The organism is uncultured Bifidobacterium sp. (assembly GCF_963540075.1).
Classification (GTDB): Bacteria; Actinomycetota; Actinomycetes; order Actinomycetales; family Bifidobacteriaceae; genus Bifidobacterium.
In genome coordinates this window covers 1-57,671 of the sequence record NZ_CAUTOG010000001.1, presented here as the reverse complement: position 1 = coordinate 57,671, position 57,671 = coordinate 1, and the positions used below count along the sequence as shown (strand labels likewise).

Here is a 57,671-nt window from a genome sequence, read left to right as displayed (position 1 = left end):
CTCATGGACGCCCTCCGCTGAGCAGCGCGTCCACGTCGGCCCGAATCAGCGCGGCCAGGCGCTCCCGCGGCCGGCCCGCATCCAGCACGAGGAAGCGGCCGGGCTCTCTTCGGGCCAGCCCGAGGAAGGACGCGCGCGTCCGGGCCCGGAAGCCCTCACCGGCGGACTCCATGCGGTCCCGCCGCCGGTCCAGCCGATCCATGGCGCCGCCGGGATCGATGTCCAGCAGATACGTCCGGTCCGGCAGCAGCCCCCCGCAGGCCCACATGTTGATGCGACGCACCTCGTCGACGGTAAGCTCCCTGCCGCCGGCCTGGTAGGCGAGGGAGGAGTCGATGTAGCGGTCGCACACCACCACGTCCCCCCGCTCGAGAGCCGGGGCGATGACCTCGCCGACGTGCTGGGCGCGGTCGGCCGCGAACAGCAGAGCCTCCGCGCGGGTCTGGATGGGGGCGTCGCCGGCGCCCTGCAGCAGCATCCCGCGCAGGCCGGTTCCCAGCGCCGTGCCTCCCGGCTCGCGGGTGACCACGACCTTATGGCCACGATCCCGCAGATAATCGCTGAGCAAAGCGACCTGGGTCGTCTTCCCCGAGCCGTCGACCCCCTCGAAGGACAGGAACAGACCCGTCATCGTCAGGACGCCGCCGACGTCGTCGAACGGGTGCGGGACGCGCGTCCCGACGACCCGCCGGCCTTCGCGGATGACGTGGAGGATTCGCCGGACGCCCGACGGGAGCGCGCCGCCCCTGTCGTGGAGCCTTTACGGGTGGTTCGCGACGTCCCCGACTTCGAGGTTTTCGCGGATTTCGACGCGGATGACGCGCCCCGTGTCGATGCCGTCCTTCCCGTCGATTTCGCGGACTTCGAGGTTTTCGCGGATTTCGACGACGAGGAGCGGCGACGTTTCGTCGGACCGGCCGCGCGCTTCTCCGCCAGCAGACGGAAGGCGTCGGAGGGCTCGATGGAGTCAGGCGCATACTGCTTGGGAAGGGTCCGATTGGTCTCCCCATCGGTGATGTAGGCGCCGTAGAACCCGTCCTTGATGACGACGGGACGACCGGTGTCCGGATCGGCACCGAGCTCCCGCAGAGGCGGTTTGGCCGCCGCCCGGCCTCGTCCACGACCATATTTGGGCTGCGCGAACAGCTCCTTCGCCTCATCGATGCCCATGGAGAAGATCTGGTCCTGGGAGGACAGCGAGCGTGTCTCCTTCGTTCCGTCCGCGGCGGTTCGCGTCAGGTACGGGCCGTAGCGGCCGTTGCTGGCGGTGACGGTCATCTCGGCTTCGCCGCCTTTGCCGTCGTCCTGTTCATAGGAGCCGACGACGCGAGGCAGGCCGAGCAGTCTCAGGGCATCGTCAAGGGTCAGCGTGGCAGGGTCCATCGAGGAGAACAGCGACGCCATCCGAGGCTTGTCGGTCGAAGAGGAGCCTGCCGACCCGGAGCCGCGGCGGCTCGTCGTCGCCCGTCTTCTTCCATCGGATGTCTCCATGGGAGCCTCCGGGGCCCTCGCGGCGGTTTCGGGGGCCGACGGCTCGACTCCGGACGCGTCATCATCCTTGTTCTTCTCCGGCGGGACCAGGACGACATAGGGTCCGAAACGTCCCACCCGGACTTCGACGGTGCCGCCGGTGTCCGGATCGGTTCCGAGGACGCGCGGCCCACCGGCATTGGAGTCCAGGATCTCGCGGGCCTTGTCGACGGTGAGCTCATCGGGGGCGAGGCCGTCGGGAATCGATGCGTGGCGGGGGTTGCCCTCGGGGTCGGGGGTGGAGACGTCCTCGAGATACGGGCCATAGCGGCCCACGCGCACATGGATGCCGTCGCCGATGTCGATGGTGTTGATGGCCCGGGCGTCGATCTCGCCGAGCTGCGCGACCTGCCGCTGCAGTCCCTCGTGAGCCTCGCCGGACGTGCTGGCGGACTCGTCACCGCTGCCGAAGTAGAACCTCGTCAACCAGTCGCGTCCCGTCTCCTCGCCGTGGGCGATCCTGTCGAGTCCGTTCTCCATATCCGCCGTGAACCGATAATCGACGTAGGTCGGGAACTTGGTCTCCAGCAGGCGCGTCACGGCGAAGGCCAGCCATGACGGGATAAGCGCCCGACCCCGTTCGTACACATAGCCACGGTCGATGATGGTGGAGATGATGCTCGCGTAGGTCGAAGGACGACCGATCTCCCTGGCCTCGAGGGTTTTCACCAGCGACGCCTCGGTATACCGTGCGGGGGGCTGCGTCTCATGTCCCTCCGCCTCGACGCCGAGCGCCTGCATCACATCGCCCTCGGACATGGGCGGCAACGCCGCGCCCTCCGCCTCGGCGCCGGCGCGACCGCCGGCCGCGCGATCCCTGTGACCCGCCTCATGCGAGGACGACGCGTGATCCCCCATCGCCCTGAGGAAGCCCGGGAACTCGATAACCGTCCCGGAGGCCTGGAACAGCGCCTCCCCCCGCGCCCCCGCAGAGGCGGCGAGACGCACGGTGGCCGTCGAACCGACGGCATCGGCCATCTGCGAAGCCAGCGTCCGACGCCAGATCAGGGTATAGAGGCGGAGCTGGTCGGGCGGCACCTTCCCCTCCAGCTCCTTCGGGTCGCGGAACCGGGCCCCGGCCGGACGGATGCATTCATGAGCCTCCTGGGCCCCGGCGGAGGTCGTCGCGTACTGCCTGGGGGAGTCGGAGAGGAACCGTGACCCGAAATGGAACTCGACCGCGTTGCGCGCGGCGTCGATGGCCTCATGGGACAGAGTGACCGAATCGGTTCGCATATAGGTGATGAAGCCGTTCTCGTACAGCCCCTGAGCCGCCCGCATCGTCTGCCTCGAGCCCATCGACAGCCGGTTCCCGGCCGCCTGCTGCAGAGTGGAGGTGGTGAACGGCGGCTGGGGGCGACGCCGGTACGGCTTCGACTCCACGGAGGAGACGGTGAACGGGACCGCCAGCAGATCCTTCGCCAGTCCCCTGGCACCGGATTCATCCAGACGCAGCACGTTGTCCGCGAAACCGGCGGGGGTGAGGGTCCCGTCGGCCGCGAAGTCCTTCGCCGCGGCGAGCCTGCGCCCACCCAGCCCGACCATCCGGGCGCGGAAGGAGCCGGTCTGCCCGTCCCCGTCAGCCGCATCCGCGGCATCCCGCCCGTCCGGAGCGAGCTCCGCCGTCACGTCCCAGTAGGAGGCCCTGACGAAGGCCATCCGTTCGCGCTCCCGCTCGACGATGAGCCGGGTGGCGACGGACTGCACGCGACCGGCGGACAGGCCGGGCCCGACCTTGCGCCAGAGAACAGGGGACAGCTCGTAGCCGTAGAGCCTGTCGAGGACGCGGCGCGTCTCCTGGGCGTCGACCATGTGATCGTCGACGTCCCTCGTATGGCCGAGCGAGGCGCGGATGGCCTCGGGCGTGATCTCATGGAAGACCATGCGCCGCACGGGGACCTTGGGTCTGAGCGTCTGGACCAGATGCCAGGCGATGGCCTCGCCCTCGCGGTCCTCATCGGTGGCGAGGAAGAGCTCGTCGGCCTTCTTCAGCGCGGCCCTGAGGTCGGCCACGGTTTTGCGTTTCTCGGGACCCACCACGTAGTAGGGCTCGAAGCCGTCGTCGACGTCCACCCCGAAGCGGCCGAAGGCCTTCTTCTTGTCGGCGGGCACCTCGCTGGGCTGCGCGAGATCCCGGATATGCCCGACGGACGCCATCACCGTGTATCCGTCCCCGAGATATCCGCCGATCTTCCTGGCCTTCGTCGGAGACTCCACGATAACGAGCTTCGTCCCGCCTGTCATTGACGCTCCTTTGGCCATCGGTCCCCCGTTTCGGTCGCCATCATAACCATGCGACATCACCATGCGACGTCGCCAACCCTACAACGCGAGGACACGACGAGGGTGGAACGGGATCGGTCTAGGGCCGTGGAGGGGCGGGCGGGGCGCCGATCAGACCGATCTTCGACAGCGGGGACGCGGTGACCTGCCGCATGGCGAGAACGAGCCCGGAGGTCAGGGCGCAGACGCCGACGACCAGCACCTCGGCGGTCAGCACGGCGCCGGAACGGGCCCATGCGGCGGACATGTCGAGTCCGGGGAGGATCTGCCAGATGATGAAGACGCCGTAGACGAGCGCGACCAGACCGGCCGTGACAAGCACGGAGCCGATGATCTGTATCGCCGTGGACGACGCCCGGCCGCCGACCGGATCCATTCCGGAGGTGCGCGTGCCCGCGAGGACGACGAGGCACAGACCCGCCACCAGGAGCAGGGACATCAGCACGTCCACGGGTCTATGCCACTGACCGTAGAGCACCGACAGGCCCACCACCGACGTCAGAAGCGTGGCGAGAACCGCCGCAAGGGCCCTGGCGACGCGGGGAACGGCCATCAGCAGAGCGGCTCCGGCAAGAGCGGCCATGATGACATGGCCCGATGGCGCCGAGTTGAGATGCCGCGACTCGGTCTCGATGATCATCGGTCGGACGAGAAGGGATTTGAGCCAGGTGGCGGCGTATCCGAGCAGCGCCAGAACGACCATCTGGCCAAGCAGCCACCAGCGACGTCGAAAGATCGCGCATGCCACGCCGACGATGGCGAAGGCGGCGCTGAGGGCGATGACGACGGCGGAACGGGCGACGAGTCCCACCACAGTCCTCATCACGGCGGGAAGCAGGGAGGGCAGATACGACCAGACCATATCCTCGAAGGCCTGCCCGTCCATCGTCCGCACCCCCACCCACCACGCGGCGAACGCCAGTCCCACAAGCAGCAGTCCCAGCAGCAGGCATGCCACTCGCGCCGAGACGCGGGGACGCACGACCAGGGGGTCAAGGCTGGACAGACCCAGCCTGACCTCCGCATCGTCATCAGGAACCATGCGATGGCCATGGACCTCGCGTCCGTCATCGGCCACCTCCTCCGCGAGGACCGGGGTCCCGCGGCCCCGGCCCGCCCCGGCGTCGTCAGGCGTCGTAACGGGCGGCGAGGGAACGAGGGCGGACAGGTCGTCATCCTCCGTCGACCGATCCTGCGGAGCTGGGGAAAGAGGTGAAGACTGAGGCATGACTCCGACTCTAGGACCATAGGGGCCTTCCACGCGGGTCTCGCGACGAACCCCACCGAAAAACTCACAAGCGGCCGGCGTCGGGGGGAAGGACGGAGGAAGGAAAGCGCGGGAAGAAAGAAGGAAGGGAAAGCAAGGAACAAAAGAAAAAAGAGGAAACCCCCGCGCACCCGTCGGAGGCCGCTTACCCTTGCTGCATTCCTGCCCTGGGGGGATTGGGCGGCATGACGCCACGCGGAGGCAGGCTCCAGTGTACATCACCACCGCCGGGACTCGTCCCCCAGGCTGCGAGTAGCATGGGCCATGGCGTCAGGGGCGTCGGAACATCGCGAAGAACACCGATCATCGAAAGGATCGCGCCATGGATGCGGATCTGGTCATCGTCGGAGCCGGGCTGTTCGGCCTGACGGTCGCCCAGCAGGCGGCGGAGAGGTTGGGGGCCAGGGTCGAGATCATCGACGTGCGACCCCATATCGGGGGCAACGCCTACTCCTCTATGGATGAGGACACCGGCGCGGAGATCCACAGGTACGGGGCGCATCTGTTCCACACCTCGAACCCCACGGTCTGGAAGTACGTCAACCGCTTCACCGAGTTCACCGACTACGTGCATCGGGTCTACACGACGCACGACGGCGAGGTGTATCCCCTGCCCATCAACCTGGGGACCATCAACCAGTTCTTCCACGCTCATTACACGCCCGGCGAGGCCCAGGCCCTCATCGAGCGTCAGGCCGGCGAGCTGGCGGGAACCGACCCCACGAATCTCAACGACAAGGGCATCAGCCTCATCGGACGCCCCCTGTACGAGGCCTTCATCAAGAACTACACGGCCAAGCAGTGGCAGACCGACCCCAGCGAACTGCCCGCGAGCATCATCCGGCGCCTGCCCGTGCGGTTCACCTACGACAACCGCTACTTCCGCGACACCTGGGAGGGTCTGCCCAAGGACGGGTACACCGCCTGGATGACGCGAATGGTCGCGGACCCACGCATCCACGTGACGCTGGGCACCGACTTCTTCGACGAGTCCCAGCCTCTTAACCGCAGGGCGCTCGTCGGCAGGGTGCCGATTGTGTACACGGGCCCCGTGGACCGCTACTTCGACTACGAGCTCGGCGACCTCAAATGGCGGACAGTCGACTTCACCGAGGTCCGCTATGACGAGGGGGACCACTTCGGATGCCCGGTGATGAACTTCGCCGACGCCGACGTCCCGTTCACGCGCGCGATCGAGTTCAAGAACTTCAACCCCGAACGCCGCGACGCGCAGAACCCGGACCGGACCGTCGTCTGGCAGGAGCACAGCCGCTTCGCCTCGCGGAACGACGAGCCATACTATCCGGTGAACACGGCCGCGGACCATGCCCTCTATCAGCGCTATGCCGCAAAGGCGAAGGCCGAGCCCATGGTCGTCTTCGGCGGGCGTCTGGGAACCTACGCCTACTACGACATGCACAACGTGATCGGATCCGCGCTGAACGCCTACGAGCATCAGGTCGATCCCCTGCTGCGCAGCCGCCGCGAGGAGGCCTCGATCTGACGCCGACCCGTCTGGCGCGTGACGGGGGCCGCCTCCTTGCGGAGACGGCCCCCGTCACCCATGATCCACAGGCTCTCAGGCCTTCCAGACGTTCTTCCCGGCGGCCTTCGCCGCGTCGACGTCGCCCTCCAGATCGGCCTCGGTGGATTCCACCTCGCCGCTGATGAAGCGTTCGACCAGCTGCCTGGCCTCGGTGTCCTCATGCTGGACGGCCGGGGACTTCATGAAGTAGGAGCTCGGCGCCAGGACGGGGCCCGCCAGATGCCGGTCGAGGGCGATCTTCGCCGCCCTGACGGCGTCGATGACGATGCCGGCCGAGTTCGGCGAATCCCACACCTCGAGCCTGTACTCGAGATTAAGTGGCACGTCGCCGAAGGTCGTGCCCTCGAGACGCACGAAGGCGAGCTTGCGGTCATCGAGCCAGGCCACGTAGTCCGACGGCCCGATATGGACGTCATGGGGATCCATGTCGTGGGGGACGATGGAGGTGACGGCGCGCGTCTTGGAGATCTTCTTCGACTCGAGACGCGAGCGCTGCAGCATGTTCATGAAGTCCATGTTGCCGCCGACGTTCAGCTGGTAGGTGCGGTCGAGGCGCACGCCGCGGTCCTCGAACAGGCGCGCGAGGACCCGGTGGGTGATGGTCGCGCCGACCTGGCTTTTGATATCGTCGCCGATGATCGGCACGCCGGCGTCACGGAACTTGTCGGCCCATTCCGGGTCGGAGGCGATGAAGACGGGCAGGCAGTTGACGAAGGCGCAGCCGGCATCCATCGCTGCGGTGGCGTAGGCCTTGTCGGCCTGCTCGGAGCCCACCGGCAGATAGCTGACGAGCACGTCGACCCTGCGGTCGCGCAGCACCTGCGCCACGTCCACCGGCTCGGCCTCGGACTCATGGATCATCTGCCTGTAGTACTCGCCCAGACCATCGTAGGTCGGTCCGCGCTGCACCTCGACGCCGAGGTTCGGCACGTCGGCGAACTTGATGGTGTTGTTCTCGGACGCCCCGATCGCCTCGGACAGGTCATGTCCGACCTTGAGGGAGTCGACGTCGAAGGCCGCGACGAACTCGATGTCGCGGACGCGGTACCCGCCGAAGACGTTGTGCATCAGTCCGGGAATCCTGTCATCGTCGGCGGTGTCCCGGTAGAACCGCACCCCCTGGACCAGCGACGAGGCGCAATTCCCCACACCGGCTATCGCCACACGAATGCTCATATCCTGTCCTCCTGTCGTCATGACTCACGAGTATCGACCAGCATAGCCGCCGAATCCAAGGACTCACTGGGAACGCCCGTCGCGAGCGGACCGAAACCAGGCAAGGACCTCGCGAAGACAAGGCTTCCGACCCCCGCTCCTCGGCCCCGACCGTTACGGTGGTCCCCATGACTGCACGGAGGAAGCGGACGACTCGAGGCTCTTCGTCGGGACGCAGACGGACGGCGACGACGGGCGGAGGCACGACGCGTCGGGGACGAACGCCGAACGGGCACGATTCAGGACGACGTCGCGTCGGGCGGCATCGCACCCGATCCCGCCGCTCCCGCGGACGCGCCATCCTGCTTGTCATCCTCGGCGTCCTCGGGGCGTCCCTGGCGGTGGGAGCCGCCCTCGTCGCCTACCTCTACGCCACCACCGACATCCCCCAGCCGGAGAAAATCGCCATGGCGGCGACGACCACCGTCTACTATTCGGACGGGAAAAGCGAGATTGGATCCTTCGGCGCCCAGAACCGCCAGATCGTCTCCTGCGACGACCTGCCCTCCTATATCGGACATGCCGTGGTGGCCTCGGAGAACAGAAGCTTCTACTCCGACAGCGGAATCGACCTCAAGGGCATCGCGCGCGCGCTGTTCACGAACGTCACGACGGGCTCCCGGCAGGGAGGGTCGACCATCACCCAGCAGTACGCCGAACGCTACTATCTGGGCGAAACGACGAGCTACTCCGGAAAGCTGCGCGAGGCGATCCTCGCCCTGAAGATCGCACGGACGCAAAGCAAGGAGACGGTGCTGTGCAACTATCTCAACACCATCTACCTCGGACGCGGATCCTACGGCATCCAGGCGGCCGCCCAGGCCTATTTCGGAGTGGACGCCAAGAATCTCACCCTCTCCCAGGCCGCCCTGCTCGCCGGCATCATCCCCGCCCCCAGCAGCTGGGACCCGGCACAGAACGCCTCGGAGGCCAGGACGCGGTTCCGCCGGGTGCTGAACATCATGATCGAGGACGGGTGGATCACGGCCTCTCAGCGGGCGAGGGCCTCCATGCCGAGCACCGTCGCCTACAGGCAGACCAACGTCTACTCGGGACAGAAGGGGTATCTGCTCCAGATGGTCCGCAGCGAGCTCATCGCCGCGAAGGCCTTCACCGCCGACGAGCTGGACACGGGCGGATACCGCATCGTCACCACCATCGACAGAACGCGCCAGGCGCTGATGTACGAGGTCGCCAGCCCTTCGCAGGGCGGCAAGGGCGTGGTCCCCGACGGTCTTGAGGTGGGAGGGCTGTCCGCCGACCCCTCCACCGGAGCCATCCTCGCCGTGTACGCGGGCGACGACTACCTCACGCATCAGCTCAACAACGCCACGCAGGCGCTGTACGAACCCGGCTCGACCATGAAGCCCTTCGCGCTGCTGGCTGCGGTGCAGTCCGGCGTCAGCCTCGACACCACCTTCAACGGCAACTCCCCGAGACGCTTCAGCGGCATCACCTCCGCCGTCTCCAACTTCGGGAAGACGAGCTATGGGACGATCAGCCTGTACAAGGCCACGGCGTATTCGGTGAACACGGTGTACATGGATCTGCAGCAGAAGCTTGGCGCCTCGAAGGTCGCGCAAACCGCCGTGGAGGCCGGAATGAGCTCCTCGCGGATAACCGGGAAGAACCCCTTCACCGTCCTGGGCAACGACGGCGTGCATCTCACCGACGTCGTCCGGGCCTATTCGACGCTTGCCTCGGACGGTCTGCGGCCGACGCTGCACATCGTCTCCGCCGTCGCCTCCCGCCAGGGGAAAACCCTGTATTCCGGGTCGACATCCTCAACCCGCGTATTCGACGCCAATTCCACGGCGCTGGTGACCAAGGCGCTCACGGGCGTCGTCCAGTACGGCACCGGAAAGGAGGCCTCGTCCATCGGCAGGACCCTGGCGGGCAAATCCGGAACGGCGAACGATGCGACGGCGGCAAGCTTCGTGGGCTACACCACGGGCGTGGTGACCTCCTTCGCCATCTGGTACCCGGACTCCAACGGCAGCCCCCGGGAGATCCCCTCCATAGGGTCCTACGGGTCGGGGAGCGGCTATCCCATCCACCTCTTCACGCGGTACATGGCCACGGCCCTGAACGGAACGACGGACACGGCCTTCCCCACCGCCACGGACAAAGGCACCATCGGCGGCCCTGACGGGAGCTGGGGAACCGGACGCTCCGCCTCCTCCGGGTCGTCGGAATCCTCGGGAGGATCATCGGCCTCGCCGACTCCGTCGGCCTCGCCCTCCGTCTCCGGGTCCACGTCGACCGGGTCGGCGTCTCCCACGACCTCGGGATCCAGTTCGTCGACGTCCGGGACGTCATCGTCGTCTCCATCCGATTCGTCCCCGTCGACGAAGACAAGCGAACCGACATCCCCATCCAAATCCGCCACGACGCAATAGGGTGGAGGGAAGCCATGAACGGCTACGACACGGAAACGCCAGAGGTGATGACGATAGGCATGTAAAAAGGTCCTGCGAAGCCATCCCCGGGGGTGGCTTCGCAGGACCTCGGCGCAGAAGGCGGCATTCCTCAGCGCTCGGAGCGGTTCACCGCCGAGATGATGGCCTTGAGCGAGCTGGTGGAGATCGAGGAGTCGATGCCGACCCCCCAGATGATCCGGGCCTCGGGCGCCTCGCCGATCTGGCATTCCACATACGAGGCCGCCATGGCGTCGGTTCCGGCGGTCATGGCGTGCTCCACGTAGTCCATGATCGACACGCTGACGCCGATGCCGCCCAATGCGTCGAGGAACGCGGCGATCGGTCCGTTACCGACGCCCGAGAGCTCCCGCTCGACGGTTTCGCCGTCGCCCGAACCACGGTCGAGAAGTCGGGCCTTGAGAACCGTGTCCGATCCGTCCTCCCCGGAGGAGACGGACACCTTGAGCAGCTTGAAGCGACCCCACTGGCTCAGCGAGGAGTCGCCGGAATCACCGACGACGGAACCCGCCGAAGTCACGCCCGTCTCCTCCACCGGAAGATACTCGTCCTTGAACAGACGCCAGATGTCCTCGTCCTTGACCTCGCGCTTGGTACGGTCGGCATAGGCCTGGACGACCCTGTCGAATTCGATCTGCAGCCTTTTGGGCAGATCGAGGTTGTGGTTGGTCTTGAGCAGGTAGGCCATGCCGCCCTTGCCGGACTGCGAGTTGACGCGGATGATCGCCTCGTAGCTGCGGCCGATGTCCTTGGGGTCGATGGGCAGGTAGGGGACGAGCCAGACGAACTTCTCGAGCGGCACGCCGGCCCGTTCGGCGGCGACCTGACGGGCCTCGATGCCCTTCTTGATGGCGTCCTGGTGCGAGCCCGAGAACGCCGTGAACACGAAGCTTCCGGCATAGGGGTGGCGCTCGGAGATCTTGACCTGGTTGCAGTATTCGACGGTTCGGCGGATCGCCGGCACGTCCGACAGGTCGACCTGCGGGTCGACGCCCTGCGTGAGCAGGTTGAGGCCCAGCGTGACGAGGTCGACGTTGCCGGTGCGCTCCCCGTTGCCCAGCAGGCAGCCCTCGACGCGGTCCGCGCCGCCCAGCATGGCAAGCTCGGTGGCGGCCACGGCCATGCCCTCGTCGTTGTGCGGATGCAGGGACAGGACGATGGAATCACGGTTCTCGAGATGACGCGAGACGTACTCGACCTCGTCGGCGAAAACGTTCGGGGTGGTCATCTCGACCGTGGCTGGCAGGTTGATGATCATGCGACGGTCGGGGGTCGGCCTGATGACGTCGATGACGGCGTTGCACACCTCGACGGCGAAGTCCGGCTCGGTGCCCGTGAAGGACTCGGGCGAGTACTCGTAGTACAGGTCGATGCCCCTGGCCTCCCCCTCCAGCTGCCTGCACAGCCGGGCCGCATCGGTGGCAAGCCTGGTGACGCCGGCCTTGTCCTTGCGGAACACGACCTCGCGCTGGAGCACGGACACCGAGTTGTAGAAGTGGACGATGGCTCTCTTCGCCCCGCGGAGCGCCTCATAGGTCCTGCGGATGAGATGCTCGCGCGCCTGGGTGAGGACGACGATCGTCACGTCGTCGGGAATGAGCTCGCGTTCGATGAGCATGCGGATGAAGTCGTAGTCGGTATCCGAGGCGCTCGGGAAACCGACCTCGATCTCCTTGAAGCCCATGGAGATGAGCAGGTTCCAGAAGCGCAGCTTGCGTTCGGGGTCCATGGGGTTGACCAGCGCCTGGTTGCCGTCGCGCAGGTCGACTGAGCACCAGCGCGGGGCGCGGTGGATGCGCTTCGACGGCCAGGTTCGCTCGGGATAGTCGAAGGGGACCTGCCTGTCGTAGGCGACGTACTTGGTGTACGGCATGCGGCTGGGCTTCTGCGGCCCTCCGATGTAGCGCGCCGGGGGCAGCAGCAGGTCATTGTTCCCTCCATTGGACGCCGCGGCAACCGCCGCAAGATCAAACACCGATGACTGATCCTGACCCATCACTCCTCCTGTCCTTAACCGTTGCCGCCCAGCCCGACGCGGGCATGGTTCCCCGCGTTCCAGCGGAGGCGACGACCGAATGGTTACATGCGCGTAACATGCGCACGGCTCATAGTATCCATGGCTCCCGCGGGAAAACGCCATGCTTCCGCGATATGGCCGTCGTCCCTTCGGGATGGCGTCCGCCCCCTCCTGTCGCTCGCCCAGGACGGCATGGGGCTCGGAACCGTCCTCGACACCCCCCTCAGGTGCCCTAGAGTGAGGGCATGACCCTTCGCTTCGGTGCGGACGGACGGTTCCGCGTGCTCCAGGTGGCCGACTTCCAGGACGGTCCCGACGCCAGCCAGGACGCGGTGGAGCTGCTCGAGGCGGCTCTCCATCGCGCCCATCCCGACCTTGTGGTGTTCACGGGCGACCAGATCCGCGGCTACGACCCCGCCTTCGCCTCCACCTTTCTGTCACGGCGCGGAGACGAGCCCGGGGGCACGGTCCGGGCGGTCACGCGTGCGCAGACGGCTCTGGGACGGGTGCGGGGGCTGGCGTTCGGACTGCTCCCGAAGCGCGGCGTCGAGACGGTCGGCGGGGACTGCGCGCGGAACGATGACGTTCCGGACAACGGCGGCAACGACCGGCAGGCCGCGTCGCGCGGCATGGCGCACCACGCCGACGAATCGGCCATGTCGCCGATGGACGTCACCCGGTCCCGGGTGATGCGGACTCTGCGGTCCATGCTCGGGCCCGTCGTGCGCATGGGCATCCCCTTCGCCGTGACCTATGGGAACCATGACTTCCAATGCGGTCTGCTCACGGATGAGCAGGACGATATGTACCGTCGTTTCGCCGGCTGCCTCAATCCACGGCCCGGTTCCGGTCCTCTCGCGGTGGAGCCCGGCACCTTCTGCCTTCCGGTGCGGGCGGCGAAGACCGACCGTATCGCCATGGGGGTGACGCTGGTGGACTCGGGAGACTACGAGGAATCACGGAGCGCGGAGGCGGAAACGGGAGACGGGGAAGGGACCGGGAGGCGCCGCAGGCTCGACCTCGCCGACGCCTCCGGATACGGCGCCCCCACGTCGACGGCGGTCCGCTGGCTGGGCGATGTCCCACGCATTGTCAGGGAGGGAAACGGCGACCGGCGTCCCGTGCCCGTCATGGCGTTCCAGCACATCCCTCCGCAGGAGTTCTACGACTGCCTGCACGCGGTTCCGTTCTGGACGCCGAACGCCGTGGAGGGGCACGGGCCCTTCGCGGGACGCTGCTTCGCCCTGGACACGAACGTGTGCCGCCCCGGCTCCCGACTGGGCGAGGGCGTGAGCTGCTCGGCCAGAAACGTCGGCGAGGTGGAGGCCATGCGTCGGGCGGGCGGTTACATCGGTCTGTTCTGCGGGCATGACCATCGCAACGCCTTCATCGGCCACGTCCATGGTCTTGATCTGGGCTACACGCCCACCTGTGGATTCGCCTCCTACGGACCGGCGGCACGTCTCCGCGGCGTGAGGGTGTTCGACTTCCCCGAATCCGACCCGGCCTCGTACGAGACCAGACTGCTCACCTGGGGCGATCTCATCGGGCGGCGTCCGCGCCGAGCCGCCTGGGCGTTTCTTGGGGACCACGGCTTCGCCGACCTGCCCGGACTGCGCGACGAGCTGAGGAAGCCGAGGTCTCTGGCCGTCGCGGCGGGGGTTGTGCTTGCTTTCGCCGCCATGAGGTCGGGCGGCCGAAGACGGCATGGGCGCTAAGGACAGGTGGAAGGTCCACGTGACCCCCGTCCCGGCCTGACCTTCCGGCGGGAGTCGCGCATACGCCTGCCGGCGTGAACTCGCCGGCAGGGGATGGCCGTCGGCGTCAGACGAACAGCGAGACCCCGCGCCGCGATCCGCAGTAGGCGTTGCCCAGCCACGTATGCCGCGAATTCGGCCACACCGCACCCAGACGAGGGGCCCCCTGACTCATCCAGATGCTGGGGACCCGGCCGTCCGCGCTGCGTGAACCGAGCAGGTTGAAGCCGTTGCGCTTGACCAGCCACTGCGGATGCTGGGTGACGACCGCCAGACCCTCCTCCAGTGTCAGAGGCAGACGCTCGTCGGAGTCGATGAGCTTCCGCGCCACATCCGGCTCCCTGTTCACATACGCGGTGCCGGTATGGGGGCCGACGACCAGATAGAACGGACCCTCGGGAGGCTCGAACCCGTCCTGCGGCATGAAGCCGATGATGTCGCGCGGCGGCATGGTGGTGAACCCCGCCATCCGGTTGATGCTCGTCCGGGCGATCAGGGATTCGGGGGAGACAAGCTCCCGGGTGGGGACGAGAAGGAGGTCCGATCCGAGATCCTCCGTCTCCAGCGCCGCGAGAAGCGGGTCGGCCAGAGCACGGAACGCCTCGGCGGACATGTCCGCGACATCGGGGTACCCCAGGGCGACGATCCGGTCCAGCTGCCTGCGTACCTCCTGTGATGCCCTTGACATGGCTCCCAGTATGGCACGGCAGGACGAACCGGCCCTGATTGGCCACGTTCAGCGCTCCCCCGCTCCGGGGCCATGACTGCGAATGCGGCCGTTCTAAGGCCCCCGGAGTCAGACCCGATCCGCGAAGTGCTTGCGCACGATGATCTCCGCCAGCTCCACGGCGTTGAGTGCGGCGCCCTTGCGCAGGTTGTCGTTGGCGATGAACATCGCCAGCCCCTTGCGGCCCTCGACGGCCTGGTCCTGGCGGATGCGACCGACGAAGCTCGGGTCGCGGCCGGCCGCGAGCTGCGGCGTGGGGATGTCGTCGAGCTCAACGCCAGGCGCCGTCGACAGCACCGCACGAGCCATATCCGGAGTGACGTCCTTCTCGAACTCGGCGTTCACGCTCATGCCATGAGCGGTGAAAACACCCACGCGCACGCAGGTGCAGGAGGCCGCCAGATGGGGCAGGTGCAGGATCTTGCGGCTTTCGTTGCGCAGCTTCTGCTCCTCGTCGGTCTCCTCGGAGCCGTCGGAGACGATGGCGCCGATGAAGGGGACGACGTTGAAGGCGATGGTCCGGACGACCTTGGTCGGCTTGGGGAAGTCGATGGCCGAGCCGTCGAACACAAGCCTGTCCGCCCCCTGGTCGAGGGCGGCCTTTGCCTCGTTCATGAGCTGCAGGGCGCCGGCGCGCCCGGCGCCGGAGACCGCCTGATAGGAGCTGACGATAAGACGCCTCAGACCAAACGCGTCCGAGAGCGGCTTGAGCGCCGGCATGCAGGCCATCGTCGTGCAGTTCGGGTTGGCGACGATGCGCCCTGGGACGTCATCAAGGTCGTCCGGATTGACCTCGGCCACCACCAGCGGCACGTCGTCGTGCATGCGCCATTGCGAGGAGTTGTCGACGACGTAGGCGCCGGCCGCGGCGAACCGCGGTGCCCACACCTTCGAGGTGCCACCGCCGGCCGAGAAGACGGCGATGTCGATGTCCGACAGATCGGCCTTCTCGACGTCCTCGACGACGATTCCATGGCCACGCCAGTCAAGCACCGTGCCGGCCGACCTCGAGGAGGCGAGGAACCGCAGATCCCGGACGGGGAAGTCCCGCTCGTCCAGAACGCGACGCATCACCATGCCGACCTGCCCGGTGGCCCCCAGGACGGCGACGTTCACTCCATGATCATGAATCCGCATGTCTCACTCCTGCCTGACGAACACTTCCGATGCCGATTCCCGAGCCCCGCCGGCGAGCGCGGCGCCCCTAGCGGCCCGTCCCACCGTAGACCACGGCCTCCACTTGGTTGGAGTCCAGACCATACGCGGTATGCAGCGCCCGGACGGCCTCATCCAAATCGTCCAGAGCCACCAGCGCGGCGATGCGAATCTCGGAAGTGGAGATCATGAGGACGTTGATGCCCTTCTCGCTGAGTGCCGTGAAGAACCTCGCCGCCAGACCTGAATGCGTCTTCATGCCGACGCCGACGACGGCGACCTTCCCGACATTGGGGTTGACGACGCATAGCCTGTAGTGCAGGTCGTCACGATGGGCCTCAAGGACCTCCTGGGCTCTGCGGGCCGAGGATTCGGGGACGGTGAAGGAGATGTCCGCCGTGCCGGTGGACGCCCCCGCCTGGACGATCATGTCGACGTTGATGTCGGCGTCGGCCAGCCCCTCGAACACGCGGGCGGCCATCCCCGGCTCGTCGGGAACCCCGCGCACGGTGATGAGACTTTCGCTGCGGTCGTGAGCCACGCCGGAAATCACCGGCGCCTCCGGTCCGAGATCCGGGAAGAGCTCGCCCATGGAGGCGTCCCCCCTTCCGTCGCGTCCGGCATCGTCCCTGTCGCTCATCGCAGTCCTCTCCTTTGGAAAATCATCGCTGATGGTCATCGTCCATCCCTATCGTCCATCGCGTCCGCGCATCGTTCCCCTGCAGCCGGCGCCTCCGGCGAACCGTCGGCTCAGCCGACGTTGGGCAAGGTCGCGGAATCGACCCCGTCCGGAAGCACAAGAGTCCCTGGCCGGCGGGAGAAGGAGCTTCTCACATGCAGGGGCATACGGAAGCGCTGGGCGTACTCGACGCAGCGCAGCGCCAGAACCTTGGACCCGCAGGAGGCCATCTCGAGGATCTCGTCGTAGCCGATGCTGGGGATGCGCCGTGCGGTGGGGACGATGCGCGGATCGGCAGTGAAGACGCCGTCCACGTCCGTGTAGATCTCACAGACGTCTGCGGCGAGCGCCACGGCGAGCGCCACGGCGGAGGTGTCGGAGCCACCACGTCCGAGGGTCGTGGGGTCGCCCCCCTCGTTGATGCCCTGGAACCCCGCGACGATCGCCACATGGCCCGCCTCCAGGGAACGGCGGACGCGGTCGGGCCGCACGGCCTTGATATGCGCGGCGCCGAACCGCGCGTCCGTCATGAACCCCGCCTGGGATCCGGTGAAGGAGTCGGCCTGGGAGCCCGCGGCATGGATCGCCATGGCCAGCAGACTCATGGATATGCGCTCGCCCGCGGTCATGAGCATGTCCATTTCACGCGCGGGGGGATTCGAGTCGATGCTCATGGCCTGGTCGATGAGATCGTCGGTGGTGTCGCCCATGGCCGAGACCACGACGGCCACGTCGTTGCCGGCCTTGCGGGTCTCGACGATGCGCCGGGCCACGCGCTTGATGGAATCCGTGTCGGCGACCGACGACCCGCCGTACTTCTGCACGATGAGAGCCACGACCATCCATCCTTCCGTCGGAATGTCGCTACGAACTATCCCACGCGGGCGGGACGATGCGCCGTGAGCGGGAATGCGGGTTCAGACCGCGCGTCGGCCTTCGAGCGCGCGTCCCAGCGTCACCTCGTCGGCGTATTCGAGGTCGCCGCCCACGGGCAGACCGCTCGCCAGCCTCGTCACGGTGACTCCCAGCGGGGAAAGCAGACGGGCGAGATAGGAGGTGGTCGCCTCCCCCTCGATGTTCGGGTCCAGAGCGAGGATGACCTCGGTCACCGAGCCGTCACCGAGGCGGGCGAGAAGCCCGGTGATGGACAGATCCGCGGGTCCCACCCCCGCCATGGGGTCGATGGCGCCACCGAGGACGTGGTACACCCCGTGGTATTCCCGGGTGCGTTCGATGCTCATCACGTCCTTGGGCTCCTCCACCACGCAGATGGTGGCGTGGTCACGCCGGGGATCCGCGCATACGGGGCAGGGCGAGGATTCGCAGATGTTGCCGCAGACATCGCAGAAGCGCACCTTCGTCGTCACCTCGACGATGGCGTCCGCCAGGTCATGCGCCTCCCCTTTGCCGGCACCCAGCAGGTAGAAGGCGATGCGCTGGGCGCCCTTCGGACCTATTCCCGGCAGCCGGGACAGGGCCTCGACAAGCCGCTGAATCGATCCTCCGTACGTCGCCGCCATGGCATTCCTCCCTTTCGATTCCCATGTTCGCATCCCCGCCCATGCGGAGTCGTCGGCCGCGGCCGGCTCAGACGGTCGGTCCGGCGTCCCCGCCGGAGCCGGAGTTCGCAGGGAGGGAATCCGTCGTCGACGGATTCCCCGGATTCATCGGATTGCGTGGGTCGTCGTCCTCGTAGCGTTCGATCCGTTGCACGCCGAACATCCTTGACAGCTCCTCAAGGCTCATTTCGGAAGCATCGTCCAGCGACCTGTCATCCAGGGAGTAGTCGTCCTCCCCAGGAGGCTCGGGATCGGGAATGTCTTCCTGGGGCTCGGAACCGGGCTCGGGTTCCTCGGCGAAGCCGGGCCCCGGCGAGGACCATCCGCGTCCCCGTGGCGAAGGAACGACCGCTCCGGGTCGGGGCGTCGCCTCCGCGCGACGGGGGTCTCCATGGTGGGGCCTCGAAGAGTCCGAGTGCTCGTCTGCCGCTCCATCGGGATTGTCGGAACGGCCGAACTCAGTCATTCGGCTCCTCGCGCCGGGGGACGACGTCGCGGCCTTCCCGAACGACCCGGCCGGACCGGGGACGATATGATTCGTCTCCCCCGCTCCCACCGCTCCAGCCGATGAGGTGGGGACGGGCATGAACCAGGCGTCCATCTCCTCCTGATCCACGGCGTCCACGGATGAGGTGAGAGGAGAGGGTCCTCGATGGACGGGAACGTCATCGCCATCGGGGGTCTGCCCCTCGTCGGAGGACCGGCTTCCGCCCTCATGCGCGGAAGGGGCGGGACGGACGCCCGTCGCCGCATGGTCGTCGGCGCGCCGCCCATGGGCGGCCACGGTCAGATTCCCCGCGGCCTGACGGGCGCGGTCCAGGGCGATCTGCTGCTTGATGCGGCTGAGCTCCTCCGGCGGCATGCGTGTGGTCTTCTCGACCTTCTCGCCGTTCGCCGCGACGGGGGTCGGCGCGATGGTCATGCGGTCGCCGAAGACGGCCCGCACGCCGTCAAGCACGATGTGCGCGGCCTTCACGCCCCCCGGTGCCACCGCCAGCGCGAAGGCATGCTGGCTGAGCGCGCAATCGAAGGTCATCGCCAGAACGCCGTCCCCCGAAGGCCGGGAGGACAGCGAGACCCGCGGGACGTGATGACGGTCGACATAGCCGCCGATATCCCCCGGAAGCGCCGACACCACGGCGTCCCAGCGGCCATCGACGTCATCCGGCGGCGTCTGCGCCGGATCGGCCTGCGATGCACCGGGGGCATCCGACGCGGCCACCGCCGACGGGGTCGCGGGCGAGGCAGAGACGGGCGCCGTCTCTCCGCTCGCGTCCGCGGAGGCGGCCGCGTGGCCTGACGCCCGGGCAGACGTCTGCGCTGGCGGGACCACGGAGTGGCGTCGGGAGGCACCGACGAATCCGCCGCCGGAAACGCTCTCCTCCCCCTTCTCCGGTGCGGCGCCGGACGCCGGCGACGCTTCCCCACGCCGGCTGGAGAGCAGCCGCGCCGCCAGCAGTTCGAGCTTCATCCTCGGCGAGACGGTTCCGACCATGCCGGCGATCGCGGCGTCGAGCATGCCGGCCAGAGCCGCCCAGTCGTCCAGCCCCAGCGCACCCGCCTGACGACGCAGCTCGTCCAGCCCCTGGCCATCCGTCTCATCGCCCAGCGCCCGTTCGGCCTCGGGGCCCCCCAGCCGCAGGACGAGAAGGTCACGGACACGCGCCAGCAGATCGCCGACGAAGCGCCGAGGATCGAACCCTCCCGCCACCACCTTCTCGACGACGTCGTAGAGAGCCGAGCCGTCGGAGGCGATCACCGCGTCCACCGCCCGCCCGATGAGAGGATCGGGGGTGAATCCGAGAAGCGCCACGGCCGAATCCCTGTCGACGGACCCCCCACTGGCGCCGGCCATGAGCTGGTCGAGCACGGACAGCGTGTCGCGGACGGAGCCTGCTCCCGCCCGCATGACCATCCGCATCACGCCGGCGTCACAGGTGATTCCCTCCCTGTCGCAGATGCCTCTGAGATACGGCCCCATGACCTCCGGCGGCACGAGCCGGAAGGGATAGTGGTGCGTCCGCGAGCGGATGGTGCCGATGACCTTGTCGGGCTCGGTGGTCGCGAAGATGAACATCACATGCTCGGGAGGCTCCTCGACGATCTTGAGCAAGGCGTTGAAGCCCTGCTGGGTGACCATATGGGCCTCATCGAGAATGAAGATCTTGAAGCGGTCCCGGGCCGGGGCGAAGCCGGCGCGCTCGCGCAGTTCCCTGGCGTCGTCCACCCCGTTGTGGCTGGCCGCGTCGATCTCCACCACGTCCAGGGATCCCGGTCCCCCCGTCGCCAGGTCCCGGCAGCTGTCGCATTCGCCGCAGGGATGCGAGGTCGGCCCTTTGGCGCAGTTCGCGCAGCGCGCCAGGATCCGCGCGGAACTGGTCTTCCCGCATCCCCGGGGGCCGGAGAACAGGTAGGCATGCGTCAGCCTGCCTTCGTCAAGCGCCCTGCTCAGGGGAACCGTCACCTGGTCCTGGCCGATCACCTCGGCGAAGGTGTCCGGCCGATACCGCCTATACAGTGCAAGTGCCATATGCCCAACCTACCTTCGTCACGCTATCTCGCGCGTCGTTCGCGCCCCTCGGCGAAGCGCGGCGACGAGGCGGTCCGCGACCCATGCGGCGTGGGGGGCACCAGCAGGCGAAGCGCGGCGGGTTCCGCGTTCACCGTCACGGGAAGCCATCCCAGTCTCTCCCCGTCGGCCATAAGCACCGGCGGTTCGTCTCCGCCGTGCGAACGGGTGATCCGCACCTCGCGAACGCGACGCCAGTGGAACAGCCCCGTCTCCGGCAGACGGCCGTCATAGACGTGACGGAGCGCACCAAGGACCTCGATGAGCCGCGGCATGTGATCCAGCCACAGCACCTCGAGCAGGCCGTCGTCGATGCGGGAATACGGCGACACCTCGATTCCGCCGCCGATGTGCCGGGAGTCCGCGACGGTGAGCAAAGGCGACATGATGTCGCCCTCCTCCAGGCTCCCGTCCTCACGCTCCATGCGCAGGTGATAGCCGTACCGCCGCATCCTCGTCACCTCGACGAGCACGGCGGCGAGATAGCGCAGCGACCCTCCCGGCAGTCTCGAGCGGTTGGCACGGTCGTTGATGGCCGCGTCAAGACCACAGGAAAGCATCCCGACGTACCGGCGGAGGACGCCACCGCCGGGCCCTTCGCGTCGGCTCACCGCGGCCACGTCCACCGCGACGGCGGAGCCGGCCCGCAGTGCGCGCACGATTCCACGCACCGACCGCGCCACGTCGTTGCGAGGCAGGGACATCCCGCGGGCGAAATCGTTGCCGGAGCCCACCGCGATGATTCCCAGGGGCACATCCGTTCCCGCCACCGCGTTGACGCCCAGGGAGACCATGCCGTCCCCTCCGACGACGACCAGCGCGACATCGGGCCGATGGCTCGCCCCGACCCCGGAACCGCGGAGGAACCGCCGGACGCTGGCCAGCGATTCCCCGTAGTCCTTCCCGGTCAGATCCCGCACGATGAAGTCCTCGCGCTCGCCGGCCCGACGCAGAAGCCCCACGGCATGCCTCCACGACCGGACGGCTCCGCCGTTGTTCGACGCGGGATTCCCCACCAGGGCCACCACGCCATGAGAAACGCTCATACCGTCACGATAACGCCCGACAAGTCCACCCCGCTCACTCGCACTCCCTGGGACCTGCCCGCGCCGACCTGTCGACGTCAGGAAGCGCCCGCATCCCCGGGAACGCCGTCACGGTGACGATGACGTCCTCGCCATCCAGATGGCAGCCGGTCACTCGCACTCCATAGTGATCGGCCACTCCGCGCGCCGCGGAGCAGGGGTCATCCGACCCGGTCAGGCGCGCGGTGGCCGCCGCCAGAGCCGCCATATCGGCCGCGGACGTCGCCGTCGAGGATGCGCCGAGCAGATTCGCGGCACAGGCCACGACGGACAGCAGCACCCCTCCCGCCATGAGGACGACGAGGGCGAGAACGGTGCCCGAACCTCTCTGGGAGGCATCGGCCCCACGGATCGGCATCATCCGGCCGCCCTCGATTCCTCCGCCGGCGAAGCATCATCGTCGCTTCGCGACGCCTCATCCGCGATGTCCACCGAAGGGCCGAGGCCATAGGCATGCCCCTTGACAGTGGCGGGCAGAACCCCCAGAGGCCCCGGAAGGGAGGGGCATGTCGTCACCACGACGAATCCGGTGCCGTCACGGGTCACGAGGACGGTGGCTCCCTCCCCCGCCATGCGGCTGACCATGGCGTCCGCGTCAACGGATAATCCCGATATGGCCAGCTCCCTGGCGACCGCCGACGCCGCATCCTGGCATCCCAGGGATCTCACCACCACCCCCGTCAGGGACAGCGCCAGAAGCATGAGAACGACGACCGCGGGGAGGGCCACGGCGAACTCCGCCGTCACCGCTCCCCGCGACCGCTTCTCATTCGTGGCCCTGACGCCGCGCATCACACGTTCAGGGCCTTCTTGACGATTCCCGTCAGAAGAGTCTTCACGCTGTCGGATTTGAGGACGAGGGCGAGAAGACCGGCGAATCCGGTCGCCGCCACAAGCACCACGGCGTATTCCGCAGTGGCCGCGCCGCGCTCACCTCCATCATCCCCGATCCGGAGCCGGAGCCACGCATCGGCCAGGCGCACACGTTCATGCATCTGGCCGATCGCGTTCCGGAGCCTTTCCATCATTCCCGTTTCCGACGGCATCCGACCCCCGGAAAGCATCGCGTCCATTCCCGTCATATCCATCACTTCCTTCGTCCGTTCCTGATTCATCGGGCGGCACCAGTGTCGCGTCCCTCCGCCTCGCCCCGGCGATGGGGAACGAGGTGTGGTTGCATGGGCCGGCGACGCCGGCGTTCGCGACATCCGGCCACATCCCCGCAACCGCCGTCAGGCCGAGAACGGCGCCGCCACAAGAGGGATGACGGCGACGCAGATGAAGGCCGGAAGCATGCACAGTCCGACGGGCAGCAGAATCCGCACGGACAGTCCCGCGGCCCCGCGTTCGATCCGGGCGCGCTCCTCGGCATCCGCCCTGTCGATGGCCAGACGCAGACCCGTCATCGGCGATGAGCCATGCGTCCAGGCGTCCTCAAGAGCGTCCCTCACCATCATCGCCGTCCGCGGCACCCGAGCGACCGAACGCCGGCGATGCCCGCCGATGCCGTCCAGGGCCGACGACCAGGCCTCGGACCAGCGCCATCCCTCCTCCAGTTTCATGGCGACGGCACGAAGAACGGTCCCCAGTTCTCCCTCACAGAACGTCCCGACCAGGGCCAGCGCTCGGGTGACGGACGCCCCCTGGCCGACCACGGCGGCGACCAGGGCAAGGACCAGCGTGCACGACGGCTCCACCGCCGCTTCCTTCAGACCCGCCACGGGACGTCGCGCGCAGACGGCGTCGAAAAGAACGACCAGACACCCAAGCACGGCGATGATGACCATCTCAGCGCCCATCGGAGGCGACTCCATCAGCGTTCGCCCCCAGCCTCATCCTCTGTCTCCGCGTCGAATGATCGGAGAATCGCCACCACCCACGCCACGCCCAGCGCATAGAGCACGCCGCCCACGGCAAGGCAGATCCGGCCTGCGGACGTCATGACGAGGAAACGGACCGCCTGCGACCCCAGAAGACCTCCCCCCGCCAGCACCAGCAGGGGAAGAGCCGCCAGCAGACCGGCGGTGGCCCGGGGAAGAGCCAGCGCATTCCCCCGAAGAGCATCCGCTGTACGGGCCCGATGCATATCCTCCATCACCGCGTCCAAGCAGACCGATAACGGGCATCCGCTTCGCGCCGAAAGCCGCGATGCCATGTCGATCCCCTGCGCGGCCCTCCTGGCGACGGCAAGCCCCTCGCCGGCGCCGAGGCGGGTCGAAAGCCGCTCCTCCAGACGGGCGCGCCCGGAACGCACCCCAAGGGGGATGCCTAGGGTCTGAGACAGAACGTCATCAGGTCTTCCGCCAGCCGCGATACGCGACCGGAGCATATCGACGAGAACCGACACGCCACGGACCGTCGTCGCCGACCTACTCCTCGAACCGCCGGCACTCCCGACGCCAGGCGGACGCCGCGTCCCGCGACGGCCCCGCAGCGTCAGAGCGACGCCGATCACGACGCATCCCCATGCCATCGGCATCATCACCATCATCACGTCTTCCCTCCTCCTCAAGCCCCGCCCCACGGAGACGCCTCGTGGGACCGCTCCCGAACGATTCCGGAACGCAGATGTCCATCCTCCCGGATCCGACCCGATCTACCGTGACGCGCGGGCGCCCGTCGAGGCCGTGGCCCAGCGGTCCACGAAGGACTCCCATCCCCGACCGGTCGTGACGTAGGAGCCCTCGGACAGCAGCACCAGGCTCTCGCCCGCCAGGGCTCCGGCACGCGCCCCCAGAACACCGACGGCGGTGATGCGCCGCACCCCGCCGATCCTGTCGACATGCACGACGGCGTCGAAGGACTGGGCCCCCAGCATCGTCAGCGTCCCGGGATCCATGCCGGCCAGAAGGCCAAGAGCGATGAGGCGCCGCCCGACGCCTTCCACGTCCGGAGCATGGATGGTCGTCATGCCGCCGCGATGACCGCTGCCGAAAGCCCTGAGGAGATCGCCGATCTCGGCCCCACGGCATTCGCCGACGACGATCCGGTCAGGACGCATGCGCAGCGTCGCGCGCACCAGCCGCGACAGATCGATACCCCCGGCCCCTTCCACGTTCGGCTCCCGGCAAGCCAGAGAGACATGGTCCTCGACGCCGATATCCCCCAGCTCACGCACCTCCTCCACCGTGACCACCCTCTCCGTGTCCGGACATTCACGCAGCAGCGCACGCAGCAGGGTCGTCTTGCCGGACCCCGTAGGACCGGCGACAAGAAGGTTCGCGCGGCCGGCGACCAGTCCGCGCAGCAGAGGAAGCCACGGGACGGGCATCATCCCTCGGGCCGCCAGCTCCTCCAGGTCAGGCGCACGACTCGACTGCATCCTCAGGCAGATGGACGCCCCGCAGGGAACCAGCGGCTCGATGACCGCGTTGATGCGGATTCCCTCGGCGGACGAGCCATCCGCGATGGGACAGGCATCGTCCAGCCTGCAGTTCATCTGGGCGCACAGACGAACGGCGTAGTCCCTCAGCGCCTGAGCGGTGCGGAACGGACGCACGGACGTCTCGCGCACCATGCCTGAGCCGCGGTCCACCCAGACGACGCCGTCAGGCGTCACCGCCACATCGCTCACGCCCGGCTGACGCACGACGTCCTCAAGCGGCCCGAACCTCATCCTCGCCTCCTCCTCTCGCCTCCCCGTCGGGTGACTGCGCCGCGGTCGGACATCCCTCGCCTCCGCACGACGTCCACAAGACCGGACAGAGCCCCTCGCATCGATCTGGGGACCGAGGACGCGCCCAGACCCGACAGCAGATCCGAGCACAGCGCCGGATGCATGGGCACGGGCCCCAGGATCTCCGTGCCGAGATATTCGCAGGCCTGCGGCAGGGGCACCATTCCCCTCGAGCCCTTCATCCCCCGGGGCTGCATGCCGACCACGGCATCCGGGGGGCGTCTCATCCCCCCGAGAATCCCTCTCGCCCGAGCGAGTCCCGGAACGGAGAGCTCGACGACAAGGAGCCTCGTCATTCTCTCGATCCCCATCACGGCCGCCAGACCTCCCATGACGGCACCGCGCATAGCCCGGCCGACGTCGACGACGACGTCGGACTCGGATGCCAGCGCGAGAACCACGTCGACGACGTCCTCGACGGAAGGGCAGCCCTCCTCGCCCTGTCTCAGGGACAGAACCGGCACGCCGTCCCACCGCGGCAGCCCCGCCATCAGCGAGCGGGGGTCAGGAATGCCGGAGGGGACGTCCAGATCATGCCAGCGGAGCCCGCGGTCGTTCTCCACGCCCAGCAGCACGTCGAGACCCCCCGCTTCGAGGTCCGCATCAACAAGGACGCTGGAATGCCCGCGCCGCACGAACTCCCGTGCGACGAGGGACGTCAGCGCGCTGAGCCCGACGCCACCGGAGGCCGCCGACAGCAGAATGGGGGAACCGGCGCCCGGAGGAGGACTCGGCGGAAGATCTGCGGCCATGCGACACCCCGTTCCCTACGCCTCGTCCCATATCTCCTCACAGCACTGACGGACGCAGCGAACTCCATCCGTCGTGACGATGCCGGAGCACCCGGGAAGGGCCGCCTGTCATCGCGTCTCCAGACCACCGTTCCGCGGCGGGGAAGGCAAGGACGGGAACGTGTTGTGGTCGATGCGGGTAGGCAGGGGACCGGGAAGGGCGGAGATGAGAGGAAAAAAGGAGGCCCGCCGTAGCGGGCCTCCCTGCAGGCATCAGCTCGGGTGGAATCTCTGCACAACACCATTGTTGCAACGGCAAGTCTTCGCAATGCCCGTCCAACAGATGATCCTCGTGACCATGCACCTTTGTGGGCTTCCACCTCTTGAATTGTGCCTGCACTCTGATTATCCCTCGATCCGCCCGATTCACAAGCCGCAGACGGCTGTTGTGCGCAACTTTCCCTTTCTGTTCGCTATCTATTCCTCCGAGCCGATGGATGAGCGTTCCTGTGGGGGAAAAACGACGGATGTGTGCGATGGTGTGCATCTCGTCGGCATACGCGGCGTGTCGCGGAACCCCTGGGAAGCGCAGGCGAACCGCCCTGACACGCACGCGACCGCGATCGGAGGCGACCGAGGTCCGGCGTCGACGCCACGGAACCGGATGCACGCCCATGGCCCGGGAGGCCACCGGGAACGTCCATGTGTAAACAGCATCTGAATTTCCGCGGGTCGACGCCGACCCGGGACCCGTTTCGACCTAAAGTGAAGACCATGGCACAGATCTTTGACGCACCCTCGAAGGCTCTTCTGCGCAGCCAGATCGCCGAGCACATCGCCGAAACCGACAAGGCGGACAGACGCGACGCTCCAGAGGACGAGCAACCGCTGCCCGCGGACAGGTTCTTCGACCGCGAGCTCAGCTGGCTGAAATTCAACAAGCGCGTGCTCGAGCTCGCCCAGGACGAGGACGTCCCGCTGCTCGAGCGGGCGAACTTCGCCGCGATCTTCGCCTCCAACCTCGACGAGTTCTTCATGGTCCGCGTCGCCGGACTCAAGCGGCGGATCGACTCGGGCATCGCCGTCACCGCCGCCTCGGGGCTGAGCCCGCGCCAGCAGCTGCACGCCATCAGCGAGCAGGCCCATCGCCTTCAGGAGGAGCACGCCCGCTACGTCATCGACCACATCCTGCCTGAACTGACGAAGCAGCATATCGTGCTGCTCAGCTGGGACAAGCTCACCACCGCCGAGCAGGAGAGGCTGTCGCGCTACTACCGCCAGCAGGTCTTCCCCGTGCTCACGCCGCTGGCCGTGGATCCGGCGCACCCCTTCCCCTACATATCCGGCAACTCCCTCAACCTCGCCGTTCTCGTGGAGAACCCCACCTCCGGCAAATCCCATTTCGCCCGCGTGAAGATCCCCGGCAACCTCAACAGGCTCGTTCCCGTCGACGATCTGACGGACGAGGAGGGCCGCGAGGAGCGCTACGGCTTCATCACCATGGAGAACCTCATCATCTCCCATCTGGAGACGCTGTTCCCCGGCATGATCATCAAGGAGGCGCGGTCCTTCCGGCTGACTCGCAACGAGGACATCGACGTCGAGGAGGACGACGCCGAGAACCTCCTCAACGCCATGGAGAAGGAGCTGCTCCGCCGCCGCTTCGGGCCTCCGATCCGCCTTGAGATCTCCGAGCAGACCAGCCCGTTCCTCTCCCAGCTGCTCGCGGGCCAGCTCGGCATCAGCGCCGACGAGGTGTACCGTCTGCCCACGCCGCTGGACATGACCGTGCTGTTCGAGCTGCAGGGCATCGACCGACCCGACCTCAAATACAAGCCCTTCATTCCGACCACCAACCGGCAGATCGCCGAGGTCGAGTCCAGCCGCGCACAGGACATCTTCGCCGCCATCCGCGAGCGCGACATCCTGCTGCATCATCCCTACGACTCCTTCTCGACCTCCGTGCAGGCCTTCCTCGCCCAGGCCGCGGCCGACCCCAGGGTGCTGGCGATCAAGCAGACCCTGTACCGGACCTCAAGCAATTCGCCGATCATCGACGCCCTCGTCGACGCCGCCCACGCGGGCAAGCAGGTCCTGGCCCTGGTGGAGATCAAGGCACGCTTCGACGAGGACGCGAACATCGCCTGGGCCCGCAAGCTCGAACGGGCCGGCGTGCATGTCGTCTACGGCATCGTGGGACTCAAGACGCACTGCAAGCTCTCCCTCGTCGTGCGTCAGGAGGCCGACGGGCTGCGCCGCTACTGCCATGTGGGAACCGGGAACTACAACCCGAAGACCGCACGGCTGTACACCGACCTCGGCCTGCTCACCTGCGACCCGGTCGTGGGGCAGGACCTCACGCGCCTCTTCAACCAGCTGTCCGGATACGCCCCCAAGTCGAGCTTCCATCGCCTCCTCGTCGCCCCTCGCACCGTGCGCACCGGTCTCATCCAGCGCATCCGCCGCGAGGAGGCCGCAGCACGGGCCGGCAAGGATGCCTGGATTCGCTTCAAGGCGAATTCCATCGTCGACGAGAAGACCATCGACGCCCTGTACCACGCCAGCCAGGCCGGGGTCCGCGTGGACATCGTGGAACGCGGCATCTGCGCGCTCAAGCCCGGCATCCCCGGACTCAGCGAAAGCATCCGCGTGCGCTCCATCCTCGGCCGCTTCCTCGAGCACAGCCGCATATACGCCTTCGCCAACTCCGACGGCCCGCAAATCGGCGAGGGGCCGGCCTCGGGCCCCGAAGTGTGGATCGGGTCGGCCGACCTTATGCACCGCAACCTCGACCGACGCGTCGAGGCCCTGGTCCGCATCACCGCACCAGAGCAGGTCGACGAGCTCATCAAATACATCGACCTGCAGATGGCCGACACCACGGTGTCCTGGCATATGAACGCCGACGGCGGCTACGAGCGCCATTCCAGGGACGGGGAAGGACGCCCGCTCGTGGACAGCCAGGACTACCTCATGCGCAAGCATCAGCGTCGACCCCATGCGGCGAACTGAGCCGAGATGACGCGGAATCGTCCGGATAGTGACGGCCGGCCCGCAGGCGGGTTGTCATCATCCGCATAGGGCCTACGCCGGGAACCCCGTTGCATCCCAGGAACGGCGAGAGGGACGCAGCCCCGCAGTCCCCATGCCGGAGGGAAGGAGGACCGCAATGAGACATATCGTCGAGGCCGCCGGAGGGATCGTCTACCGTCGCGGTCATCGCTCGGCGCAGGGCGTGGACGGATCGCGGGAGACGGATGCGGGCGACATGCCCGATCGGACGGCCCCTGCCGAACCGGTCACGATTTCCGCCACCGACGGGGACGGCGGGGGTGCGGCCGGAGACCAGGGTGAAAAGCCCGAAGATCACGACGTCGAGGTTTGCCTGGTCCATCGTCCCGCATACGACGACTGGAGCTGGCCGAAGGGCAAGCTGGAACCCAACGAGTCCCACCGTCATGCCGCCGTCCGCGAGATCGGCGAGGAGACGGGATGCGACGTGAGACTGGCCGCCGGCATCGGAGAGATCGAATATCCTCTGGACTCCGAAGGCCGCACATCGAAGTCACTCCGACATTCCTCCTCGACCAAGCACATCCGCTACTGGATGGCCCCCCTTATCGACGACGAGGACAGACGACGCCGCAGCAGGGCCCTGGGACCCATCCTTGCGGCGGATGAAGGGGAGATCGATCGCAGGTTATGGCTTCCCCTACGCCAGGCGAGACGCAGGTTGTCACATCCCACCGACCGCGCGATCCTCGACCAGTTCGTCGACCGCCTGGAGGAGGGGGGCGGCGGGGCCACGCTTATCATCGTCCGACATGCCAAGGCCGAGCCGCGGAAGCTCTGGCAGGGCACCGACGCGGGACGGCCGATCACCCCGAAGGGGGCGGCGGCGGCCTACGCCCTTAACCGCGAGCTCGCCTGCTTCGCCCCCACGCGCCTCGTCTCATCCCCCTGGACCCGATGCCTGGAAACCCTCGAGGTGTTCTCATGGCAGACGGGCATGCCAATCGACATCGCGCCGGAACTCACCGAGGAGGCCTTCGCCGCGGATCCGGAGCGGGCCTGGCAGGTTGTGCGTGGACGGGTGACGGAATGCGTCCGGGACTCCTCGGCCACCGTCATCTGCATGCACCGTCCCGTCATCGGAGCGATGTTCGCCCATCTGCGGCCGATGTGCGCATCGAAGACCCTCGCGTCCCAGCTTCCCGGCTCCTCGCCGTATATGCCCACCGGTTCGGCAATGGTTCTCTGCTTCTCGAACGACGCCGACCATCCCACCATCATCGACATCCAGAGAGCAGGCGCGATTGTCTACTGATTCGATCATCCCCTCCTCCGCCTCCGCGGGAACCGGAGGGGCGTCCTTCTCACCGCCGCGGCTCGGATCGCAGCGTCCGTCACGACCGGGACAGATGAAGTCCGGGCTTCTCGACCATCTGGCAGGAGGCCCCGATCCTCAGGCGGTTCACGAGATGGGTCATCTCTCCGCGGCGGCGCTCCTCGACCGTGTGCATCACAGCACGGATCCCGTCATCGTCCGGCGCGTGCTCACCCTGGTGGATACGGAAGGCGTCGACCTCATCGCCCAGCTGTGGAGCGACTGCGAATCCGATTCGCTGCCCGGAATCCTCTGGAGGCTGTATCTTCTGCGCTCCTGGATGAGGAGGGACGGCGAGCGCATCGCCTCCCTGTGGAACGCCGTGGAGCCGCGGGTGACGGCGGCCTCGGCGATAGCCGGCCTCGACCAGGCGCCATCGGCGGCGGACATCGCCCGGACGGCCGATTCGATCCTGTCCGGCGCGTTCACCGGCGACTTCGCCGTGGCGCTGGACCGCGCGGCCGCGTTCACCCAGGTCATCGCCGCGGGATTGCGACGGGAGGCCTCGCTCAGCCGCACGGGATCGGACCCCGACGGCAAGGCCCGTCTGCTGCATGCCGCCGGGAACCTCCGTTCGACGTCCTCGGTCTTCCGGCATGGAGCCTCTCTCTGGCGCAGCAGACAACTCGAATAGCCGTTCTCAGGACGCCCGCGTCCACGGCCATCCCCACCGCGCACGCCGATAAGCCCATTCCCCCTGTTCGTCCGGGACCGCCCCCCCATATGGCAGTGACCTCACGACCACACGCCCTATGCCGCGCATGGCGGCGGGGTCCACGGGATATACTGGCGAGGACGTCGGGTCATGCTTAAGCCCCGGGCTCCATTTGTTGCCGCTGCGAGCGGCGTTTGCGCCGACAGGCGCTTTCGTGGCTCGGCGTCCCACTCTTCCGGTCCACCCGTCCACGCGCCACCGACCGCGCGACGCCCCGCGTCCGATTCGATATCCGGAAGGCCTAGTCTGGAGGCATGGAACTTCACGTCCTCAACCACCCGCTGGTGGAGCACAAGCTCACCGTCCTGCGCGACAGGAGCACCCCCTCAAACATCTTCCGCGAGCTCGTGTCGGAACTCGTCACCCTCGAGGCCTACGAGGCGACCCGGAACCTTGACGTGGTCGACAAACCCATCGAAACCCCCATCTGTCCCATGATCGGCAAGAAGCTCGCCGAGCCCAAGCCCATGGTCGTCCCGGTGCTGCGCGCCGGGCTCGGCATGCTCGACGGCATGACGCGGCTGCTGCCCACCGCCGAGGTCGGATTCCTCGGCATGCGCCGGGACGAGGCCACCCTCGACATCATCACCTACGCCAACCGGCTGCCCGAGGACCTCACGGGCCGGCAGTGCTTCCTGCTCGACCCCATGCTCGCCACCGGCGGCACGCTGGTTGCGGCCACCCACTACCTGGCCGAACGAGGAGCCAAGGACGTCACGGCGATCAACATCATCGCGGCGCCCGAAGGCCTGGAAAGGCTGAAGCGGGACATCGACCCCTCCATCGATTTCAAGGTGGTGGTCTGCGCCGTGGACGCGAGCCTCAACGAACACGCCTACATCGTCCCGGGACTCGGAGACGCCGGCGACCGCCTCTACGGCGTCATCGACTGACGGCGTCCATCGCTCCGACGCCTTCCACGTCATCGTCCCGAGGCCTGTGGCCCGCTACTCCTGCGGCGGAACGAAGGCTTCGATGATGTGCCTGTCGAACCAGGAGGCGCACGTCGCCAGCTCCTCGGGGCTGCGCACCGTCCAGGAAACCGTGGTGGCGCCGAGGCGTCGGGCAAGAACGACTGACGGGTCGTTGCCGCCCACCCAGTCGTAGGCGATGAAGTCGGGGCGGGACACCCAGTCGAACGCCAGAAGCCCCGCAGCCCAGACCGAGATCCCCTCACGCCGCAGGTCCCCCCGACAGGAGAGCTGCCCCCGGTTCACCTCGGGACGATGACGGCGATACCAGCCCATGGCCTTCGGATGGAAGGACTCCACGACGTAGGGTCCCTCGTAGGCGCGCAGCAGGGCGTCGCCCTTCTGCATCAGCAGTTCGCAGCGATCGGACCACCGTGTGTTGTCGGTGAACTTGTATTCCACGATCAGCGGAACCCGTCCGGCCACCAGGGCGAGGACGTCGGAAAACAGCGGAACATGCTGGAGGGTCCCCGTCGCCACCGCCCTCCCCGTCGTCGACAAGGCCCTGTCGTGCGACGAGGCGACGGCGTCCCCGAAGACGGACGGCCCGGGGAACAGCGGGATGGCGGACAGCTCGTCATAGGTCAGGTCGGCCACCCGGCGCGGATCCGCGGCGACGCGACGAAGATCCGGGTCATGGACGACGACGACCTGGTCGTCGGCGGTGAGCTGGAGGTCGAGTTCGATGCCGTATCCTGCCTCGCAGGCGCCGGCGAAGGCGGCCAGGGAGTTCTCCGGCGCGATGGGCGCATCGTCATCGTCCGCAGCCGCGCCATATCCGGCCTGCATGGCCATCCTGCGCGCAAGGGCGACATATTCGGCGCTGCCGGACGCGTACCGGGGAGTCAGCCCCGATCCCGCGTCATGAAGACCGCGATGCGCGTACCACGCCTGGGGAACCTCCGGCACGCCCTGACGCCCGCGGTTCTCCGGAAGACGCGGTGCGATCGCCCACACGGCCGCGCCCCCTGCCATCGCCGCACCCGCCAGAAGACGATGAACGAACCCGTTCCTCCCATGTGACCTCTGTCCAGCTCCGCTCATGACGATCCTTTCTCTACGATCATGCCGCATGGCCACTCACGATGGCCCGGCCTTTGACGCTCCCACCGGTTCCGCGCATTCCCGCCGGCCCGATGACTTTCGTCCTTCACGACCCGCCGCAGCGCAGACAGGGCCCCTCCTATGGCTTTCGTGACCGACGTCCCTTGAAATAGATGTCGAAGACGATCCAGGCGGACAGCAGAAACGCGACGACGTAGCCCATGAAGCCGATGACGGGAATGCCGAACACCACCGGTTTCATTCCCGCGAAGTAGACGATGGACGATCCGACGAACAGACCGACGACGATTAGGGCCATCGTCAGACGGTTGAGCATGTCGGATAGGATGCGCAGCGGCTCCTCCGATCCCACGAGGCCGACGTTGACGCGCAGCTGCCCCCTGGTGAGCATCCTCGCCGCCACGCGGCTCTCCGCAAGCGCCGTCAGCATTCCATGGACGGCGCCGCGGCCCTCGGCTCCCAGACGCTTCAGCTCTCCGGCCAGAGCCTTGTCCGCTGGCGTCGAGGCGGCGATATGCCTCGAGATGATGTCAATCATGTTCACGTCGGGGATGAACTGGTCCAGCAGACCCTCCAGGGTCACCAGGGCGCGGCCCACGGTGGTCACCGTTCCGGGGACCTCGATGCCATGGCGACGCGCCATCTGCGTGAGGGCGGCGAGAAAGGAGGCGATGTCCAGGTCGGAGAGGTCCGCGGTCCCGTATTCGGTGACGATGGCGTCAAGATCGCCGAGCAGCCCCGAATAGTCGGCGACGACGGTGTCGGGACCCGCGAAGCGCAGAAGCCCGTCGGCGAGCCGCGGCGAGTCGCGGGCAGCGACCGCGAAGATCATCTCGCGCAGCACGGAGCGCGTCCGCGTGTTGAGACGTCCGGTCATGCCCAGATCGATGAGGACGATATGGCCGCCGGAGATGATGATGTTGCCCGGATGCGGATCGGCGTGGAAGAAGCCCGCGTCAAGCACCTGCGTGGCATAGTTGTCGACGAGCTTGATGCCGATCTCCCTGAGGCCGTATCCGGCTTTCGTGAGCAGATCCGGTCTGGAGACGGAGATGCCCTCGACGTAGTCCATGACGACGACGTGCTCGGTGCACAGGTCCGTATAGGGACTCGGACAGTCCATGTAGGCGTAGTCCGCGCAGAACCTCTTGAACTCGGCGAGATTGCGGGCCTCGACGAGAAAGTCCGTCTCCGACTCGAATGTGTCCCACAGCTCCTCGACGACCCCCTTGAGATCGACGACCTGAGCGCTGCGCATGACATGTCCGGCCATGGACGCGATGGACCGCATGATCGCGACGTCCTGGGCCATGGTCTCCCTCACGCCGGGTCTCTGGACCTTGACCGCGACGTCACGGCCGTCGCGAAGCGTGGCGCGATGGACCTGGGCGAGCGACGCCGACCCCAGCGGCTTGGGGTCGATGTCGGCGAACACCTCGTCGACGGGTCTGCGGTACTCCTTCTCGAGGACGCCGATAACCGTCTCGTAGGGCATGGGGTCGGCGTCGGCCCTCAGCTTGGACAGCTCCTCGCGGAAGGAGCGGGGGAGGATCTCCGAGCGCATCGACAGAATCTGCCCGACCTTGACGAAGGTCGGGCCCAGTGCCTCGAACATCAGCCTCATCCGCTCAGGGGTGAGCCCATGGACGACATCGAAGCGACCGGCTATGCGGGCGATCTCGACGAGCCGGCGGGCGGCCCCGCGGCGGGTCAGATGATAGCGCGCGGAGAAGGATCGCCGCCGCCCTCCGAGAAGACCGATGGTCTCCGATCCTCGTGACGCCTCCCGCGACCCCGCCGGAGACGGCACGGGAGCGCTACTTCGCGTCGTCCGCAGCATCCTTCGCCCCGGAGGCGCCTCCGGCGGCACGAGCATCCCTGGACTCCGCCGCGCGGTGCCTGAGCTCGGTGTTCAGCGCCTTGCCCTGCTCGACGGTGAGCTCGCCCTTGGCCACCAGGGCATCGACGATCTCCTGGCTCTTCTCGACGGTCGTGGCCAGTGCGCCCACGCCTGCGAGGAACACCTTGCGAAGACCGTCGCCGAAATCGATATCAGCCATGATTGCCTCCTTACGGTACCGCCCACTGTACCGCACCGAAGGGCGTCCGGAGCGATGGCCCGGGGACGAGGAGCGTCCTATCGCGGCCGGGATGCGGCCACGGAGCGAGCCCGGGCGGCCATCTCGTCAAGACGCGTCAGCCCGGTCCTCATGGCCTCGGTCCGGTCGGGCCGGAACTCTCCGTAGCGTCTCTCGACCGCGGTCCGGATGAGGTGGTCGGCCAGCCTCGGGTTCTTCGGCAGCACCGATCCATGCATGTAGGTGCCGATGACGTTGTGCACGCGGGCGCCCTCGGTGTGGTCCTCGCCGTTGTTCCCGGTGCCGTCCGCGTCCACCCGTCCCAGCGGCGTCGCCTGACTCCCGAGGAAGGTCTGCCCCGAATGGTTCTCATAGCCGATGACGTCGCCGAAGTCCTCGGTGTGCTCGATGAGATTGCCGATCATCCTGTGGCCTCGACCCTCGGTGAAGACGTCGAGCACCCCGATGCCCTCGAGCCGGGTACCGTCGACCGTCTGGAAATAGGAGCCGAAAAGCTGGTACAGACCGCAGATCATCAGCATGGGCATGCCCCCGGCCGCCAGGCCGCGCAGCAGGTCCGCCCGACGGAACAGGTCCTCGGTGATGAGCTTCTGCCCGTTGTCCTGGCCGCCGCCGCCGAGGATGAGGTCGACGTGCCCGGGCCAGTCATCACCCTGGTTGTAGCGGTGGAGGACCGGCTCATAGCCGTACAGGGCGAGCCTGCGAAGGATGACGAGGACGTTGCCCCAGTCGCCGTAGATGTTCATGTCCCGGGGGTACAGGGACATGACGTCGATCGTCGCGGACATCGCCACTCCTTTCAGCGCCCCACGCCGGCGTCGGGGACGCCGACAAGACGGCCCAGGGCCGCGCGGACGCGCAGCATGGCCGTATAGGTGCAGTAGATGTGCCCGGGCTCCCCATGCGCGGAGCCGACGAAGGCGGCGACCGCACGCTCCACGTCCGTGTCGACGCCGACCACGGGGACCTGGTCGTATCCGAGGCGCAGGGCCATGTCCCAGGCGCGCGTGCCGGAAACCATATCGACGCCCCGAGCCCCGAGACAGGTGAAGTCGACGTCCCACAGCCAGCTCATGTCGCGACCATCGGCGTACTCGTCGCAGATGGCGATCATCGTCCGATGGGATGCATGGTCGAAGGACGACAGAGAGAGGCGGAAGCCCATCGGGTTCTTCACCAGCAGAAGCTCGACCGGCGTCCCCGCGACCTCGATGGACTCGCCACGCCCGAAGGCCGGCGTCACCTCGCGCAGAGCGGCCATAAGCTCCGGGACGTCGGCGCGCGCAGCCCTGAACGCCCGCGGGGAGGCGGAGGGATCGGCCCGGACGAGCCCCTGCACGGCTCTGACGGTAGCCAGAGCGGCCGCCGCATTGTAGAGGTTGTAGACGCCTTCGAGATGCATGGCGGTCGTCGACTGCGCTCCATCCATGCGGAACGTGGCCCGATGGTCGCCCACGGCGAGAAGCGTGACATCGGCGGGATCACGTTCGCCCCCCTGCGCCGCCGAAGTCCCTCCGGAGGCATTCTCCGCTCCCACCGCCGATTGCCCTTCCGGGTGTCCGGAAGCGGCATCGGAGGTTTCGCCGAGGTCCGCCGCATGCATGTCGTCATCGGAGGGGAAGGCCGACCTCAGGGAGGGGTCCAGTCCGAAGTAGCGCACGGCGACGCCCGGTGCGACGGAACCGGCAAGCGCCGCGATCCTCGGGTCCTCGCGATTGAGGACGACCGCGCCCGTCGTGGACGCGGCCGACCGTGCGAGAAGCCGCGCCGTGTTGTCGATCTCCCCGAAGCGGTCGAGCTGGTCGCGCAGCACGTTGAGCAGCAGCGTGACCAGCGGCGGAACCTCGTGCACGAAGCGCACGGCGTAGGCCTCGTCAAGCTCGAGGACCGCGATGTCGGCATCAAGCCGTCCGGTGACGCTCACGCGGGTGAGCAGGGCCGAGGCGACGCCGCGGGTGAAGTTCGAGCCCGTGGGGTTGGTGAACACCTTGAGCCCGAGGGAGGACAGGATGGAGGCCACCATACGGGTGGTCGTGGTCTTGCCGTTCGTCCCCGAGACCAGGACCACGCCGTACGGCAGGCGTCCCAGGGTCCGGGGAAGGAAACCCGGGTCGATTCGCTCGACGACCATGCCCGGGAAGGCGCTGCCTCCGTGGTGCAGAAGCCGGGACGCGAGGCGGGCGAGGCGTCCCAGGATCGGCGTGACCGGGGACATCCAGGGACGCGGATCGCGCGCAGGGCCACCGGAAGGCGGGTTCCGTCCGACCGTCTCGCCGTCGTCGGTCCTCCCTGTCTGGGACTGCGTCATGTCACACCCCCTGCTGCCGGTCCTGCGGCATGTCCTGGAACTTCGACGTCGATCCCAGGAACGCCAGATGGAAAGTGTCGGTGGGACCGTTGCGGTGCTTGGCCATGATGACGTCGGCCTCGCCGGGACGGTCCTCCTTGTCGTAGAAGTCGGGACGATGCACGAGAAGCACGACGTCGGCGTCCTGCTCGATCGATCCGGACTCGCGCAGGTCGGAGAGCTGCGGCCGGCGGTCGTTGCGCATCTCGGGGCCTCGGTTGAGCTGGCTGAGCGCGACGACGGGAACCTCGAGCTCCTTGGCGAGCAGCTTGAGCGCGCGCGAGAACTCGGAGACCTCCTGCTGACGGCTTTCGACCTTCTTGCCGGAGGTCATCAGCTGCAGATAGTCGATGACGACGAGGCGCAGGTCACTGGTCTGCTTGAGACGGCGGCATTTGGCGCGTATCTCCATCAGGCTCATGTTCGGACTGTCGTCGATGAACAGAGGGGCGTCCTTGAGACGCGTCCAGAAGTTGTTGAGGGCGCTCCACCTCTCGGGCGTGATGTCATCTGCTCTTCGGAGCACCGACAGAGGAATGCCCGTCTCCGCGGAGATGATGCGCTGGGCGATCTCGACCTTGCTCATCTCCAGGGAGAAGACGATGGAGGCCATGTGGTGGTGGAGGGCGGCCGATCGGGCGAAGTCGATGCCCAGGGTGGACTTGCCCATGGCGGGGCGTCCGGCGACGACGACCATCTGCCCCGGCTGCAGGCCCTGCGTCAGGTCGTCGATGTCGCGGAAGCCCGTGGGCACTCCGCGTTCAAGCTCATGGTTCTGCAGCTTGTCCAGCTGGTCGAGGGTGTCATGGACGACCGATCCGATGGGGGCGTAGTCCTGCCGGACGCGGCCGACGCTCATCTCGTACACCTCGGACTGGGCGAGATTGACCACGTCCTCGGCCTGCGAGCCCTCGGCCGAGTACCCGAGCTGCACGATCTTCGTCCCCGTGGTGATGACGTTGCGCAGAATGGAGCGCTGACGGACGATGTCCGCATAGTAGGTGGCGTTCGCCGCCGTCGGGACGGAGGCCACGAGGCTGTGCAGATAGTCGGTGCCGCCGACCTTGTCGAGATCGCCGGCCTTGAGCAGCTCGTTGGCGACGAGGACGACGTCGACGGGCCTTGAGGTCGCGAAGAGGTCGATGACGGCCTGGTACACCGTCTGGTTGGACGGCTGGTAGAAGTCCGCCGCCGTCAGGGTCTGCGACACCTCGCCGATGGCATCTTTGCTCATCAGCATGCCCCCGAGAACGGCCATCTCCGCCTCGTCGTCATGCGGGGGGACGCGGTCGAAGGCGGGGCCCCCCGTCGGGAAGGACACGGCCGCATCCTTCGTGGACGGCGCCTGCGGGCGCCGCTGGGAGCCGCTCCAGGATTCGTCCTCTGCCATGATCACCTCTCAGTCGTCTTTCGAGTATAGGACCGCCTCTGGCGGCTCCGGCGAAAGGGCCGGTGGATTCGATCGCCGCACGCCAGGTCGACACACCGACCAGCGAATGTGAATAGAGAAAAAAGTTATCCACATTCCGGGCGTGTTTGTGGGGGTAATCCTTTCAGTTATCCACATCGTGGGGATAACCCTGTGCATAGCGTGGGGATTGCTCACCGACGTCATGCCGCCCGGTTGCCGAGCCTGCGATGATGTGGTACCCGAGCGAAGACCTGGGACAACGTGGGTACGAGCAGAGAGACGCCCAGGATCCCCGGCCACTCACGCCGCGCGGTCCGACCTCGGCTCCGCCCCGCCCTTCGCCTGTGTGACGGAGGCGCCCTCGCACGACATCATGTCATGTCTGACGGCCGCATACATCTGCCTGACCATCGCCTCGCGCCATGACGACCATCCGTACTGCCGCGTGATGACCTCGCCGGCCGTCGCCCCCAGGGACGATCCGTCCGCACGGGTGAGATCGAAAAGCATATCCAGCAGAACGGGATCGTTCCCCAGACGCGAGGACAGCTCGCGGACCACGGTGGGGTCATCCGGATCACGACCCGTGGCGAACAGCGACAACGTCAGATGCTCCCGGACGAGGGTCGTGGCCATCTCCACCACCGGCGGCGCGTAGCCCATGCGGCTCAGAATCACCGGCGCGTGCCGCGCCCCCTCGGCGGCATGGTCGGTCACGCCGGGACGCTTCCCGATGTCATGCAGGATGCCGGCGAGCAGCAGCGCCTGGTAATGCGCGTCGTCGTAGCGGACCCCGTCCGGTCCCTGACGACGCAGACGGGAGACGACCTCGACCATATGCCTGTCGATCGTGAATCGATGCACGGCAGAGGCCGAAGGCCGATTGCGCACCCCCAGCCATTCGGGCATCCATCTGCCGGGAATGTCGGCATAGTCGATCTCCTCCCAGACCGGGGGAAGCGCGGTTCCGGAGGCCAGCAGGCGGATGAACAGCTCCCTGGAGGAATCGCTCCAGTCATGGTCCCTGATGGGACAGCGCCGTAGGTTCGCCAGGGTGACGGGGCCGATGGGCATGCCGAACTCGGTGGCCGCCACGGCGACGCGCACAGGCAGTTCGGCGTCCTTCTGGGGTTCGACTCCCTCGGCAAGCACGATCTCATGCTCATGCGCGACCACGCCGGGAGCCAGGACGTCAAAGCGCGGGGCCTCACGCCGGCCGCCGGCCCGCGGCTGGAGCGCCTGGAAGAAGGCGAAGCGAGGACGCTCATGGGTCAGCGTGTGCGCGGCATGCGAGGCCGTGGCGTCCAGGGCGAAGGAGACACGCCGGCCCAGCCGGGCGACGACCGTCTGCAGCTCCTCCACCGATCTGGCCTCCCGCTCGTCATGCGGAAGCGTGGGATCCGCCAGGCCCATCATCGCGGCCACGCGGGCCTGATAGGCCGGGAGCAGAAGATTGCTTTCCTTTCCGGCCACCAGATGGATGCAGTCACGTACGTCCAGAAGCCGTTCGACCGCATGGTCATACGACCCATGGGGACGGTCCGCAAGCCAGGTGGCCGCAAGCGCGGAGACGAGCACCGCGTCGCGAAGACCCCCTCGGGCCTCCTTGACGTTCGGTTGGTTGAGATACGGCAGCCTGCCGAACTCCTTGAGACGTGAATCCGCGGAATCGAGAAGTTCGGGAAGACGTCGGCGCGCGGCTTTGCGCCATCGCTCAAGGATCGACGCCGACGTGCGGCCGATAAGGTCCAGATCGCCGGCGACCGGCCGCACATCCAGCCATCCCATCGCCGCCGGAAGATCCTGGTCGGTGACGGATTCGCACTGCTGACGGGTGCGCACGGAATGGTCAAGATCCAGTCCGCAGTCCCACAGCGGGTACCACAGCCTGTTCGACAGCTCGGTGAGGCGGGCGTCATTCAGCGCCCGGGAATCCACGACAATCACCAGGTCGAGATCCGAACTGGGGCCCACCTGTCCGCGCGCGAGCGAGCCCACCGCGGCAAGGGCGATTCCCGTGTCGGGCACGTCGAAGGACACCGATCGGCAGGCCTGCAGCCACAGCCGTCGGATGCAATCCGTCGCAAGCTCGGTCCGCGCCCTGCGCTTGGCGGGACCGTCTCGATACACGCCATCCCCGTCGGGTCGGCTCATATCCATGAACCGCTTCTTGAGACCGTCGACGGGTGTCGTCTGGCTCGCCGTAGTGGAGAATGTCATAGCAACATCCTCCCGCCTTTCCCCATTCGTGTCACCGTAAAGCCCCTGCAGCGCGTCGCTTATCAGACGGACGACCCGGAACACGAACCTCCGGGGAGAACCCGCCCGCTCCCACATATGACGAATCCCCACATGGACGCACCATGCGGGGATCCGGTTCCGTCATCGTCTCGGAAACGACGCCGTCAGATGGCCGCCGAACCGGTCTCTCCGGTGCGGACGCGCGTGACGGAATCCAGAGGGGCGACCCATACCTTGCCGTCGCCGATGGTCCCCGTCGCCGCGGACTTGACGATGGTGCCGACGAGAGTCTCCGCGTCGGCATCATCGGCGAGAACCTCGATGCGAATCTTGGGAATGAGATCCACCGTGTACTCCGCGCCGCGATACACCTCGGTGTGACCACGCTGACGACCGTAGCCGTTGGCCTCTGACACGGTCAGTCCGTGAACGCCCGCGGCGGACAGCGCCTGCTTGACGTCATCGAGCTTATGCGGCTGAATGATGGCTGTGACAAGCTTCATCTCACTTCACCTCCTTGATAACCGAGCTGGACATGCCAGCGAAATCGTAGGCACGTTCGCCCTGGTCCGCGAGATCGACGCCCGAAATCTCCTGGGCCTCGGTGACGCGCCAGCCCATGGTCTTCTCGAGGGCGAAGGCGATGATCGCGGTAATCACCGCCGAGTAGGCGATGGCGATAAGGGCGATGATGAGCTGGACGAGCAGCTGCTTGCCGTCACCACCGGCGAACAGGCCCGTTCCCTCGCCGAAGAAGCCGATGAGCACGGTGCCGGTGAATCCACCGACTCCATGAACGCCGACGACATCCAGAGAATCGTCATAGCCCAGCTTGAACTTCAGACCGCAGGCGAAGCAGCAGAGCACGCCGGCGATGGCGCCCAGCACCATGGACCACAGGGGGGAGACCACGTCGGCGGCCGGGGTGATGGCGACCAGACCGGCGACCATTCCGGAGGCCGCGCCCATGGCCGTGTAGTGGCCTGAGCGAATCTTCTCGGTGATGATCCACGACAGCGTCGCGGCCGAGGTGGCGGCGGTCGTGGAGATCCAGGCGTACCCGGCGGTGCCGTTGGCGCCGAAGGCGGAGCCGGCGTTGAAGCCGAACCAACCGAACCACAGGAGGAAGGCGCCCAGCATGACGAAGGGCACGTTATGCGGACGAATCGGTTCGGTGCCGAAGCCCTTGCGCTTGCCGATGATAAGGACGATGACCAGCGCCGCGACTGCGGCGTTGATATGGACGACCGTGCCGCCTGCGAAATCATGCGCGGTGGCGCCGATGGCCTTGGAGATCGCCCCGACACCGGAAAGAAGACCGCCGTTCCAGACCATATGGGCCATCGGAGCGTAATCGAAGGTGATCCACAGCGCCACGAAAAGCATCCAGGTGCTCATCTTGATGCGCTCGGCGAGCGCCCCGGAAATCAGCGCGACGGTGATCATCGCGAAGGCCACCTGGAAGGCCACGTCGATGCTCACCGGATACTTGTTGGCGTTCAGCCCGGTAGCCGTGAACACCCCGTCCTTGGCGACCACCGAATCCCTCAGCAGGAAACCGGTGGCGGGGTCTCCGAAGATCCCCCCGACGTCCTTGCCCGCATAGGCGATCGACCAGCCCCAGAAGACCCAGACGACGCCCGTGACGGCCAAGGCTCCAACGGACAGCATAAGCATGTTGAGCACTGCCTTGGCGCGGACCATGCCCCCGTAGAAGAACGCCACACCAGGCGTCATCAGGAACACCAACGACGCCGATGTCAGAATCCATGCGGCATTTCCGGAGTCCATATTCCCTCCCTCTCTGACCTCGATAAATGACGATGGCCCTACCCCGGGCAATCGTCTGTGACTCCACCTTCGTCAACAACCCTTGTGGGGGCCAACAGGCGTTATCAAACGCCCCCACCGTTTTGGAAACGTTACGGAATGTTACGAACATGTTACGAACATGGACGATTCGGGCGACACCCGTCCGGGCGATCCTGCCGGCGTCGCAGAAGAAGGTTCGTACCACCAGACATCACGAGGGATGACGACGACCGGGACTAGGACAGAAGACCGTCGATGAAGGCGCCCGGTTCGAAGACGGCCAGGTCGTCCGGACCCTCCCCCAGCCCCACGAGCTTGACCGGAACGCCCAGCTCACGCTGCACGGCGATGACGATGCCCCCCTTCGCCGACCCATCGAGCTTGGTGAGCACGACGCCGGTGACGCCGATGGCCTCCGCGAACACCTTCGCCTGGGTCAGACCGTTCTGCCCCGTGGTGGCGTCCAGGACAAGCAGCACCTCGTCGACCGGAACGCTTTTCTCGACGACCCGGCGGATCTTCCCGAGTTCGTCCATGAGATTGGCCTTGTTCTGCAGGCGTCCGGCGGTGTCGACGATGAGCACGTCGGCGTTCTCGGCCTTCGCGCGGGCCGCCGCATCGAAGGCCACGGAGGCCGGATCGGCGCCGTCCTTCGCGGCACGCACGACCGGAACCCCGACCCTCGCGCCCCAGGTCTGAAGCTGATCCGCCGCGGCGGCGCGGAAGGTGTCCGCGGCCGCAAGCACCACATGCTTCCCTTCGGCCACCAGAAGACGGGCGAGCTTGCCTGCGGTGGTGGTCTTCCCGGTGCCGTTGACACCCACCATGACGATCACGGTGGGCCTGCGCGCCCCGGGGATCTCAGCCACCAGACGACGGTCGCCCGCGACGTCGACCGCCTCGAGCAGACGGGCGCGCAGGGAGCCGCGCACCTGCTCGGGCGTCGTGGCACCGGCAACGCGCGCATCGGAGCGAAGCCGGTCGACCAGACGTTCGCTGTCCTCGGCCCCGACGTCGGCGACGAGAAGCGTGTCCTCCACGTCCTGCCAGTCCTGGGCCGACAGATGATCGCGCGTGAGGATGGAGAACAGCGTACGGCCGAAGGGGTTGGCGCTGGAGGCGAGACGCGCGCGCAGCCGGGTGATGCGGGAGCCTGAGGATTCGGGATGCTCCACGGTCGAGGCTGCGGAGGAAACCGTCCTGTCCGGGGACGCAGGGACCGGGGACGCACCCGTCGGACGAGGCCGCGCCACGACGGCAGGCGCCGCAGGCGAGGCGACGGCATCGCCCTGCGACGTCTGAGGATGTGCGGGTGACGGGACCGCATCATCCGAGGCCCGCATTCCTCCAAGCCGGCGGCGCATGCCGAGCACGACCCCCGCCACGACGGCAAGAACGAGGACAGCCGCCACGACGATGACGATGACCACAGAGGTATCCATGCCATCCAGCCTATAACGGGGACGTCGCGGCCACCGGCGAATCCATGCGCCACGACGTCCCTGCCGGTGACACACTGGAGTCATGGCCGGTTCTTCACGCATGACGTCGTATCAGCGCCGCGAGCAGCTCATCGCCGTCGGGCGGTCGCTTTTCGCCGCCAAGGGCTTCGAGGCGGTCAGCGTCGAGGAGATCGCCGCGAACGCCAAGGTGAGCAAACCCATCGTCTACGAGCATTTCGGCGGCAAGGAGGGGCTCTACGCCGTCGTCGTGGATCGCGAGATGCGGACCCTGACGAGTGCCTTCACCGGAGCCCTGTCCGATACCGCCGCGCATCCACGGCAGATCGTCGAGCGCGCGGCTCTCGCCCTGCTGACCTACATAGAGGAGAACGCCGAAGGCTTCCAGGTGCTGGTGCGCGATTCGCCGAGCACCGATCCCGCGGGGTCCTTCAGCTCACTGCTGGGCGACGTCAGTCTCAGAGTCGAGCAGATCCTCGGCGAATGGTTCCGTCGGCAGCATCTGCCGTCGAAGGGCGTCCCCTACTACGCGCAGATGCTTGTGGGACTCACCGTCTTCACGGGCCAGTATTGGGCCGACCGACGCAAGATCAGCAAGGAGCAGCTCGCCGCGCATATCGTCAATCTGGCCTGGCATGGACTCTCCCGGCTGGAGGGCAGGCCCGAGCTCAGATATGAGGGGGAAAGGGCACGGCGGAACGCCGAGAAGGCCGCTCGGGACGCGCAGAGGACGAGGGAATCGCCGGGCGTCGATCCCGACCCGAAGGGGGAGGCCGACGGGGCCTCTCCGGACGATACGGCCGGCGGAACGACCAACGACACGACCAACGCCGCCGCGGAGGAGCCGGACGCCCGCCGAACCGAAGGCGCAGAGCCTCGTCATGAATCGACCGGTTCAACGCCGGCTTCGAAGCACGAGGCGAACGACGGGCCGTTGATGGAGACCATGGACCGCGGGAATCCGCAGGAGGGGAGCGTGCTAGGCTGACCTGCGCCGGCGATGGTCGCCGAGCTGAATACGGCAAGGGGACGAGGAGACATGGACTCTCCACTGCTCACCTTCATCATCCCCGCCTACAACATGGCGACCTATCTGGGACGATGCGTGGGATCGCTGACGGCGGCGGACCATGGCGACGCCATCGAGGTCATCATCGTGGACGACGGCTCGACGGATGACACGGGTCGCCTCGCAGACATCTGGGCAAGCAGGAAACCGGACGTCGTGCGCGTCATCCACCAGACCAACAAGGGTCACGGAGGAGCCGTCAACACCGGCATCGACGAAGCTCGGGGCATGTACGTCAAGGTCGTCGACGCCGACGACTGGGTGGGAGCCGACAGTCTGGACCGCGTCCTGACGACGTTGGAATCACAGGCCGACGCGCCGGCCCCGGTGGATCTTCTCGTCACCGACTACGTCTACGACAAGCTGGGCAAGCGCAACAAGCACGTCGTGCGCTTCGGCCGCGTGATGCCTCCGGGCCGGGTTCTCGGATGGAACGACCTGCACCGCTTCGGAATAACCCAGTACATGATCATGCACGCGCTGACGTTCCGCACCGCGGTGGTGCGCGCCTCGGGAATGCGCCTGCCGGAGCACACCTTCTACGTGGACTTCCTCTACTCCTATCAGCCCTTCCCCTGGGTGCGCACGCTCATGTACCTGGACACGCCGTTCTACCACTACTTCATCGGCCGCGACGGGCAGTCCGTGCAGACCGACGTGATGATCCGCCGCGTCGACCAGCTCCAGAGAGTGAACCGTCTGATGGCCGAGGCCACGCCCGAACCGGGAATGGTTCCCGACGGGCTGTACCGCTACATGATCCACTTCCTCGCCATCAACAGCGTCGTGACGAGCGTGTTCCTCATCCTGTCGCACGACCCGTCCAACTACCGCGCCAAGGACCGGCTCTGGGCGGGGCTGGATGAGGTCTCCCCCCGAATCGGGCGGGACGTGCGCCGCAAGGTGATCTCACGGGCGATCAACCTGCGCGGAAGCACCGGGAGGTTCCTCATCCGGCAGGGTTACCGCATCGCCGAGGGCATGGTCGGATTCAACTAGGACGCGGCAGGGACTCCCCGCGCGTTCCGGCATGGGGCACCCCATGCACGAGGACCGTTGTATAATCGGCGTTTGTTGTCCTGCCCCTTTAGCTCAACGGTTAGAGCAGCGTCCTTTTAAGTCGTGGGTTGTGGGTTCGAATCCCACAGGGGGCACCCATCAGTCCTTGGGAACGGCGGAATGAAGCCGCTCCCAAGGTTCCTCTTCGTCGATTCCGGCAATCCCGGTGCTCGGTGCGACCGACCGGCGCGGTCAGCTTCTGCCGACCTTCGACGAGGTCCCGTCGAGATGGATGGTTCCGTCGACGACGTCGTCCGAACCCCGGATCGTCTGGTCATGCGTGACGATGAACGTCATCGGATAATGGCGCAGCCATCCCAGCGCCAGTCGCAGAGGAGTCCCTTCGAAGCGGTTTCCGCGCACGACGATCCCGGAGACCGACCTGCCCGGATCGGTGGCGCTGTCGGACTCCCGATACAGGTCGAAGACGCCGAGCCTCGGGGCGAATCCCCGGAACACGTTGTCGGTGATGACGACGCCATGCCAGCGTCCTGGCTTGACCATGCGATGCGAACGCGAATAGAGCGCGACCGCCCAGGACGGCTGCCCGCTCCCCGCCGTCCAGACGAAGGTGTTCCCCGTGATGGTGATGTCCTCCGCGGCATCGAAATGGATGACGGCACTGTTCTCCGATCCGGCGCCCTCGTAGAAGACGGGGTCCTCCACGTAGTTGTCGCGGAAAACCCCGTCATGGATGTAGCTCGCGTCAGCCGTGGTTCGCGCATAGGCCATATGCGTGCCGAAGGGAGCCGCCGCGGGAAGAAGAAGCCTGCCATGGGAGTCGCGCAGCGGGAGGAAACGACAGTGCTCGATCGTCATATGGGAGGTGGGAGTGTCGTCGAACACCGTGGAGCGGTCCCGATAGCCCTGGGCTCCAAGAGCGGCCACGTCCATCTGGAAGGCCTCCTTGAAGGTCTGCCCGCGGCTCGGCGATCCGATCACGGTGCTGTAGCGGACCGTGACGTCCGTGCTGCCGTCCACGTCCAGAAGATGCCCATGGGGACGCTGCACCATGTCGAACACGCAATGGTCGAAGATGATGTGGCTGGCATGGATGATCGACTCGAAGATGGTCTGGGTCGGCAGGAGAGCCGAGGAGTAGTCGCCTCGGAAGACGACGTTCCGCCACGTCACGTCATGCATGCCGCCGTATCCCCGGGCCCCTCCCGTCGGATACCAGACCACCAGGTCGCCGCGTCGATGGGCAGGAAGCTGGACGTCCGTCTCGTCGCGACGCCCCACCACCGTCGTGTCGCTTCTCATGCGGACGACCCCGGTGAACGCGAACCGCCCCTTCGGGAACGACACCGTCACCGCCACGGCGGACGGCAGCAGGCGCAGGATGAGGTTGAACCGCGGCGTGTTGTCCTCGACGCCGCCGGCGACAAGACCGTTTGCAAGGGCATGGACGACGCCCGCGGCGGTGACGGAGGGAGTGCCCCAGATGACGGCGGGACGGGAGCGAAGGGTTATGGAGACGCTCACCGACGGACCGCGGACGCCATCCACGACCGCCCCGGGAATCGTCAGGATCGTCTTCAGAGGCGTCGAGGCCGAGGTCCAGCACACATAGCGGTCGGCCCCACCGGATCGGACGGTCCTCACCACATGGTCCTGGCGTCGCCTGCCCGGAACGGCCACCTCGCCGACGGGACGGTAGCCACGGGCCCTTTCCAGGGCGGCGGGAGCCACCACGCGCTCGACGATGCGCAACCCGACGGAGGAGGATGAGCGCATATGGCCCACGACGGCGCCCGACGCCAGACAGAGCATGACGACCAGAAGCACGATGGGCCAGCGAACCCGTCCGGAGACTCCGCCGGAGCCATCTCGACGGTCCCCGCCATCTCCAGCGGAAAGGAAACCGGACATCATGGCGCTCCTTTCACACCCCGATGGCGCCGACCCGGAACACGCCCCGCGTCATCTGCCGTGCAGACTACACCGGCAAGGTGCATCAGGACGAGCGGAATGAGAAATCTCACGGAATCCGAGACGTCTCGACGAAATCCGCATGGGGTGCGACGAACGCAGCGGAAGGACCCGTGACGCCCATGGGCCGCGACGACGAATACGCCCACGCCTCCCGAACACCGAAGAATCACGCGATGGTGCCGAACAGGGCGCCCACGGCCCAGGCGAACACCATGGTGCCAAGTCCCATAAGCACGTTGCGTGCGATGGCACGGCGCCGCGCCGCGCCCCCGAGCTGCGCGGACACCGCACCCGTCAGCAGCAGGGCCAGCGCCACGGAGACCACGACGAGCGTCACGCGGAGCGGGAAGGCCACGGGAATCAGCGAGAACAGCAGTGGAATGATCCCCCCGCTGACGAAGGCGACGAAGGAGGAGAACGCGGCGCTCCAGGGGTTCGTCAGCTGGTCCGGGTCGATTCCCAGCTCGTCGACGGCGTGGGCGCGCAACGCGTCATGCTCCATGGCCTCCGCGGCGGCGCGACGGGCCGTCGGAGCGGTCATGCCCTTGGACTCGTAGATCTGGGCCAGCTCGTCGAGCTCGTCGGCGGGCATGGTCTCCAGCTCCCATCTCTCCTTGGCCAGAAGGGCCTTCTCCGTGTCCTTCTGGGCGCTGACGGAGACGTACTCGCCGCCGGCCATCGAGAAGGCCCCCGCAGCGAGCGCCGCGATGCCGGCGGTGAGCAGCGACCGCGGACTGGGGTCCGCGCCGGCGACGCCGATGATGGTGCCCGCCACGGAGACGATGCCGTCGTTCGCGCCCAGAACCCCGGCCCTCAGCCAGTTGAGCCTGTCCGACGACCCTCCGAGATCATGGGGCTCCTCGGCATGCGGCGTGACGGTGAAATCCTGCTCCTTGCCATGGTTGGCTCCGATCCAGCCGCCCTTCGACGCCGGCGGGATGACGACTCCGTCCACCGATGCATCCTCTGCGTCAGCCATCGCTTCCCCTGCCTTCCGAGCCATATGCGTCTCTTCCCACCGGCGCCGGAGATCTCCGCTCCGACTCCCGTGGCGTAGGGCCGGAATATCACGCCCCCCGCCCCGACACGCCAGCGTCTCCTGCCGCTCCGCGCCGAGCCGCGCTCTCACCCGCGGCCGACGAGAACCACGACTTCTTCTCGGGCTCGGGATCCTCCTCCGTCATGGGCCACGCCGAATCCACCGACGGCAGCGACCGGGAGTGCCGAGAGACGCGAAAGGCACCGGCGGCGTGAAGCCCAGAGGCGGGGCGCACGAACGGCGGCGACACGACCCGGTGGTACCATTCGCAGGCAGGTGATGGGCCCCGCCTGTCCTCCCGGGATGCCGAAGCCCGAGCGGCGAACCGCGGACGACCGCGCAATCGCAGTCGTCCTCTGATGGTTCCTACAGAACACGATGGCCGTATGCCGCGCGCCGGCAACGGTCATAGGACGTGTACTGGAAGGAGACCGCCACATGGCCGATTCATCATTCCACGGCATCCCGCAGGAATCCGGGGAGCAGAGACCGCCCAGGCCACGAGGACGACGCTCACGGCTCCCCGACATGGTCTCGGGGGCGGTCTCCGTGTTTCTCGGCGGCATCGTGGGAACCCTTGCGCGCATCCTTCTGTCGACCCTGCAGGGCGAATCCGCGGTCTGGCCCTGGATGACCCTGACCATCAACCTCACCGGAGCATTCGCCCTGGGATTCCTCCAGGAATCCCTTGCGACAACCGGCCCGGACGTCGGATGGCGTCGTCTGGCGCGCCTCGGCGGAGGGACTGGTTTCCTCGGCGGATACACGACCTATGGGACCTTCGTGCTGGAGACTGACCTTCGTCTCGGCGGGCATGTCGTGGGCGTCGGGGTCATCTACGCCGTCGTCAGCGTCCTGCTGGGACTTGCTCTGGCGGGGGTCGGCATCGTCGCAGGAGCGCGCTTCGGCGAGCGAATCCATGAGCGGACGGTCAGGACGGCGTCGGGTGCATCGGAAACTGGTCCGCGGACGCCGGTCACGATCGACGACAGACCGAACCGACCCGGACACGGGAGAGGGGACGGACGATGAGCGTCATCATCCTCGCCGCGCTTCTCGGCGGTTTCGGAGCGGTCTGCCGCTTCCTCGTGGACAACGCGGTGACGAGGCGAACGAAGGGCATCGCGGCCATTCCTTTGGGAACCATCATCGTCAACGTCACCGCCTGCCTGCTCATGGGACTGCTGACGGGATGGGCGCTGGCCCATGTCGGCGAATCCCTGACGCCGCAGATGCGGACGCTGCTGGGATCCGGCTTCCTCGGCGGCTACTCGACCTTCAGCACGGCCAGCGTCGAAGGAGCTCGCCTGCTTCGGGCCGGACGCCCCTGGCACGCCCTCGTCCACACCGGCGGGATGCTGGCGCTGAGCATGGCCGCCACGGGCATCGGTCTGGCCCTGATGCTCTGAACGGCCGCATGTACGGCGATCGCCGACACAGGGAGGTCTCACAGCGATGCTTCTGACGGGATGACCCTCATCCGATCCTGATGCGGAAGGACCCGGATGGCCGCCCCTCACGCGCGGGAATGCCAAAAATCCGGCCGTTATGCCGTACAATATCCACGTCAGGCAGCCAATGGAGGCTGCCGCATGGAAGGAGCCGAAACCATGAAATCCGTACGCATCCATGGACGGCATGACATTCGCATCGAGGACGTCCCCACGCCCGAGCCCGGCACCGACGAGGTCCAGGTCCGCGTGAGGTACTGCGGCATCTGCGGAAGCGATCTGCATGCCTATCTCGAGGGCTGGGGCCTGCCGACGCATCCGCATCCCCTCACCCGACGGACGCTGCCGATCACGCTCGGCCACGAGTTCTCCGGCGAGGTCACGAAGGTCGGATCCGACGTCACGGACCTCGCAGCGGGCGACCCCGTGGCCATCGAGCCCCTGATCGCCTGCGGCACATGCGCCAACTGCCGGGCCGGGAACTACAACTTCTGCGATCGAGCCAAGGCCGACGATGGCGCCGGCAACTTCCTCGGCTTCTCGCAGGACGGCGGCATGGCCGAGTACGCCGTCGTCAAGGCCGTGTTCGCGCATCGACTCCCCAAGGGGCTCTCCTACGAGCTCGGGGCTCTCGCCGAACCCACGGCCGTCGTCTACGAGGCCCTCAAGAAGAGCCGGCTGCGCGCCGGGCAGACCGTGGCCGTGATGGGCGCCGGCCCCATCGGACTGCTCACGGCCGTTCTCGCTCGCATCGCCGGGGCCACCCGCGTGTTCATCTCCGACGTCTCCGAGGTCCGCCTCGCCAAGGCCCGCGAGCTGGGCTTCACCGACGTCCTCAACCCCATGCGGCAGGACGTCGTCGCGGCGATCCGCGTCGACGCCCCCACCGGCGTGGACGTGGCCTTCGAGGCCGCTGGCGTCCAGGCCACGCTCGACACCGCGCTCAAGGTCACCCGGCGCACCGGCATCGTGCAGATCGTCGCCCTGTTCGGGAGGCCCGTCACGCTCAACCTCACCGACGACGTCATCATGCAGGGCATCGACATCATCACCACGCTGTGCTACAACAACAGCTTCCCGTCGGTCCTCGGCATCATCGACGCGCACCGCGACCAGTTCGCCCCGCTCGTCACCAAGGTCGTGGGACTCGACCAGGCGTTGTCCGACGGCATCGAGACCCTGTCCGCCGACAAGGCGCAGGTCAAGATCCTCGTCTCGCCGGACCTCTGACGACGGCGGTCGAATCCCGACATCGCGGTGCGGAGCGGCTTCGGCCCGTACCGCGATGTCCTTCCACGGAACGCCGTGATACGCCGGGGGCGATATGCCGACCCTCCCCGAGGACGTCAGAGCACCCGTCGCTAGGATGAGGGGTATGCATCAACCCTCCCCGTGGACCAATCCCCTGCGCGACCCGCGTGACCTGCGCCTGCCGCGCATCGCCGGCCCCTGCAGCCTCGTCATCTTCGGCGTCACCGGCGACCTGTCGCGCAAGAAGCTTCTTCCGGCCGTCTATGACCTTGCCAACCGAGGCCTTCTCCCTCCGAGCTTCGGCCTCATCGGCTTCGCCCGACGCGACTGGACCACCGAGCATTTCATCGACGTCGTCAAGGAGGCCGTCCGGCAGAGGTGCCGCACCCCCTTCCGCGAATCCACCTGGACCAACCTCGCCCAGGGCATCCGCTTCGTCCAGGGCACGTTCGACGACCCCGCCGCCTTCGAGCGGCTCAGCGACACCGTCGCCGAACTCGACCGCGATCGCGGCACGCGCGGCAACCATGCCTTCTACATGTCCGTGCCTCCGAGCGCCTTTCCCGTCGTCTCCCGCCAGCTGGCGGCCTCGGGCCTGTCGCATTCCGGCGAGGGCGCCTGGAGGCGGGTCATCATCGAGAAGCCCTTCGGCCGCGACCTGGCCAGCGCCAAGGATCTGGACCGCGTGGTCTCCGAGGTCTTCGACCCCAGCTCGGTGTTCCGCATCGACCACTACCTGGGCAAGGAGACGGTGCAGAACATCCTCGCCCTCCGCTTCGCAAACTCCATGTACGAGCCCATCTGGAACTCGAACTACGTGGACCACGTCCAGATCACCATGGCCGAGGACATCGGCATCGGCGGACGCGCGGGCTACTACGACGGCATCGGCGCCGCCCGCGACGTCATCCAGAACCATCTGCTCCAGCTCATGGCCCTGACGGCGATGGAGGAGCCGGTGAGCTTCTCCGCCGCCGACCTCACCGCGGAGAAGACCAAGGTGCTCTCCGCCGTTCGCCTGCCGAGGGACCTGTCCCTGAACACCGCCCGCGGGCAGTACGCGGAGGGATGGCAGGGCTCGCACAAGGTCGTCGGCTATCTCGGCGAGAAGGGCATCGACCCCGCCAGCACCACCGAGACCTACGCGGCCATCCGCCTTGACGTGGACACCCGACGCTGGGCCGGCGTCCCCTTCTATCTGCGCACCGGCAAGCGCCTGGGCAAGCGCGTCACTGAAATCGCCGTGGTCTTCAAGCGAGCCCCGCATCTGCCCTTCGAACAGACCGCCGTGCGCGAGCTGGGCAACAACGCCATCGTCATCCGCGTGCAGCCCGACGAGGGCGTCACCATGCGTTTCGGAGCGAAGGTCCCGGGGGGCACGGCCATGGAGGTGCGCGACGTGTCCATGGACTTCAGCTATGGCCGCTCCTTCACCGAAAGCTCGCCGGAGGCCTACGAACGTCTTATCCTCGACGTGCTGCTCGGCGATCCGCCGCTGTTCCCCACCACCGAGGAGGTCAACCTCAGCTGGCGGATCCTCGACCCCATCGAGGAGTTCTGGTCCACGCTCGGACAGCCCCAGCCCTACCGTTCGGGGACGTGGGGCCCCGCCGAGTCCGACGCAATGCTGGCGCGTGACGGACGCCACTGGAGGATGCCATGATCATCGACATGCCGAACACCCGCACGCGCGAGATCGCGGGGAAGATCGACGAGCTGCACAAGGAGCGCGGGGAGGCGGCCACGGGACGCGTCCTCACCCTGCTCATCTCCACCGAGGACGAGGAGCTCGAGAACGCCCTCGAGGTGGCCAACGCCGCCAGCCGTGAGCATCCCTGCCGCGTCATCGCGCTCGTGCCGGATCTCCACCCCGACGAGGCCGCGGACGACGACGACTCCAACCTCAACGCCCAGGTGCGCTTCGGAGCCGACGCCGGCGCCGGGGAGATCATCATCCTGCGCCCGCGCAACGGACTCGTGCGGCATCCCGACACCCTCGTCATCCCGCTGCTCGTGCCGGACGCCCCCGTCGTCGCCTGGTGGCCGACCAACCCGCCGTCGAACCCCTCCAAGGATCCGATCGGCGCCATGGCCCGCAGCCATATCACCGACGCCATGCGCTCGAGCAACCCCGAGGCCACCATGGAGCGGCTGCGCCGCAACTGGTCCCCGGAGGACATCGACCTGTCCTGGACGCGCATCACCGTCTGGCGCGCGATGCTCGCCTCCATGCTCGACCAGCCGCCGCATCTGCCCATCACCGCGGTGCGCGTCACGGGGCCGCGCGACTTCCTGCCCACCGAGCTGCTGTGCTCCTGGTTGCGTCTGAAGCTGGACGTGCCCGTCACCAGCGACGTCGAGGAGGACGCGCAGGCCATCACCGGCGTATACCTCACCCGCTCCGACGGCGTCGTGTCGCTGGAACGCCCTCATGAGGACCAGGCCGTCATCGAGCAGCCGGGACAGCCCGCGCAGCCAATCTCCGTGCCCATCAGAACGCTTGAGGACTGCCTGACCGAGGAACTGCGCCGGATCGACCCCGACGAGGTCTACGCCGACGTCATCAACGCCGGCTGGGACCTCACCCACGCCTGAGACGCAGTCGTCCCAGGCGTCATAGCGGGCGCTCCGATGGGTCCCGAGTGCCGGCTCCGGATCCGTTCGTACGGAGCCCGCACGGATCCCTCCTCGGAGAGATGCGGAGGACAATGGACGCCGTGCGGCGACGCGGCGATCGGAGGACAATCAGGACCATGAGCGAACGTCGACTTCTTATCTATCCCGACACCCAGGTTCTTGCACGGGCGGCTGCCCATCGTCTTCTTCTCGTGCTGCTCGACGCCCAATGCGCGCGCCCCTCCCGCCCGCGCTTCGACCTGGCCCTCACCGGCGGCTCCGATGCGCTGAGGATGCTGGAGCGTCTGTCCGAGGATCCGCTGACGGATGCCGTCGACTGGACGCGGGTGCACCTGTGGTGGGGGGACGAGCGCTTCGTCGCCAACGACGACCCGGACCGCAACGCACTGCAGGCCCGTCGCCTTCTGCTGAACCGCCTGGTCGCCACCGGCCGGCTTCCCAAGGACCGAATCCACGAGATGCCCGCCGACGACAGACCCGCCTCCGTCGTCGCCGCAGCCGACGACGAGGAGAACGAGGCCGTTCTGGACGGAGCGGCACGCATCCATGAACGCGAACTGCGCGCCCAGTTGGGACCGCGGCCCCGCATGGATCTTCTCATCCTCGGCATGGGCCCCGACGGGCACTTCGCCTCGCTGTTCCCCGGCCACCCGCAGATCGGCATCACCGACCGCCTTGTCGTTGGCGTGGACCACTCCCCCAAGCCCCCGGCGCTGCGGCTGTCCATGACGTCCCCGCTTCTCGCCGCAAGCGAACGCACATGGATGCTCACGGCCGGCACGGCCAAGACGCGGGCCTTCGCCGCCGCCTTCACCCGACATGACGACATCGCCTATCCGGCGTCGTTCATGGATGGCCGGGCCGAGGCCGTGTGGATGACCACACCGGAGACGATTGCCCTGCTCTGAGACGGCCGGAGGTCGCGTCGAGACCATGACGTCGCGATGCGACCTGCCGTGACACGCCTCACACTTCATCGTCGGCGAAGCCCTGGAAAACTATCAAAAAGATAGCTACTTTGTATATGAAAGCACATGCGAGGCGGCGGACGCCCGCCCGAGCGGAATCGACGGAATATGAGCACACAGGCACCAGCAGCCGGGAACGTCAGCGAGACGGCACCTGAGGACATCGCCATCACCGAGGCGTTCGCGGAAGGCGAGACACCCCTCGAGGCCTGCCCGTCCTTCGTGGCGGCCATGACCATCATCGGTCAGCGCTGGAGCGGACTGATCATCCAGGCTCTCGCCAAAGGATGCTCCAGCTTCACCGAGATCTCGCATTTCGCCGAGAAGCTCAGCGACGCCTCCCTGTCCCGTCGACTCAAGCAGCTTGAAGCCGAGGGACTGCTGGTGCGCACCGTCACCCAGGACCGTCCCACCCGGGTGCGCTACACGCTCACCGAGGCCGGCAAGGCGCTGGCGCCCGTTCTCAACTCGCTCACCGACTGGGGCGAACACTATGTCCGCCACGGGAACGTGACGCCTCCGGCGCGCCGGAGGCATGTCGCATGAGCATGGAGATAGGGATCCTCACCTTCGGCGAAGTGACCCGAGACCCGGACACGGGTCGGACGCCATCGCCACGGCAAAGGCTACTGGACACCCTCGAGCAGGCCCGACTGGCCGATGAGGTCGGCCTCGACGTCTTCGGCGTCGGCGAACATCATCGCGGCGACTTCATCGCCTCCTCCACCCCCGTCATCCTGTCGGCCATCGCCTCGGTCACGAAACGCATCCGCCTCGCCAGCACGGTCACCGTGCTCTCCAGCGACGACCCCGTGCGGGTCTGGGAGCAATACGCCACCATCGACCAGATCAGCGGCGGACGCGCGGAGATCATGGCCGGACGAGGCTCGTACACCGAATCCTTCCCGCTTTTCGGATACTCGCTGCAGGACTACGACGCTCTTTTCGCCGAGAAGCTCGACCTGCTGCTGCGCATACGCGACCACAACCCCGTGACCTGGTCGGGACGCTTTCACGCGCCCCTCACCGACGTCGACATCACCCCGCGCTCCCTGCAGAACCGTCTGCCCATCTGGCAGGCCGTGGGAGGCACGGCCGCCTCCGCCGTCGAGGCGGGGCGACGCGGGATTCCCCTGATGATCGCCTTCCTCGCCGGCCCCATCAACGCGCATACGGGACTCGTGGACTTCTATCACGCGGCGGCCTCGAGAACGGACACGAGCCCGGAAGGCCTGCGCATCGGCGCCAGCGTCCACGGATTCGTGGCGTCCGATATGCGTCACGCCCGGGACGCCATGTACCCGCGTTTCGTCGCAGGAATGAGCCAGAACGGCCACCGGCGCGGCGAGCCCTTCCCTCTGCCCCGCAAGGCCTTCGACCTGCAGACGGGGCCCGCCGGGATGATCGTGGCCGGAGGCCCCCAGGAGGTCATCGACAAGATCATGACCTACCGCCGTCTCTACGGCATCGACCGGATCATGCTGCAGATGGGCTTCGGCGGAATGCCGCAGAAGGATCAT

Annotated in this window: 48 protein-coding genes, 1 tRNA gene, 1 other RNA gene and 1 pseudogene (1 of these 51 running past the window's edge); 18 read left to right on the top strand and 33 right to left on the bottom strand. The window is 67.2% G+C overall.

Annotated elements, in window-relative coordinates:
- From RWX87_RS00255 to ffs, 5 genes are all read right to left on the bottom strand, one after another.
- A protein-coding gene (locus RWX87_RS00255) for a DNA polymerase III subunit delta' (protein ID WP_314685760.1) crosses the window boundary here: on the bottom strand, positions 1-5 show its start. It extends 1,141 nt beyond the left edge of the window; 5 of the gene's 1,146 nt are visible here — the first part of the coding sequence; its start codon is at positions 3-5; its stop codon lies off the left edge, out of view.
- The gene (gene tmk / locus RWX87_RS00250) at positions 2-631 is read right to left on the bottom strand and encodes a dTMP kinase (RefSeq protein WP_314685759.1); all 630 of its coding nucleotides are present in this window, start codon (positions 629-631) and stop codon (positions 2-4) included. The genes RWX87_RS00255 and tmk overlap by 4 nt, the downstream gene beginning before the upstream one ends.
- 2 nt (positions 632-633) lie before the next feature.
- Entirely contained in the window at positions 634-3,774 is a 3,141-nt protein-coding gene (topA, locus tag RWX87_RS00245) for a type I DNA topoisomerase (protein WP_314685758.1), read from the bottom strand.
- Between the two features lie 118 nt (positions 3,775-3,892).
- Positions 3,893-4,891 carry a phosphatase PAP2 family protein gene (locus RWX87_RS00240; RefSeq protein WP_314685757.1) on the bottom strand — a complete coding sequence of 333 codons (999 nt, stop codon included), beginning with the start codon at positions 4,889-4,891 and terminating at the stop codon, positions 3,893-3,895.
- Between the two features lie 303 nt (positions 4,892-5,194).
- Positions 5,195-5,285: signal recognition particle sRNA small type (gene ffs, locus RWX87_RS00235), an RNA gene on the bottom strand.
- 117 nt (positions 5,286-5,402) lie between these two features.
- On the opposite strand from ffs, the gene glf reads away from it, so the two are divergent.
- The gene (gene glf / locus RWX87_RS00230; RefSeq protein ID WP_314685756.1) at positions 5,403-6,584 is read left to right on the top strand and encodes a UDP-galactopyranose mutase; all 1,182 of its coding nucleotides are present in this window, start codon (positions 5,403-5,405) and stop codon (positions 6,582-6,584) included.
- 75 nt (positions 6,585-6,659) lie between these two features.
- On the opposite strand, the gene RWX87_RS00225 is transcribed toward glf, so the two are convergent.
- Positions 6,660-7,802, bottom strand: coding sequence for an inositol-3-phosphate synthase (locus tag RWX87_RS00225; RefSeq protein WP_314685755.1), 1,143 nt, complete (start codon positions 7,800-7,802; stop codon positions 6,660-6,662).
- Between the two features lie 167 nt (positions 7,803-7,969).
- On the opposite strand from RWX87_RS00225, the gene RWX87_RS00220 reads away from it, so the two are divergent.
- Positions 7,970-10,240, top strand: coding sequence for a transglycosylase domain-containing protein (locus RWX87_RS00220; protein ID WP_314685754.1), 2,271 nt, complete (start codon positions 7,970-7,972; stop codon positions 10,238-10,240).
- Positions 10,241-10,370: 130 nt separating this feature from the next.
- Here RWX87_RS00220 and leuA read toward each other — a convergent pair whose 3' ends face one another.
- On the bottom strand, positions 10,371-12,275 hold the full coding sequence (gene leuA / locus RWX87_RS00215; protein WP_314685753.1) for a 2-isopropylmalate synthase: 1,905 nt from the start codon (positions 12,273-12,275) through the stop codon (positions 10,371-10,373).
- Between the two features lie 266 nt (positions 12,276-12,541).
- On the opposite strand from leuA, the gene RWX87_RS00210 reads away from it, so the two are divergent.
- Positions 12,542-14,014: a hypothetical protein gene (locus RWX87_RS00210; protein WP_314685752.1), complete on the top strand. Its 1,473-nt coding sequence runs from the start codon at positions 12,542-12,544 to the stop codon at positions 14,012-14,014.
- 106 nt (positions 14,015-14,120) lie between these two features.
- On the opposite strand, the gene RWX87_RS00205 is transcribed toward RWX87_RS00210, so the two are convergent.
- From RWX87_RS00205 to RWX87_RS00140, 14 genes are all read right to left on the bottom strand, one after another.
- Positions 14,121-14,741: a DUF5701 family protein gene (locus RWX87_RS00205; protein WP_314685751.1), complete on the bottom strand. Its 621-nt coding sequence runs from the start codon at positions 14,739-14,741 to the stop codon at positions 14,121-14,123.
- Positions 14,742-14,849: 108 nt separating this feature from the next.
- Entirely contained in the window at positions 14,850-15,917 is a 1,068-nt protein-coding gene (locus RWX87_RS00200; RefSeq protein WP_314685750.1) for an aspartate-semialdehyde dehydrogenase, read from the bottom strand.
- A 67-nt stretch (positions 15,918-15,984) separates the two neighbouring features.
- Complete coding sequence (locus RWX87_RS00195) at positions 15,985-16,575, bottom strand: ACT domain-containing protein (RefSeq protein WP_314685749.1); 591 nt, start codon at positions 16,573-16,575, stop codon at positions 15,985-15,987.
- 110 nt (positions 16,576-16,685) lie between these two features.
- Positions 16,686-17,450, bottom strand: coding sequence for an aspartate kinase (locus RWX87_RS00190; RefSeq protein WP_314685821.1), 765 nt, complete (start codon positions 17,448-17,450; stop codon positions 16,686-16,688).
- 81 nt (positions 17,451-17,531) lie between these two features.
- Positions 17,532-18,134: a recombination mediator RecR gene (gene recR / locus RWX87_RS00185; RefSeq protein ID WP_314685748.1), complete on the bottom strand. Its 603-nt coding sequence runs from the start codon at positions 18,132-18,134 to the stop codon at positions 17,532-17,534.
- 67 nt (positions 18,135-18,201) lie between these two features.
- Positions 18,202-20,703, bottom strand: a complete 2,502-nt coding sequence (gene dnaX / locus RWX87_RS00180; RefSeq protein WP_314685747.1) for a DNA polymerase III subunit gamma/tau — start codon at positions 20,701-20,703, stop codon at positions 18,202-18,204.
- Between the two features lie 23 nt (positions 20,704-20,726).
- On the bottom strand, positions 20,727-21,788 hold the full coding sequence (locus RWX87_RS00175; RefSeq protein WP_314685746.1) for a diacylglycerol kinase family protein: 1,062 nt from the start codon (positions 21,786-21,788) through the stop codon (positions 20,727-20,729).
- A 34-nt stretch (positions 21,789-21,822) separates the two neighbouring features.
- Entirely contained in the window at positions 21,823-22,188 is a 366-nt protein-coding gene (locus RWX87_RS00170; protein ID WP_314685745.1) for an Rv3654c family TadE-like protein, read from the bottom strand.
- On the bottom strand, positions 22,185-22,619 hold the full coding sequence (locus RWX87_RS00165) for a pilus assembly protein (protein ID WP_314685744.1): 435 nt from the start codon (positions 22,617-22,619) through the stop codon (positions 22,185-22,187). Before RWX87_RS00165 ends, RWX87_RS00170 begins: the two co-directional genes overlap by 4 nt.
- Positions 22,619-22,873, bottom strand: coding sequence for a DUF4244 domain-containing protein (locus RWX87_RS00160; protein WP_314685820.1), 255 nt, complete (start codon positions 22,871-22,873; stop codon positions 22,619-22,621). The genes RWX87_RS00165 and RWX87_RS00160 overlap by 1 nt, the downstream gene beginning before the upstream one ends.
- Positions 22,874-23,059: 186 nt before the next feature.
- Positions 23,060-23,626: a type II secretion system F family protein gene (locus tag RWX87_RS00155; RefSeq protein ID WP_314685743.1), complete on the bottom strand. Its 567-nt coding sequence runs from the start codon at positions 23,624-23,626 to the stop codon at positions 23,060-23,062.
- 14 nt (positions 23,627-23,640) lie between these two features.
- Positions 23,641-24,174 (bottom strand): hypothetical protein, encoded by a 534-nt coding sequence (locus RWX87_RS00150; protein ID WP_314685742.1) that lies wholly within the window; start codon positions 24,172-24,174, stop codon positions 23,641-23,643.
- A 249-nt stretch (positions 24,175-24,423) separates the two neighbouring features.
- Entirely contained in the window at positions 24,424-25,443 is a 1,020-nt protein-coding gene (locus RWX87_RS00145; protein WP_314685741.1) for an ATPase, T2SS/T4P/T4SS family, read from the bottom strand.
- Positions 25,440-26,255 carry a hypothetical protein gene (locus RWX87_RS00140; RefSeq protein ID WP_314685740.1) on the bottom strand — a complete coding sequence of 272 codons (816 nt, stop codon included), beginning with the start codon at positions 26,253-26,255 and terminating at the stop codon, positions 25,440-25,442. Before RWX87_RS00140 ends, RWX87_RS00145 begins: the two co-directional genes overlap by 4 nt.
- A gap of 753 nt (positions 26,256-27,008) precedes the next feature.
- On the opposite strand from RWX87_RS00140, the gene RWX87_RS00135 reads away from it, so the two are divergent.
- From RWX87_RS00135 to upp, 4 genes are all read left to right on the top strand, one after another.
- Positions 27,009-29,246, top strand: coding sequence for an RNA degradosome polyphosphate kinase (locus tag RWX87_RS00135; protein WP_314685739.1), 2,238 nt, complete (start codon positions 27,009-27,011; stop codon positions 29,244-29,246).
- Between the two features lie 157 nt (positions 29,247-29,403).
- Positions 29,404-30,561: a histidine phosphatase family protein gene (locus tag RWX87_RS00130; protein ID WP_314685738.1), complete on the top strand. Its 1,158-nt coding sequence runs from the start codon at positions 29,404-29,406 to the stop codon at positions 30,559-30,561.
- Between the two features lie 94 nt (positions 30,562-30,655).
- The gene (locus tag RWX87_RS00125) at positions 30,656-31,255 is read left to right on the top strand and encodes a hypothetical protein (RefSeq protein ID WP_314685819.1); all 600 of its coding nucleotides are present in this window, start codon (positions 30,656-30,658) and stop codon (positions 31,253-31,255) included.
- Between the two features lie 335 nt (positions 31,256-31,590).
- The gene (gene upp, locus RWX87_RS00120; RefSeq protein ID WP_314685737.1) at positions 31,591-32,229 is read left to right on the top strand and encodes a uracil phosphoribosyltransferase; all 639 of its coding nucleotides are present in this window, start codon (positions 31,591-31,593) and stop codon (positions 32,227-32,229) included.
- 54 nt (positions 32,230-32,283) lie between these two features.
- Here the strand turns inward: upp and RWX87_RS00115 are convergent, their stop codons facing one another.
- The 10 genes and pseudogenes from RWX87_RS00115 to ftsY form a co-directional block, all read right to left on the bottom strand.
- On the bottom strand, positions 32,284-33,351 hold the full coding sequence (locus tag RWX87_RS00115; RefSeq protein WP_399552259.1) for a glycerophosphodiester phosphodiesterase family protein: 1,068 nt from the start codon (positions 33,349-33,351) through the stop codon (positions 32,284-32,286).
- A 139-nt stretch (positions 33,352-33,490) separates the two neighbouring features.
- A complete protein-coding gene (locus RWX87_RS00110; protein WP_314685736.1) occupies positions 33,491-35,182 on the bottom strand; it encodes an AarF/UbiB family protein in 1,692 nt (563 codons plus the stop codon).
- Positions 35,156-35,432, bottom strand: a pseudogene (locus RWX87_RS00105) (phasin family protein); the annotation flags it as partial. The pseudogene RWX87_RS00105 and the gene RWX87_RS00110, both read right to left, overlap by 27 nt.
- Positions 35,433-35,509: 77 nt before the next feature.
- On the bottom strand, positions 35,510-36,259 hold the full coding sequence (locus RWX87_RS00100; protein ID WP_314685734.1) for a glutamine amidotransferase: 750 nt from the start codon (positions 36,257-36,259) through the stop codon (positions 35,510-35,512).
- Positions 36,260-36,270: 11 nt separating this feature from the next.
- Complete coding sequence (locus RWX87_RS00095; protein ID WP_314685817.1) at positions 36,271-37,686, bottom strand: MurT ligase domain-containing protein; 1,416 nt, start codon at positions 37,684-37,686, stop codon at positions 36,271-36,273.
- Between the two features lie 94 nt (positions 37,687-37,780).
- Complete coding sequence (gene dnaB, locus RWX87_RS00090; RefSeq protein ID WP_314685733.1) at positions 37,781-39,208, bottom strand: replicative DNA helicase; 1,428 nt, start codon at positions 39,206-39,208, stop codon at positions 37,781-37,783.
- Positions 39,209-39,529: 321 nt separating this feature from the next.
- Positions 39,530-41,449, bottom strand: a complete 1,920-nt coding sequence (locus tag RWX87_RS00085) for a nucleotidyltransferase domain-containing protein (protein WP_314685732.1) — start codon at positions 41,447-41,449, stop codon at positions 39,530-39,532.
- A gap of 185 nt (positions 41,450-41,634) precedes the next feature.
- Complete coding sequence (locus RWX87_RS00080) at positions 41,635-41,973, bottom strand: P-II family nitrogen regulator (protein WP_314685731.1); 339 nt, start codon at positions 41,971-41,973, stop codon at positions 41,635-41,637.
- 1 nt (position 41,974) lies between these two features.
- Complete coding sequence (locus RWX87_RS00075; protein ID WP_314685730.1) at positions 41,975-43,261, bottom strand: ammonium transporter; 1,287 nt, start codon at positions 43,259-43,261, stop codon at positions 41,975-41,977.
- Between the two features lie 257 nt (positions 43,262-43,518).
- On the bottom strand, positions 43,519-44,724 hold the full coding sequence (gene ftsY / locus RWX87_RS00070) for a signal recognition particle-docking protein FtsY (protein WP_314685729.1): 1,206 nt from the start codon (positions 44,722-44,724) through the stop codon (positions 43,519-43,521).
- Between the two features lie 100 nt (positions 44,725-44,824).
- On the opposite strand from ftsY, the gene RWX87_RS00065 reads away from it, so the two are divergent.
- The 3 genes from RWX87_RS00065 (at position 44,825) to RWX87_RS00055 (ending at position 46,965) form a co-directional block, all read left to right on the top strand.
- On the top strand, positions 44,825-45,730 hold the full coding sequence (locus tag RWX87_RS00065; protein WP_314685816.1) for a TetR/AcrR family transcriptional regulator: 906 nt from the start codon (positions 44,825-44,827) through the stop codon (positions 45,728-45,730).
- A gap of 51 nt (positions 45,731-45,781) precedes the next feature.
- Positions 45,782-46,810, top strand: a complete 1,029-nt coding sequence (locus RWX87_RS00060; protein ID WP_314685728.1) for a glycosyltransferase family 2 protein — start codon at positions 45,782-45,784, stop codon at positions 46,808-46,810.
- Between the two features lie 82 nt (positions 46,811-46,892).
- Positions 46,893-46,965 (top strand) — tRNA-Lys (locus RWX87_RS00055).
- Positions 46,966-47,062: 97 nt separating this feature from the next.
- On the opposite strand, the gene RWX87_RS00050 is transcribed toward RWX87_RS00055, so the two are convergent.
- On the bottom strand, positions 47,063-48,745 hold the full coding sequence (locus RWX87_RS00050; protein WP_314685727.1) for a hypothetical protein: 1,683 nt from the start codon (positions 48,743-48,745) through the stop codon (positions 47,063-47,065).
- Positions 48,746-48,971: 226 nt separating this feature from the next.
- Positions 48,972-49,784 carry a VIT family protein gene (locus tag RWX87_RS00045; protein ID WP_314685726.1) on the bottom strand — a complete coding sequence of 271 codons (813 nt, stop codon included), beginning with the start codon at positions 49,782-49,784 and terminating at the stop codon, positions 48,972-48,974.
- A 498-nt stretch (positions 49,785-50,282) separates the two neighbouring features.
- Here RWX87_RS00045 and RWX87_RS00040 point away from each other — a divergent pair, with 498 nt between their 5' ends.
- From RWX87_RS00040 to RWX87_RS00005, 8 genes are all read left to right on the top strand, one after another.
- Complete coding sequence (locus tag RWX87_RS00040; RefSeq protein ID WP_314685725.1) at positions 50,283-50,876, top strand: CrcB family protein; 594 nt, start codon at positions 50,283-50,285, stop codon at positions 50,874-50,876.
- Positions 50,873-51,253: a CrcB family protein gene (locus tag RWX87_RS00035; RefSeq protein WP_314685724.1), complete on the top strand. Its 381-nt coding sequence runs from the start codon at positions 50,873-50,875 to the stop codon at positions 51,251-51,253. Before RWX87_RS00040 ends, RWX87_RS00035 begins: the two co-directional genes overlap by 4 nt.
- A 183-nt stretch (positions 51,254-51,436) precedes the next feature.
- Positions 51,437-52,525 carry a 2,3-butanediol dehydrogenase gene (locus tag RWX87_RS00030; RefSeq protein WP_314685723.1) on the top strand — a complete coding sequence of 363 codons (1,089 nt, stop codon included), beginning with the start codon at positions 51,437-51,439 and terminating at the stop codon, positions 52,523-52,525.
- Between the two features lie 136 nt (positions 52,526-52,661).
- The gene (gene zwf / locus RWX87_RS00025; RefSeq protein ID WP_399552258.1) at positions 52,662-54,209 is read left to right on the top strand and encodes a glucose-6-phosphate dehydrogenase; all 1,548 of its coding nucleotides are present in this window, start codon (positions 52,662-52,664) and stop codon (positions 54,207-54,209) included.
- Positions 54,206-55,141: a glucose-6-phosphate dehydrogenase assembly protein OpcA gene (locus RWX87_RS00020; protein ID WP_314685721.1), complete on the top strand. Its 936-nt coding sequence runs from the start codon at positions 54,206-54,208 to the stop codon at positions 55,139-55,141. Before zwf ends, RWX87_RS00020 begins: the two co-directional genes overlap by 4 nt.
- A gap of 158 nt (positions 55,142-55,299) precedes the next feature.
- The gene (pgl, locus tag RWX87_RS00015; RefSeq protein WP_314685720.1) at positions 55,300-56,091 is read left to right on the top strand and encodes a 6-phosphogluconolactonase; all 792 of its coding nucleotides are present in this window, start codon (positions 55,300-55,302) and stop codon (positions 56,089-56,091) included.
- 168 nt (positions 56,092-56,259) lie between these two features.
- Entirely contained in the window at positions 56,260-56,697 is a 438-nt protein-coding gene (locus RWX87_RS00010) for a helix-turn-helix domain-containing protein (RefSeq protein WP_314685719.1), read from the top strand.
- The coding region (locus RWX87_RS00005) for an LLM class flavin-dependent oxidoreductase (protein ID WP_314685718.1) at positions 56,694-57,671 on the top strand (978 nt) is incomplete at its 3' end. The genes RWX87_RS00010 and RWX87_RS00005, both read left to right, overlap by 4 nt.

What these genes read in the sequence shown, in the direction of transcription:
- zwf (WP_399552258.1), top strand. Translation starts at nt 52,662, where the DNA reads ATGAGGGGTATGCATCAACCCTCCCCGTGGACCAATCCCCTGCGCGAC.
- ftsY (WP_314685729.1), bottom strand. Translation starts at nt 44,724, where the DNA reads ATGGATACCTCTGTGGTCATCGTCATCGTCGTGGCGGCTGTCCTCGTT.
- glf (WP_314685756.1), top strand. Translation starts at nt 5,403, where the DNA reads ATGGATGCGGATCTGGTCATCGTCGGAGCCGGGCTGTTCGGCCTGACG.
- RWX87_RS00040 (WP_314685725.1), top strand. Translation starts at nt 50,283, where the DNA reads ATGGCCGATTCATCATTCCACGGCATCCCGCAGGAATCCGGGGAGCAG.
- RWX87_RS00085 (WP_314685732.1), bottom strand. Translation starts at nt 41,449, where the DNA reads ATGACATTCTCCACTACGGCGAGCCAGACGACACCCGTCGACGGTCTC.
- RWX87_RS00100 (WP_314685734.1), bottom strand. Translation starts at nt 36,259, where the DNA reads ATGTCCGCGACGATCGACGTCATGTCCCTGTACCCCCGGGACATGAAC.
- RWX87_RS00145 (WP_314685741.1), bottom strand. Translation starts at nt 25,443, where the DNA reads ATGAGGTTCGGGCCGCTTGAGGACGTCGTGCGTCAGCCGGGCGTGAGC.
- RWX87_RS00130 (WP_314685738.1), top strand. Translation starts at nt 29,404, where the DNA reads ATGAGACATATCGTCGAGGCCGCCGGAGGGATCGTCTACCGTCGCGGT.
- RWX87_RS00220 (WP_314685754.1), top strand. Translation starts at nt 7,970, where the DNA reads ATGACTGCACGGAGGAAGCGGACGACTCGAGGCTCTTCGTCGGGACGC.
- RWX87_RS00135 (WP_314685739.1), top strand. Translation starts at nt 27,009, where the DNA reads ATGGCACAGATCTTTGACGCACCCTCGAAGGCTCTTCTGCGCAGCCAG.
- tmk (WP_314685759.1), bottom strand. Translation starts at nt 631, where the DNA reads ATGACGGGTCTGTTCCTGTCCTTCGAGGGGGTCGACGGCTCGGGGAAG.
- RWX87_RS00030 (WP_314685723.1), top strand. Translation starts at nt 51,437, where the DNA reads ATGGAAGGAGCCGAAACCATGAAATCCGTACGCATCCATGGACGGCAT.
- pgl (WP_314685720.1), top strand. Translation starts at nt 55,300, where the DNA reads ATGAGCGAACGTCGACTTCTTATCTATCCCGACACCCAGGTTCTTGCA.
- RWX87_RS00170 (WP_314685745.1), bottom strand. Translation starts at nt 22,188, where the DNA reads ATGATGCCGATCCGTGGGGCCGATGCCTCCCAGAGAGGTTCGGGCACC.
- dnaB (WP_314685733.1), bottom strand. Translation starts at nt 39,208, where the DNA reads ATGGCAGAGGACGAATCCTGGAGCGGCTCCCAGCGGCGCCCGCAGGCG.
- recR (WP_314685748.1), bottom strand. Translation starts at nt 18,134, where the DNA reads ATGGCGGCGACGTACGGAGGATCGATTCAGCGGCTTGTCGAGGCCCTG.
- upp (WP_314685737.1), top strand. Translation starts at nt 31,591, where the DNA reads ATGGAACTTCACGTCCTCAACCACCCGCTGGTGGAGCACAAGCTCACC.
- RWX87_RS00020 (WP_314685721.1), top strand. Translation starts at nt 54,206, where the DNA reads ATGATCATCGACATGCCGAACACCCGCACGCGCGAGATCGCGGGGAAG.
- RWX87_RS00035 (WP_314685724.1), top strand. Translation starts at nt 50,873, where the DNA reads ATGAGCGTCATCATCCTCGCCGCGCTTCTCGGCGGTTTCGGAGCGGTC.
- RWX87_RS00200 (WP_314685750.1), bottom strand. Translation starts at nt 15,917, where the DNA reads ATGCGGATTCATGATCATGGAGTGAACGTCGCCGTCCTGGGGGCCACC.
- RWX87_RS00140 (WP_314685740.1), bottom strand. Translation starts at nt 26,255, where the DNA reads ATGGCCGCAGATCTTCCGCCGAGTCCTCCTCCGGGCGCCGGTTCCCCC.
- RWX87_RS00060 (WP_314685728.1), top strand. Translation starts at nt 45,782, where the DNA reads ATGGACTCTCCACTGCTCACCTTCATCATCCCCGCCTACAACATGGCG.
- RWX87_RS00210 (WP_314685752.1), top strand. Translation starts at nt 12,542, where the DNA reads ATGACCCTTCGCTTCGGTGCGGACGGACGGTTCCGCGTGCTCCAGGTG.
- RWX87_RS00010 (WP_314685719.1), top strand. Translation starts at nt 56,260, where the DNA reads ATGAGCACACAGGCACCAGCAGCCGGGAACGTCAGCGAGACGGCACCT.
- RWX87_RS00050 (WP_314685727.1), bottom strand. Translation starts at nt 48,745, where the DNA reads ATGATGTCCGGTTTCCTTTCCGCTGGAGATGGCGGGGACCGTCGAGAT.
- leuA (WP_314685753.1), bottom strand. Translation starts at nt 12,275, where the DNA reads ATGGGTCAGGATCAGTCATCGGTGTTTGATCTTGCGGCGGTTGCCGCG.
- RWX87_RS00045 (WP_314685726.1), bottom strand. Translation starts at nt 49,784, where the DNA reads ATGGCTGACGCAGAGGATGCATCGGTGGACGGAGTCGTCATCCCGCCG.
- RWX87_RS00115 (WP_399552259.1), bottom strand. Translation starts at nt 33,351, where the DNA reads ATGAGCGGAGCTGGACAGAGGTCACATGGGAGGAACGGGTTCGTTCAT.
- RWX87_RS00165 (WP_314685744.1), bottom strand. Translation starts at nt 22,619, where the DNA reads ATGCGCGGCGTCAGGGCCACGAATGAGAAGCGGTCGCGGGGAGCGGTG.
- RWX87_RS00175 (WP_314685746.1), bottom strand. Translation starts at nt 21,788, where the DNA reads ATGAGCGTTTCTCATGGCGTGGTGGCCCTGGTGGGGAATCCCGCGTCG.
- RWX87_RS00095 (WP_314685817.1), bottom strand. Translation starts at nt 37,686, where the DNA reads ATGTCCCCGGTCACGCCGATCCTGGGACGCCTCGCCCGCCTCGCGTCC.
- RWX87_RS00155 (WP_314685743.1), bottom strand. Translation starts at nt 23,626, where the DNA reads ATGGGCGCTGAGATGGTCATCATCGCCGTGCTTGGGTGTCTGGTCGTT.
- RWX87_RS00125 (WP_314685819.1), top strand. Translation starts at nt 30,656, where the DNA reads ATGAAGTCCGGGCTTCTCGACCATCTGGCAGGAGGCCCCGATCCTCAG.
- RWX87_RS00225 (WP_314685755.1), bottom strand. Translation starts at nt 7,802, where the DNA reads ATGAGCATTCGTGTGGCGATAGCCGGTGTGGGGAATTGCGCCTCGTCG.
- RWX87_RS00080 (WP_314685731.1), bottom strand. Translation starts at nt 41,973, where the DNA reads ATGAAGCTTGTCACAGCCATCATTCAGCCGCATAAGCTCGATGACGTC.
- RWX87_RS00160 (WP_314685820.1), bottom strand. Translation starts at nt 22,873, where the DNA reads ATGCCGTCGGAAACGGGAATGATGGAAAGGCTCCGGAACGCGATCGGC.
- RWX87_RS00205 (WP_314685751.1), bottom strand. Translation starts at nt 14,741, where the DNA reads ATGTCAAGGGCATCACAGGAGGTACGCAGGCAGCTGGACCGGATCGTC.
- RWX87_RS00195 (WP_314685749.1), bottom strand. Translation starts at nt 16,575, where the DNA reads ATGAGCGACAGGGACGATGCCGGACGCGACGGAAGGGGGGACGCCTCC.
- dnaX (WP_314685747.1), bottom strand. Translation starts at nt 20,703, where the DNA reads ATGGCACTTGCACTGTATAGGCGGTATCGGCCGGACACCTTCGCCGAG.
- RWX87_RS00065 (WP_314685816.1), top strand. Translation starts at nt 44,825, where the DNA reads ATGACGTCGTATCAGCGCCGCGAGCAGCTCATCGCCGTCGGGCGGTCG.
- RWX87_RS00075 (WP_314685730.1), bottom strand. Translation starts at nt 43,261, where the DNA reads ATGGACTCCGGAAATGCCGCATGGATTCTGACATCGGCGTCGTTGGTG.
- topA (WP_314685758.1), bottom strand. Translation starts at nt 3,774, where the DNA reads ATGACAGGCGGGACGAAGCTCGTTATCGTGGAGTCTCCGACGAAGGCC.